54 protein-coding genes and 1 pseudogene (2 of these 55 only partly in view) are annotated in these 56,291 nt (G+C 62.6%); 31 read left to right on the top strand and 24 right to left on the bottom strand.

What is annotated here, in order from left to right:
• The 3 genes in view from AB7813_RS25315 to AB7813_RS25305 are tightly spaced (at most 10 nt apart) and all read left to right on the top strand, a layout consistent with a single transcriptional unit that may run on beyond the window.
• Nucleotides 1–158: the 3' end of an ABC transporter ATP-binding protein gene (locus AB7813_RS25315; protein ID WP_439057239.1), read on the top strand. Its footprint begins 586 nt before the window's first position; 158 of the gene's 744 nt are visible here — the last part of the coding sequence; its start codon lies off the left edge, out of view; it ends in the stop codon at nucleotides 156–158.
• A 10-nt stretch (nucleotides 159–168) separates the two neighbouring features.
• On the top strand, nucleotides 169–909 hold the full coding sequence (locus AB7813_RS25310) for an ABC transporter ATP-binding protein (protein ID WP_441228676.1): 741 nt from the start codon (nucleotides 169–171) through the stop codon (nucleotides 907–909).
• On the top strand, nucleotides 906–2,765 hold the full coding sequence (locus AB7813_RS25305) for a bifunctional sugar phosphate isomerase/epimerase/4-hydroxyphenylpyruvate dioxygenase family protein (RefSeq protein WP_441228675.1): 1,860 nt from the start codon (nucleotides 906–908) through the stop codon (nucleotides 2,763–2,765). The genes AB7813_RS25310 and AB7813_RS25305 overlap by 4 nt, the downstream gene beginning before the upstream one ends.
• 15 nt (nucleotides 2,766–2,780) lie before the next feature.
• Here the strand turns inward: AB7813_RS25305 and AB7813_RS25300 are convergent, their stop codons facing one another.
• The 3 genes from AB7813_RS25300 to mnmA are packed head-to-tail and all read right to left on the bottom strand — an operon-like array spanning nucleotide 2,781 to nucleotide 5,055.
• Nucleotides 2,781–3,152 (bottom strand): hypothetical protein, encoded by a 372-nt coding sequence (locus tag AB7813_RS25300; RefSeq protein WP_120289121.1) that lies wholly within the window; start codon nucleotides 3,150–3,152, stop codon nucleotides 2,781–2,783.
• 50 nt (nucleotides 3,153–3,202) lie between these two features.
• Nucleotides 3,203–3,841 (bottom strand): class I SAM-dependent methyltransferase, encoded by a 639-nt coding sequence (locus tag AB7813_RS25295; RefSeq protein ID WP_089262053.1) that lies wholly within the window; start codon nucleotides 3,839–3,841, stop codon nucleotides 3,203–3,205.
• A gap of 17 nt (nucleotides 3,842–3,858) precedes the next feature.
• Nucleotides 3,859–5,055 (bottom strand): tRNA 2-thiouridine(34) synthase MnmA, encoded by a 1,197-nt coding sequence (mnmA, locus tag AB7813_RS25290; protein WP_441228999.1) that lies wholly within the window; start codon nucleotides 5,053–5,055, stop codon nucleotides 3,859–3,861.
• Nucleotides 5,056–5,375: 320 nt separating this feature from the next.
• Here mnmA and AB7813_RS25285 point away from each other — a divergent pair, with 320 nt between their 5' ends.
• From AB7813_RS25285 to flbD, 8 genes are all read left to right on the top strand, one after another.
• Nucleotides 5,376–6,899: a flagellar hook-length control protein FliK gene (locus tag AB7813_RS25285; RefSeq protein ID WP_441228674.1), complete on the top strand. Its 1,524-nt coding sequence runs from the start codon at nucleotides 5,376–5,378 to the stop codon at nucleotides 6,897–6,899.
• A 10-nt stretch (nucleotides 6,900–6,909) separates the two neighbouring features.
• A complete protein-coding gene (locus AB7813_RS25280; protein WP_439057234.1) occupies nucleotides 6,910–7,623 on the top strand; it encodes a flagellar hook assembly protein FlgD in 714 nt (237 codons plus the stop codon).
• Nucleotides 7,624–7,769: 146 nt separating this feature from the next.
• Entirely contained in the window at nucleotides 7,770–8,045 is a 276-nt protein-coding gene (gene sciP / locus AB7813_RS25275) for a CtrA inhibitor SciP (RefSeq protein ID WP_002714638.1), read from the top strand.
• 171 nt (nucleotides 8,046–8,216) lie between these two features.
• Nucleotides 8,217–9,830: a flagellar basal-body MS-ring/collar protein FliF gene (gene fliF / locus AB7813_RS25270; protein ID WP_441228673.1), complete on the top strand. Its 1,614-nt coding sequence runs from the start codon at nucleotides 8,217–8,219 to the stop codon at nucleotides 9,828–9,830.
• Between the two features lie 5 nt (nucleotides 9,831–9,835).
• Entirely contained in the window at nucleotides 9,836–10,927 is a 1,092-nt protein-coding gene (gene fliG / locus AB7813_RS25265; protein ID WP_089262059.1) for a flagellar motor switch protein FliG, read from the top strand.
• Nucleotides 10,927–11,547, top strand: a complete 621-nt coding sequence (locus AB7813_RS25260; protein ID WP_175366387.1) for a FliH/SctL family protein — start codon at nucleotides 10,927–10,929, stop codon at nucleotides 11,545–11,547. The genes fliG and AB7813_RS25260 overlap by 1 nt, the downstream gene beginning before the upstream one ends.
• A gap of 21 nt (nucleotides 11,548–11,568) precedes the next feature.
• Nucleotides 11,569–11,913 carry a flagellar motor switch protein FliN gene (gene fliN / locus AB7813_RS25255; RefSeq protein WP_089262063.1) on the top strand — a complete coding sequence of 115 codons (345 nt, stop codon included), beginning with the start codon at nucleotides 11,569–11,571 and terminating at the stop codon, nucleotides 11,911–11,913.
• A 53-nt stretch (nucleotides 11,914–11,966) separates the two neighbouring features.
• Nucleotides 11,967–13,352: a sigma-54-dependent transcriptional regulator FlbD gene (gene flbD / locus AB7813_RS25250; RefSeq protein ID WP_068733445.1), complete on the top strand. Its 1,386-nt coding sequence runs from the start codon at nucleotides 11,967–11,969 to the stop codon at nucleotides 13,350–13,352.
• On the opposite strand, the gene AB7813_RS25245 is transcribed toward flbD, so the two are convergent.
• Together AB7813_RS25245 and AB7813_RS25240 are read right to left on the bottom strand one after the other, a co-directional pair.
• Entirely contained in the window at nucleotides 13,353–13,535 is a 183-nt protein-coding gene (locus tag AB7813_RS25245; RefSeq protein WP_093759441.1) for a hypothetical protein, read from the bottom strand.
• Nucleotides 13,532–13,918: a DUF4345 domain-containing protein gene (locus tag AB7813_RS25240; protein WP_158596755.1), complete on the bottom strand. Its 387-nt coding sequence runs from the start codon at nucleotides 13,916–13,918 to the stop codon at nucleotides 13,532–13,534. Before AB7813_RS25240 ends, AB7813_RS25245 begins: the two co-directional genes overlap by 4 nt.
• 165 nt (nucleotides 13,919–14,083) lie before the next feature.
• Between AB7813_RS25240 and AB7813_RS25235 the strand changes: the two genes are divergently transcribed.
• The 6 genes from AB7813_RS25235 to AB7813_RS25210 all read left to right on the top strand — a co-directional run bounded on the left by AB7813_RS25235 (nucleotide 14,084) and on the right by AB7813_RS25210 (nucleotide 18,166).
• Nucleotides 14,084–15,193 (top strand): ATP-dependent DNA helicase, encoded by a 1,110-nt coding sequence (locus tag AB7813_RS25235; RefSeq protein WP_093759443.1) that lies wholly within the window; start codon nucleotides 14,084–14,086, stop codon nucleotides 15,191–15,193.
• 119 nt (nucleotides 15,194–15,312) lie between these two features.
• The gene (locus tag AB7813_RS25230; RefSeq protein ID WP_439079452.1) at nucleotides 15,313–15,702 is read left to right on the top strand and encodes a BA14K family protein; all 390 of its coding nucleotides are present in this window, start codon (nucleotides 15,313–15,315) and stop codon (nucleotides 15,700–15,702) included.
• A gap of 215 nt (nucleotides 15,703–15,917) precedes the next feature.
• Nucleotides 15,918–16,634, top strand: a complete 717-nt coding sequence (msrA, locus tag AB7813_RS25225; protein WP_120288505.1) for a peptide-methionine (S)-S-oxide reductase MsrA — start codon at nucleotides 15,918–15,920, stop codon at nucleotides 16,632–16,634.
• 41 nt (nucleotides 16,635–16,675) lie between these two features.
• Complete coding sequence (gene msrB, locus AB7813_RS25220) at nucleotides 16,676–17,089, top strand: peptide-methionine (R)-S-oxide reductase MsrB (protein WP_093759446.1); 414 nt, start codon at nucleotides 16,676–16,678, stop codon at nucleotides 17,087–17,089.
• A 165-nt stretch (nucleotides 17,090–17,254) separates the two neighbouring features.
• The gene (locus tag AB7813_RS25215; protein WP_441228672.1) at nucleotides 17,255–17,635 is read left to right on the top strand and encodes a hypothetical protein; all 381 of its coding nucleotides are present in this window, start codon (nucleotides 17,255–17,257) and stop codon (nucleotides 17,633–17,635) included.
• 246 nt (nucleotides 17,636–17,881) lie between these two features.
• Complete coding sequence (locus AB7813_RS25210; protein ID WP_068733430.1) at nucleotides 17,882–18,166, top strand: hypothetical protein; 285 nt, start codon at nucleotides 17,882–17,884, stop codon at nucleotides 18,164–18,166.
• A 38-nt stretch (nucleotides 18,167–18,204) separates the two neighbouring features.
• Here the strand turns inward: AB7813_RS25210 and AB7813_RS25205 are convergent, their stop codons facing one another.
• Nucleotides 18,205–18,723, bottom strand: a complete 519-nt coding sequence (locus AB7813_RS25205; RefSeq protein ID WP_441228998.1) for a DUF4112 domain-containing protein — start codon at nucleotides 18,721–18,723, stop codon at nucleotides 18,205–18,207.
• Between the two features lie 173 nt (nucleotides 18,724–18,896).
• On the opposite strand from AB7813_RS25205, the gene AB7813_RS25200 reads away from it, so the two are divergent.
• Nucleotides 18,897–19,409: a PAS domain-containing protein gene (locus AB7813_RS25200; RefSeq protein ID WP_089262075.1), complete on the top strand. Its 513-nt coding sequence runs from the start codon at nucleotides 18,897–18,899 to the stop codon at nucleotides 19,407–19,409.
• Nucleotides 19,410–19,414: 5 nt separating this feature from the next.
• Here AB7813_RS25200 and AB7813_RS25195 read toward each other — a convergent pair whose 3' ends face one another.
• Both AB7813_RS25195 and AB7813_RS25190 read right to left on the bottom strand, forming a co-directional pair.
• Nucleotides 19,415–20,644, bottom strand: a complete 1,230-nt coding sequence (locus tag AB7813_RS25195; protein WP_441228671.1) for a GGDEF domain-containing protein — start codon at nucleotides 20,642–20,644, stop codon at nucleotides 19,415–19,417.
• A 279-nt stretch (nucleotides 20,645–20,923) separates the two neighbouring features.
• A complete protein-coding gene (locus AB7813_RS25190; RefSeq protein ID WP_309947500.1) occupies nucleotides 20,924–21,751 on the bottom strand; it encodes a lytic murein transglycosylase in 828 nt (275 codons plus the stop codon).
• 913 nt (nucleotides 21,752–22,664) lie between these two features.
• On the opposite strand from AB7813_RS25190, the gene AB7813_RS25185 reads away from it, so the two are divergent.
• The gene (locus AB7813_RS25185) at nucleotides 22,665–22,901 is read left to right on the top strand and encodes a hypothetical protein (protein ID WP_068733419.1); all 237 of its coding nucleotides are present in this window, start codon (nucleotides 22,665–22,667) and stop codon (nucleotides 22,899–22,901) included.
• Nucleotides 22,902–22,995: 94 nt separating this feature from the next.
• Here the strand turns inward: AB7813_RS25185 and AB7813_RS25180 are convergent, their stop codons facing one another.
• The 6 genes from AB7813_RS25180 to AB7813_RS25155 form a co-directional block, all read right to left on the bottom strand.
• On the bottom strand, nucleotides 22,996–25,458 hold the full coding sequence (locus AB7813_RS25180) for a DUF4238 domain-containing protein (protein WP_441228670.1): 2,463 nt from the start codon (nucleotides 25,456–25,458) through the stop codon (nucleotides 22,996–22,998).
• Nucleotides 25,459–25,673: 215 nt separating this feature from the next.
• Entirely contained in the window at nucleotides 25,674–26,264 is a 591-nt protein-coding gene (locus tag AB7813_RS25175; RefSeq protein WP_441228669.1) for a hypothetical protein, read from the bottom strand.
• Between the two features lie 615 nt (nucleotides 26,265–26,879).
• Entirely contained in the window at nucleotides 26,880–27,290 is a 411-nt protein-coding gene (locus AB7813_RS25170; RefSeq protein ID WP_441228668.1) for a DUF4345 domain-containing protein, read from the bottom strand.
• Between the two features lie 385 nt (nucleotides 27,291–27,675).
• Nucleotides 27,676–28,023: a hypothetical protein gene (locus AB7813_RS25165; RefSeq protein WP_120288496.1), complete on the bottom strand. Its 348-nt coding sequence runs from the start codon at nucleotides 28,021–28,023 to the stop codon at nucleotides 27,676–27,678.
• Nucleotides 28,020–28,955, bottom strand: a complete 936-nt coding sequence (gene ku, locus AB7813_RS25160; protein WP_231078023.1) for a non-homologous end joining protein Ku — start codon at nucleotides 28,953–28,955, stop codon at nucleotides 28,020–28,022. The genes AB7813_RS25165 and ku overlap by 4 nt, the downstream gene beginning before the upstream one ends.
• Before the next feature lie 204 nt (nucleotides 28,956–29,159).
• A complete protein-coding gene (locus tag AB7813_RS25155; protein WP_441228667.1) occupies nucleotides 29,160–30,131 on the bottom strand; it encodes an alpha/beta hydrolase family protein in 972 nt (323 codons plus the stop codon).
• 120 nt (nucleotides 30,132–30,251) lie between these two features.
• Here AB7813_RS25155 and AB7813_RS25150 point away from each other — a divergent pair, with 120 nt between their 5' ends.
• The gene (locus AB7813_RS25150) at nucleotides 30,252–31,076 is read left to right on the top strand and encodes a LytTR family DNA-binding domain-containing protein (RefSeq protein WP_441228666.1); all 825 of its coding nucleotides are present in this window, start codon (nucleotides 30,252–30,254) and stop codon (nucleotides 31,074–31,076) included.
• A gap of 189 nt (nucleotides 31,077–31,265) precedes the next feature.
• Here AB7813_RS25150 and rpoD read toward each other — a convergent pair whose 3' ends face one another.
• A complete protein-coding gene (rpoD, locus tag AB7813_RS25145) occupies nucleotides 31,266–33,395 on the bottom strand; it encodes an RNA polymerase sigma factor RpoD (RefSeq protein WP_089262093.1) in 2,130 nt (709 codons plus the stop codon).
• 280 nt (nucleotides 33,396–33,675) lie between these two features.
• Nucleotides 33,676–35,694, bottom strand: a complete 2,019-nt coding sequence (gene dnaG / locus AB7813_RS25140; RefSeq protein WP_184513595.1) for a DNA primase — start codon at nucleotides 35,692–35,694, stop codon at nucleotides 33,676–33,678.
• A gap of 370 nt (nucleotides 35,695–36,064) precedes the next feature.
• On the opposite strand from dnaG, the gene AB7813_RS25135 reads away from it, so the two are divergent.
• Nucleotides 36,065–36,622 carry a chlorite dismutase family protein gene (locus AB7813_RS25135; RefSeq protein WP_441228665.1) on the top strand — a complete coding sequence of 186 codons (558 nt, stop codon included), beginning with the start codon at nucleotides 36,065–36,067 and terminating at the stop codon, nucleotides 36,620–36,622.
• A gap of 243 nt (nucleotides 36,623–36,865) precedes the next feature.
• Complete coding sequence (locus AB7813_RS25130; RefSeq protein ID WP_441228664.1) at nucleotides 36,866–38,083, top strand: MFS transporter; 1,218 nt, start codon at nucleotides 36,866–36,868, stop codon at nucleotides 38,081–38,083.
• Here AB7813_RS25130 and AB7813_RS25125 read toward each other — a convergent pair.
• Complete coding sequence (locus AB7813_RS25125) at nucleotides 38,080–38,475, bottom strand: gamma-glutamylcyclotransferase family protein (protein WP_441228663.1); 396 nt, start codon at nucleotides 38,473–38,475, stop codon at nucleotides 38,080–38,082. The genes AB7813_RS25130 and AB7813_RS25125 overlap by 4 nt on opposite strands.
• Nucleotides 38,476–38,483: 8 nt before the next feature.
• Entirely contained in the window at nucleotides 38,484–39,392 is a 909-nt protein-coding gene (locus AB7813_RS25120; protein WP_441228997.1) for a transglutaminase family protein, read from the bottom strand.
• Nucleotides 39,393–39,518: 126 nt separating this feature from the next.
• Between AB7813_RS25120 and AB7813_RS25115 the strand changes: the two genes are divergently transcribed.
• A complete protein-coding gene (locus tag AB7813_RS25115; protein WP_441228662.1) occupies nucleotides 39,519–40,322 on the top strand; it encodes an N-formylglutamate amidohydrolase in 804 nt (267 codons plus the stop codon).
• Nucleotides 40,323–40,361: 39 nt separating this feature from the next.
• Here AB7813_RS25115 and AB7813_RS25110 read toward each other — a convergent pair whose 3' ends face one another.
• Together AB7813_RS25110 and AB7813_RS25105 are read right to left on the bottom strand one after the other, a co-directional pair.
• Nucleotides 40,362–41,336 carry a DUF3592 domain-containing protein gene (locus AB7813_RS25110; protein ID WP_441228661.1) on the bottom strand — a complete coding sequence of 325 codons (975 nt, stop codon included), beginning with the start codon at nucleotides 41,334–41,336 and terminating at the stop codon, nucleotides 40,362–40,364.
• An 80-nt stretch (nucleotides 41,337–41,416) separates the two neighbouring features.
• Nucleotides 41,417–42,034, bottom strand: coding sequence for a LysE family translocator (locus AB7813_RS25105; protein WP_441228660.1), 618 nt, complete (start codon nucleotides 42,032–42,034; stop codon nucleotides 41,417–41,419).
• A 217-nt stretch (nucleotides 42,035–42,251) separates the two neighbouring features.
• Between AB7813_RS25105 and AB7813_RS25100 the strand changes: the two are divergent.
• Nucleotides 42,252–42,772, top strand: a pseudogene (locus AB7813_RS25100) (SRPBCC family protein).
• Nucleotides 42,773–42,833: 61 nt separating this feature from the next.
• Here AB7813_RS25100 and AB7813_RS25095 read toward each other — a convergent pair.
• Nucleotides 42,834–44,444 carry an acyl-CoA synthetase gene (locus AB7813_RS25095; protein ID WP_441228659.1) on the bottom strand — a complete coding sequence of 537 codons (1,611 nt, stop codon included), beginning with the start codon at nucleotides 44,442–44,444 and terminating at the stop codon, nucleotides 42,834–42,836.
• 201 nt (nucleotides 44,445–44,645) lie between these two features.
• Here AB7813_RS25095 and AB7813_RS25090 point away from each other — a divergent pair, with 201 nt between their 5' ends.
• A complete protein-coding gene (locus AB7813_RS25090; protein WP_093759467.1) occupies nucleotides 44,646–45,491 on the top strand; it encodes a DUF1499 domain-containing protein in 846 nt (281 codons plus the stop codon).
• Nucleotides 45,492–45,515: 24 nt separating this feature from the next.
• On the opposite strand, the gene AB7813_RS25085 is transcribed toward AB7813_RS25090, so the two are convergent.
• Entirely contained in the window at nucleotides 45,516–46,757 is a 1,242-nt protein-coding gene (locus AB7813_RS25085; RefSeq protein WP_441228658.1) for a PLP-dependent aminotransferase family protein, read from the bottom strand.
• 154 nt (nucleotides 46,758–46,911) lie between these two features.
• On the opposite strand from AB7813_RS25085, the gene AB7813_RS25080 reads away from it, so the two are divergent.
• The 6 genes from AB7813_RS25080 (at nucleotide 46,912) to AB7813_RS25055 (ending at nucleotide 54,104) form a co-directional block, all read left to right on the top strand.
• A complete protein-coding gene (locus AB7813_RS25080; RefSeq protein WP_441228657.1) occupies nucleotides 46,912–48,639 on the top strand; it encodes a cation:proton antiporter in 1,728 nt (575 codons plus the stop codon).
• 272 nt (nucleotides 48,640–48,911) lie between these two features.
• The gene (gene ribB, locus AB7813_RS25075) at nucleotides 48,912–50,003 is read left to right on the top strand and encodes a 3,4-dihydroxy-2-butanone-4-phosphate synthase (RefSeq protein ID WP_089263618.1); all 1,092 of its coding nucleotides are present in this window, start codon (nucleotides 48,912–48,914) and stop codon (nucleotides 50,001–50,003) included.
• 124 nt (nucleotides 50,004–50,127) lie between these two features.
• The gene (locus tag AB7813_RS25070) at nucleotides 50,128–51,342 is read left to right on the top strand and encodes an acyl-CoA dehydrogenase (RefSeq protein ID WP_120288483.1); all 1,215 of its coding nucleotides are present in this window, start codon (nucleotides 50,128–50,130) and stop codon (nucleotides 51,340–51,342) included.
• A gap of 250 nt (nucleotides 51,343–51,592) precedes the next feature.
• Entirely contained in the window at nucleotides 51,593–52,060 is a 468-nt protein-coding gene (locus tag AB7813_RS25065) for an RrF2 family transcriptional regulator (RefSeq protein ID WP_175368812.1), read from the top strand.
• Nucleotides 52,057–52,956 (top strand): NAD(P)/FAD-dependent oxidoreductase, encoded by a 900-nt coding sequence (locus AB7813_RS25060; protein ID WP_175368811.1) that lies wholly within the window; start codon nucleotides 52,057–52,059, stop codon nucleotides 52,954–52,956. Before AB7813_RS25065 ends, AB7813_RS25060 begins: the two co-directional genes overlap by 4 nt.
• A gap of 212 nt (nucleotides 52,957–53,168) precedes the next feature.
• Complete coding sequence (locus AB7813_RS25055; RefSeq protein ID WP_175368810.1) at nucleotides 53,169–54,104, top strand: MBL fold metallo-hydrolase; 936 nt, start codon at nucleotides 53,169–53,171, stop codon at nucleotides 54,102–54,104.
• 65 nt (nucleotides 54,105–54,169) lie between these two features.
• Here AB7813_RS25055 and AB7813_RS25050 read toward each other — a convergent pair whose 3' ends face one another.
• Together AB7813_RS25050 and AB7813_RS25045 are read right to left on the bottom strand one after the other, a co-directional pair.
• Nucleotides 54,170–55,321 carry a lactonase family protein gene (locus tag AB7813_RS25050; protein ID WP_441228656.1) on the bottom strand — a complete coding sequence of 384 codons (1,152 nt, stop codon included), beginning with the start codon at nucleotides 55,319–55,321 and terminating at the stop codon, nucleotides 54,170–54,172.
• Nucleotides 55,322–55,412: 91 nt separating this feature from the next.
• On the bottom strand, nucleotides 55,413–56,291 hold the final stretch of the coding sequence (locus AB7813_RS25045; protein ID WP_441228655.1) for a TonB-dependent receptor. Its footprint extends 1,416 nt past the window's final position; the window shows 879 of its 2,295 coding nt (coding positions 1,417–2,295); its start codon lies beyond the right edge, outside the window; the stop codon is at nucleotides 55,413–55,415.

Here is a 56,291-nt window from a genome sequence, read left to right as displayed (position 1 = left end):
AGCGCGCCACTTTCGTTGTCATCGAGCACAACATGGAATTCGTGATGTCGCTCTGCACACGCGTGATGGTGATGGCCGAAGGCAAGGTTCTTGCGGTGGGGCGACCGGACGAAATCCGCGCCAATCCCGCCGTGATCGAAGCCTATCTGGGACATTGAGGATAGTGCCATGAGCGATGCAATCCTGGACGTTCAGAAACTTGTCGGCGGCTACGGCAAGATGACGATCTTGAATGGCACCACCTTCTCGGTGCCGGCGGGGTCGATCACCACCGTCATCGGGCCAAACGGCGCCGGCAAGTCCACGGTGTTCAAGGCGATCTTCGGTCTGCTGAAGCTGCGCGAAGGCAAAGTCGTATTCAAGGGCAAGGACGTTACCGGTCTCAGCCAGCGCGCACTGCTGACGGCAGGCATCTGCTATGTCCCGCAAGGCCGCAACATCTTCCCGGAACTCACGGTCCGTCACAATATCGAACTTGGTGCCGTCGCCGCCGGCCGCGACATCACCGATCTGCCGGCCCGTATCGAGGCCGCTCTCGACAAATTCCCCGTGCTCCGCACCAAGGCCAAGCAACAGGCGTCAACCTTGTCCGGCGGCGAGCAGAAGCAGCTCGAAATCGCCCGCGGCCTGCTGCTCAATCCGCAGCTGGTGCTGATCGATGAACCTTCCATCGGGCTGTCGCCGCTGATGGTGCTGCAGACCTTCAATATCCTGAAAGAGCTGCGCGACCGCGGCGTCTCGATCCTGATGATCGAGCAAAATGCGCGCTCGGCGCTGGAGATTTCCGACTTCGGCATCGTGCTCGAACTCGGCCAGACCCGCTTGATGGACAAGGCCGACCGTGTGCTCAACGATCCGCGCATCGGACAATTGTTCCTCGGCGGCGCCATGACGGAGACCGCGGCATGAACAAGCTCTCGATCGCTACCGTCTCGCTATCAGGCGCACTGGATGAGAAACTCCGCGCCATCGCTGCTGCCGGCTTCGACGAGGTCGAGATCTTTGAAGCGGACCTTCTGTCCTTCAATGGAAGCCCGCGGGATGTCGGCCAGATGTGCCGCGACCTCGGCCTGACCATCTGCGCCTTCCAGCCGTTCCGCGACTTCGAGGGCATGCCGGAGCCGCAGCGTAGCCGCAACTTCGCGCGTGCGGCGCGCAAGTTCGACCTGATGAAAGAGTTGCAGACGGACTTGATGCTGATCTGCAGCAACATCTCGCCGGTCTCGTTCGGCGGTATCGACCGCGCAGCAGCGGATTTTCGAGAGCTCGGGGACCTCGCCGCGAAGCACGGCATGCGTGTCGGCTTCGAAGCGCTCGCATGGGGCGCTCATGTCAACGACTATCGCGATGCCTGGGAGATCGTGCGCCGCGCCAATCACCCGTCGATCGGCGTCATCCTCGACAGCTTCCATGCGCTGGCCCCGGCATTTCCCGTCAGTGCCATTGCATCCATCCCGGCGGACAAGATCTTTCTGGTGCAGCTCGCCGACGCGCCGAAGCTGGGCCTCGATGTCCTGTCCTGGAGCCGGCATTTCCGCTGCTTCCCCGGTCAGGGCGACCTGCCTGTGGCCAAGTTCATGGAAGCCGTGCAAGCCACCGGCTATAGCGGCGCGTGGTCCCTTGAGATTTTCAACGACCAGTTCCGCGCAGGCTCCGCCGTTCGCACAGCCACCGACGGATTGCGCTCACTGATCCTGTTGCAGCATCAACTGGCAAAGACACCCGCCGATGCCCTGCAGCCAAAGACATCCACCCGCGGCGTCGGCTTCATCGAATTCGCCGTCAATGAGACCAAGGCGACAGACCTTGCGACGCTGGTCAGCCAACTTGGCTTTCACAAGACTGGCGCCCATCGCAGCAAGGACGTCGAACGCTGGTCGCAAGGCGCCATCGAACTCGTGATCAATTCCGAGCCGGACGGTTTCGCGCATTCGCATTACGTGACGCATGGCCCCGGCGTGTGCGCCATCGCACTTGACGTCGGCAATACCAAGCAGGCCATGGCGCGCGCGGAAGCCTTGCAGGCGCGGACGTTCTATCAGCCGGTCGGACCGGGCGAACTGGAAATCCCGGCGATCCACGGCGTCGGCGGAAGTCTTCTCTATTTCCTGGAAGCGGCCGGCAAGAACTGGGACGTAGATTTCGAGCCACTGCAGAGCAATGCCGGTACAGACCATCTCTCCGTCGTCGATCACATCTCGCAATCGATGCCCTATGACGAGATGCTGTCATGGCTGTTGTTCTACACCGGCATTCTCGACCTGCAGCGCCTGCCGCAGATGGAAATTCCGGACCCGGTCGGCCTCGTGCAAAGCCAGGCGCTGATATCAGCCAATCAGTCGCTGCGCATCATCCTGAACGGATCATCCGCAACGCGCACGCTGTCGAACCGCTTCATCTCGGAGTTCTTCGGTTCCGGCGTGCAACATATCGCGTTCTTGTGCGACAATATCTTTTCTGCTGTGGCCGATATGCGCAAACGCGGCGCCAAATTCCTGCGCATTCCCGACAATTATTACGATGACGTGGAAGCCAAATATGGGCTCGATGCCGAGCTGATGGCTGCGCTACGCGACAACCAGATCCTGTATGATCGCGAAGGCGACGGCGAATTCTTCCAGATCTACACGCCGAGCTTCGATGAGCGCTTCTTCTTCGAGATTGTCGAGCGCCGCAACTATCAGGGATTTGGTGCGGCTAACGCCGGTATCCGTCTCGCAGCTCAAACGCGTGACGCGCGGCCTGTGTCCGTGCCGCGCGCCTGACGAACTCGTTAAGGCTTACTTCGGCCGAACGCTTTGATCGCCACCGGGACTGCCGGGCGGGGGAATCACCGGCGTATTGCTACTATCTGAATTCGGCGCGCGTGCCCGCATCGCGGGATCGACATTGCTCGGCGGGCACAGAACGCCATCTGATTTCGCGAGTTTATCGCCCAACGGCTCCGGGCTCTGGCCGGTCGTCGTACCGCTCGGAGCAATCGTCCCCTGCGGGGTCGTTTGTGTGGGTGCACAATTGGCATTTGCGCGCTCGGCCGATGGCGGCGCGGTCTGTGCGGGAGGCGTGGCAGGGGTCGGCGGCGCCTGCGCGAAGGCGGCGCTGGAACCGGCGATGACTAGACCTGCGATGACAAGCGACTGTTTGATCTGCATCCGGAGCCAACCGCGGGCGCGAACGGAGGTTCCGGTCCCGCGCTCCACAGTCAGGATTTAATGTAGCGGATCAGCGAAAAATGCCCCATCGGCGGCATCGGCCGCCGCTCGGCCAGTGTGATCCCGCCATGGACCGTTGCCCAGTCCACCAGCCGCTTCCACGGAAATTCCGGTCGCCAGCCGAGTCGGCGCGCCAGTGGCGCAAAGGCCAGTTCGAAAATCTTGCGCGGACCGCTTTCGGCGCCGATGTGATTGACGAGAATGAGCTCGCCGCCTGGTTTCAACACGCGGATGAAATCGTCCAGCGTCGCTTCCGGATCGGGTACGGCGGTGATGACATATTGCGCCACCACAGCATCGAAATGATTGTCGGGGAATGCGAGATTCTTCGCATCCATGACCGCCAGCGTTTCGACATTGGTGAGGTTGTGGGTGCGGACGCGCTCATGCGCCTTGCGCAGCATCGGCTCGGAAATATCGACGCCGCAAATCTTCGTGGTGCGGGCGTAATCGACCAGCGACAGACCCGTGCCGACGCCGACATCGAGGATGCGGCCGCCGATGCGATCGGCCTCGATAATCGTCGATTGCCGACCGCTATCGAACACCTTGCCAAAAACGAGATCGTAAATCGGCGCCCAGCGCCCGTAAGCCTTCGCGACCCCCGCGCGGTCGATATCGCCAGCCATGCCCCTACCCTGAACTCTTACACACGCATTGCTGCGACAGCGGGGACATTAGCATCGCGGGGGGGTGTGCTGACAGGGCTTTTCGCCGCAGCGCTCTTGATGAAGCCGCCGCCGAGCACGCGGGCCTGACCGTCCGGCGCGTCGTAGAACACACAGGCCTGACCGGGCGACACGCCCTCCTCGCCGCCGACCAGTTCGATCTCGTAGCCGCCATTCATAGCACGCAACCAGGCTGGCTGTGGTCCACGGGTCGAGCGCACCTTGACGAACAGCTCGAGGCCATTGCCAACAGCGCTATCGAGCGTCCCGCCGCCGATCCAGTTGACGTCGCGCAGCACAATGCGGTGCATCCGCAAGGCCTCGCGCGGGCCGACCACCACGCGCCGGGTGACGGCGTCGAGTTTGATCACATAGAGCGGCGCGCTCGCTGCAATACCGAGGCCGCGGCGCTGACCGATAGTGAAATGGATAATGCCGTCGTGGCGGCCGATGACATGGCCATCCATATCGACGATCTCGCCGGGTTCAAGCGCATTCGGCTTCAGACGCTCGATCACGTCGGTGTAGCGGCCGGACGGCACGAAGCAAATGTCCTGGCTGTCCTGCTTGTCGGCGACCGACAGATCGAACTGCCGGGCCAATTCGCGGGTCTGCGGCTTGCTCATGTCACCGAGCGGAAAGCGGAGATAATCGAGCTGTTCCTGCGTGGTGGCGAACAGGAAATAGCTCTGGTCGCGATCCGCATCGGCAGCACAGACCATGGCGCGCGAGCCGTTAGCAAGGCGGCGCGAGGCCACATAATGACCGGTCGCCAGCGCCTGCGCGCCGAGATCGCGCGCGGTCGCCAGCAGATCGCGGAACTTGACCGAACGATTGCATTCGATGCACGGCACCGGCGTTTCGCCGGAAGCATAGCTCGCGGCAAAATTGTCGATGACGGACTCGCGGAACCTGCTTTCGTAATCCAGCACGTAATGCGGGATCCCGATCCGCTCGGCCACGTCGCGGGCATCATGGATGTCACGGCCGGCGCAGCAGGCGCCCTTGCGATGGGCGGCGGCGCCGTGATCGTAGAGTTGCAGCGTAATACCGACGACGTCGTAGCCCTGCGACTTCAACAGCGCAGCCGTCGCCGAGGAGTCGACGCCGCCGGACATGGCGACCACGACCCTGGTGTCCTGCGGACGGCCTTCGAGATCGAGACTGTTGAGCATGGTTTCGGTCACTGATGCGACCGCGCTGGCTGCAAACCGTCGCGATCAGGAAAACGGAGCCAAATCCCGGAACTTAAGGTCGGTCCGACAATGGGTTGGGATATGGCACTTTAATATAGGCCGCCTTGCGCTCAATCAATCACGGCGCCTCGCCGGAAACGGCAATTCTTGCCGCCGGGCAGAAAAGATAATGCCGCGACGGTCCTCACGGAGGTTCCACCCGAATTACAACATACTGATTTATATAGATATTTTTATAAAACGAGAGGTGGCCCGGTCCTTGCTGAAAGGAGGATAGAACTCTTCTGGAAAGGCCGCCCGTGGTTAGCGTCACGTCCGATATCGTCTCAAACGTCTCGTTTCAGAACGCACGATCGAATTCATCCCGCGACGATCAGCGGTCGGACGCCGACAGCTTCGGCTCGCTGGTCGACAGCAACACCGTTGCCAGCACCAATAGCGACCGCGCCGCGGCCGCCCAGCCTGATCTGCCAGCACCCGCACGGCGCGACGACACCCGCTCCTCAAGCAATGACCGCACACGGCAGGCCGACGATCGCGCCGACGACGCGGCCGCCAATGCACGCGACCGCGACACCCACGCAGCCGATGCCGCGCAGGACTCCCGCAAGGCGAAGAAGAGCGACCCGAGCGACACGAAGGCCGATTCCAAGGCCGACGCGAAGACGGGCGACAAGACCGACACCAAGGACGCCTCGTCCAAGGATACCGACAAGACCGCAACGACCGACGCGGACGCAACGGCCTCAACCGAGAAGCCCGTCGCGGTCGCCGCCGTCGCCGTCGCGATCCCCGTGCCTGCGGCCACGACCGATGTTGCAGTAGCTCCGACAGCGCCCGAAACCACCGGCGTTGCACAGCCTCTCGCCATCGCTGCAGCCGTTTTGAAAGCCCAGACGGCAGTGACCGAAGCCGCAACGGTTGACGCCGAAGCGGCGCCTGCATCGACGGCCCCGGAAGCCGAAGCGAATTTCGCGGCACTTATCGCATCCGCGACACCCGCGGGCGGCAAAGCCGGCGCGAAGAAGACCAGCGCAGCCGATGCCACAGCGGCATCAACGGCTGAGGTCAAATCAGAAGACAAGACGAAGGCGGCCACGACGACGTCCACGCAGCCAGTCGACGCTGCCGCAGCGGCAACAGTCGGCAAGGACGCCAAGCCGGGCGACAAACTCGTCGATGGCGCAGCAACTGACGCGACCACTGTTGCACCGGAAGCTGCAAAGCCTGCGGCTAGCGCTGCCCACGAGCGTCGCACCGAACACACCGCTCAGGCTGCAGTACCGGATGTGACTGCGCCGACCACCAATAGCTTGCAGCAGCAGCCGTTGCAGACCGCAACGACGCCGATTGCAGCTGCGACCCCGCAATTGACCGCCACGGTCGCGACCAATGCGCCAGTGCCTTTGAATGGCGTCGCCGTCGAGATCGCGCAGAACGCCAAATCGGGCAAGAGCAGCTTCGACATCCGGCTCGACCCTGCTGAGCTTGGCCGTATCGATGTCCGCCTCGAAGTCGACAAGCATGGCAATGTCACCTCGCATCTCACCGTCGAGAAGCCGGAAACCCTGACCATGTTGCGCCAGGATGCACCGCAACTGCAGCGCGCACTCGAACAGGCTGGTCTCAAGACCAACGACAGCGGACTACAATTCAGCCTGCGCGATCAGTCGGAAGGCCAGCAACAGAACAGTGGCGAGAATTCGGGTCGCAACGCCCAGCGCCTTGTGATCCACGAAGACGAGTCCGTGCCTGCGATCGCTGCGGGCCGCGGTTATGGCCGCATGCTGGGATCCAGCAGCGGCGTCGACATCAGTATTTGAGGAGCGAACCATGGCAGTTGACGCAACGACTCCAAGCCCTGTCGTATCCGGCACTACGCCGGTATCGAACTCGAGCAGCAGCTCCGGCTCGACGACCACCGGCATTGCCGATAATTTCCAGACGTTCCTGACGCTGCTGACGACGCAGCTGCAGAACCAGAACCCGCTCGATCCACTCGATACCAATCAGTTCACGCAGCAACTCGTGCAGTTCGCAGGCGTCGAACAGCAGCTCAAGTCGAACGATCAGTTGAAAGCCCTGGTCGATCTCGGCAAAGCTACGGAAGCGACGCAGGCGCTCATCTATGTCGGCAACAACGTCGCTGTCGATGGCAGCACGGCGCAATTCAAGACGTCGGCGACATGGAATCTGCTCGCCGACAAGGACTCGACAGCCACCGTCAACATTACGAATTCCGCTGGTAACGTTGTCTACACCGGCAAGTATACGTTGAAGTCCGGCAACGGCACTTTCGTATGGGATGGCAAAGGCAATGATGGCGTTCAGTATCCCGAAGGGGCCTATACGCTGACTGCAACGGGCAAGGACGACAACGGCCGCGATGTCGCCATCTCCACGGAAGTCCAGGGCGTTGTGGATTCCGTCGATCTGTCAGCGAGCCCCGCTCTGCTCTCGATCAACGGCGCCAACTATACCGTCGACAAAATCAAGCGCGTGGTGCGTCCGACGACTCCGACGACGCCAACCACACCGACAACCTAACGCTGCGCCGCATCATCTCCTCGGGACGATTATTTCGAACCAAATCCAGTTCTATTCGCATTGGAGTTGTAGGCTTAGGCAAATTTTAAGTCGCTGGGCGTAGGTTGTTGAAGTGAGTTCAGTGGTTGAGAGTTTGTGAGTACGCCATGACAGAACCCCATCGCCCGAGGGTCAAATACGTCATCGGGCCTGACGGCAGTCCGTTAACAATTGCGGATCTGCCCGCGCCCGGAACCAAACGGTGGGTCATCCGCCGCAAAGCCGAAGTTGTCGCCGCCGTCCGCGGTGGCCTTCTGTCTCTTGAGGAAGCCTGCAGCCGCTATACGCTGACAGTCGACGAATTCCTCTCCTGGCAGTTCTCGATCGACCAGCACGGTCTGGCAGGACTGCGGACCACCCGCATCCAGCAGTATCGTCAGTAAACGAATCGTTAATATCTCCAATTCGATGAAAACCGGCTCCCTCATGGGAAGCCGGTTTTCGTCATTTGGCCATATTTTTGCCACCCGTTAACCGCCGTTAACCATATCGAAACCATACCCCGGCAAAATTTGCCCAGTCGGTCTTTGAGGCCGAATCTCAGGGGCTGGTTCGTGCAGAGTCTTCTAAGTTTCCTTAAAGGTCTCGGCGCGGCGCGCCTGATGGCGATGGTTGCGGTGACGGCCGCGCTCATCGGCTTCTTTGCTTTCGTCATCATGCGGGTCAGCACACCGCAGATGACCACCCTTTTCACGGATCTGAGCGTCGAGGACTCCTCGGCGATCATCAAGGACCTGGAACGTCAGGCCATCCCTTATGAGCTGAAGAACGACGGTGCCGCCATCATGGTGCCGAAGGACAAGGTAACTCGCCTGCGCATGAAACTGGCCGAAGGCGGCCTGCCCAAGGGTGGCGGCGTCGGCTACGAGATCTTCGACAAGTCCGACGCTCTCGGCACAACAAGTTTTGTCCAAAATATCAATCACTTGCGCGCTCTCGAAGGTGAATTGGCGCGAACCATCCGGGCGATCGACCGGGTACAGTTCGCCCGCGTTCACCTCGTCCTGCCGGAACGCCCCCTGTTCTCCCGCGAAGCTCCCGAGCCTTCGGCCTCGATCGTCGTCCGCGTCCGCGGCGCCCTCGACCCGCAGCAGGTCCGGGCGATCCGCCATGTCGTCGCCTCGGCCGTCAACGGCCTGAAGCCGGCCCGGGTTTCGATCGTCGACGAAGCGGGACAGCTGCTCGCCGACGGCGCCGCTGACGCGACCATGGAAGGCGCCACCGGCGACGAACGCCGCGCCGGCTTCGAAAAGCGGATGCGGAGCCAGGTCGAAGCGATCGTTTCCTCGGTGGTGGGCGCAGGCCGGGCCCGGGTCCAGCTCACAGCCGACTTCGACTACAACAAGGTCACGCAGACCTCCGACAAATTCGACCCGGAAGGCCGGGTCTTGCGCTCCAGCCAGAGCCGCGAAGAATCCTCCGCCGTCGGCGAGCGGGATGGCCAAGTCACCGTCAACAACGAACTGCCAGGCAATCAGGCGGCCGGCAACACGGGGACGGCGAAGGATCAAAGCAAGAAGTCGGAAGAAACCAACAACTACGAAATCTCCCGCATCACCAAGACCGAAGTGACCGAAGCAGGCCGTGTCAATCGCATCTCGGTCGCGGTACTGGTCGACGGCAGCTACAGCAAGAACGAGAAGGGCGAGCAGGTCTACGCCCAACGCCCCAAGGAAGAACTCGATCGCATCGCAGCGCTGGTCCGTTCGGCCATTGGCTTCGACCAGAAGCGCGGCGATCAGGTCGAGGTCGTCAACCTGAAATTCGCCGAGGGCCCAACTGTCGTTCCGACGCCGGAGCCGACCGGTCTGCTCGGTATGATGCAATTCACCAAGGATGACGTGATGCACGTCATCGAACTCGCGGTCATGATGCTGCTCGGTCTGGTCGTGATGTTCATGGTCATCCGCCCGCTCGTCCGCCGCGTCCTCGCCTCTGAGCCCGTGCCGGCGCTCCCTGCAGCCAACGCTCTCGTTCTTCCCGACGGTGTCGCCCTCAGCGCTGACGGACAGACCGTCATTCCCGCCAGCGGCCCCAACATGATCGACGTCGCCACCATCCAGGGTCAGGTCCACGCGCAATCCGTGCATCGCGTGGGCGAACTGGCTGATCGTAACCCCAATGAAACCGCAGCCATTGTTCGCGCATGGCTGCAGGAACCGGCGTGATCTGAATGGCATCCGTTCCGCAAACCACCGGCGACAACAGCAGCGACATCGCCAGCGTCGTCGCTTCGCTCGCACAGCGCCAGGGCGGCCGTGCGCCCGCGAAGCCGCTCAGCGGCCCGAAGCGTGCAGCCATCCTGATGCTGGCGCTGGGCGAACAGTATGGCGGCAAGGTGTGGGCGCAGCTCGACGACGACGAAGTGCGTGAGCTTTCACTTCACATGTCGTCGCTCGGAACCATCGAGCCGGAGACGGTCGAAGATCTGCTGCTCGAATTCGTATCGCGGATGTCCGCCTCCGGCGCCCTGATGGGCACTTTCGATGCCACCGAGCGTCTGCTGACCCAGTATCTGCCGTCCGAGCGCGTCAGCGGTATCATGGAAGAAATCCGCGGCCCCGCCGGCCGCAACATGTGGGAAAAACTCTCAAACGTGCAGGAAGAGGTTCTCGCGAACTACCTGAAGAACGAATATCCGCAGACCGTCGCTGTGGTGCTGTCGAAGCTGAAGCCGGAGCATGCGGCACGCGTGCTCGGCATCCTGCCCGAGGATCTTGCGCTCGACGTCATCAACCGCATGCTCAAGATGGAAGCGGTGCAGAAGGAAGTCATCGAGCGCGTCGAACAGACGCTGCGCGTCGAATTCATGTCGAACCTCTCGCAGACCCGTCGCCGCGACGCGCACGAAGTCATGGCGGAAATCTTCAACAATTTCGACCGCCAGACCGAGACGCGCTTCATCACCTCGCTGGAAGAAGACAATCGCGAGGCGGCCGAGCGCATCAAGGCGCTGATGTTTACCTTCGACGACCTGATCAAGCTGGATGCCGGCTCCGCACAGACCCTGATGCGCAGCATCGACAAGGACAAGCTGGGTATCGCACTGAAGAGCGCCAACGAGGAAGTGCGCGCCTTCTTCATGGGCAACATGTCGTCCCGCGCCGCCAAGATGCTGACCGACGATATGGCCGCGCTCGGCCCGGTCCGTCTGCGCGATGTCGACGAGGCACAGGCACTACTGGTGAATTTGGCCAAGGATCTCGCCGCCAAGGGCGAAATCGTGCTGACCAAGAACCGCGCCGACGACGAGCTGGTGTATTGATGGCCGCCCCCGCAAAATTTCTGTTCGATATGGACTTCGCAGCGCCCGACAAGACGCGTGCGCCCGCGATCACGCCCGCCGAGATCGCGGAGAAGGTTGCCAACGCCGAAGCCCAGGCCTATCGCGCCGGATTCGATGCGGCCCAGCGCGAAGCCAAGGCTGAAAGCGACCGTCGCGCCGCATTGGCGCTGGAACAGATCGGTGTTGCGATCTCCTCGATCTCGTCGCGCTTCGGGGCCATCGAAGAAAAGATGGAAACCGAAGCTGTCGATGTCGCGGTGTCGGTGGCACGCAAACTCTGCAGTGAATTGATCGCCGTTGAGCCGCTCACCGAAGTCATGGCCCTGGTCCACGACTGTTTCAAGAATCTGGTGTCGACGCCGCATCTCGTGGTGCGCATCAACGACCAGCTCTATGACGAAGCACGCGAACGCATCGAGAAACAGGCCAAACAAAGCGGCTTCGCCGGTCGCCTCGTTATCCTCGCCGAGCCGGATATCGAGAACGGCGACTGCAAAATCGAATGGGCGGATGGCGGCGTCGTGCTCGAACGCTCAACCATCGACGCCAAGATCAACGAACTCGTCGGACGCTACATGGCGTCGCGCAATCAGGCCTGACAGGGCTGTGAGGACTAGAATATGAGCGATCCACAGGTGCCGCTTCCCGATCTCAATGCCACCGATCCCGGCGCAATGGGGGACGTGGGCTATGCTGACGAAGAACAGGTCACGCGTATTGCCGCCGATCTCGAAGCGGTTTTCGACGTTCCAGTCCAGGTCTCGGCCGTGCTCGGCCGCTCCAAGATGGGTGTGGGCGAATTGCTGAAGCTCGGGCCCGGCACCGTGCTCGAACTCGATCGCCGCGTTGGCGAAGCGATCGACATCTACGTGAACAACCGCCTGGTGGCGCGCGGCGAAGTCGTTCTCGTCGAAGAAAAGCTCGGCGTCACCATGACTGAAATCATCAAGGCTGAACGCAGCTAATTCGGGATAAACGGCGCCTCAAGGGCGCGACCAGGATATAACAGGAGATCACCATGCGGCTTCTCATCGTTGGTACCCTCAAGGGCCAACTCACCACCGCCACCAAGATCGCCATGGATAACGGCGCCTCCGTGGTTCATGCCGAAGGCCATGATCAGGCGATGGGCGTGTTGCGCGGCGGCAAGGGCGCAGACCTCCTGCTGGTGGATGTCGCCCTCGACATCCGCGACCTCGTGATGCGGTTGGAAGCCGAACACATCCATGTGCCGATCGTCGCCTGCGGCATCACCACCGATGCCCGCGCTGCGGTCGCCGCGATCCACGCCGGCGCCAAAGAATACATCCCGCTGCCGCCGGATCCAGAACTGATCGCCGCCGTTCTGGCCGCCGTCGCCAATGACAGCCGCGACCTGATCTATCGCGACGAGATGATGGGCAAGGTGGTCAAGCTGGCGCAGCAGATCGCCGGCTCCGATGCGTCGGTGATGATCACGGGCGAATCCGGCACCGGCAAGGAAGTGCTGGCGCGCTACGTCCACACCCGCTCCAACCGCGCCAAGAAGCCGTTCATCAGCATCAACTGCGCTGCAATCCCCGAGCATCTCCTGGAGTCCGAACTGTTCGGCCACGAGAAGGGCGCCTTCACCGGCGCGATCGCACGCCGCATCGGCAAATTCGAGGAAGCCACCGGCGGCACGCTCTTGCTCGACGAAATCTCGGAAATGGACGTGCGGCTGCAGTCGAAGCTGCTGCGCGCCATTCAGGAGCGCGTCATCGACCGCGTCGGCGGCACCAAGCCGGTGCCGGTGGACATTCGCATCATCGCAACCTCGAACCGCAACCTGTCCGACGCCGTACGCGAAGGCACGTTCCGCGAAGATCTGCTGTTCCGCCTCAACGTCGTGAACCTGAAGATCCCGCCGCTGCGCGATCGCCCGGCCGACATTCTCGAACTGGCGCAACATTTCGCCAAGAAATATGCCGACGCCAATGGCGTGCCGGTGCGTCCTATCTCCGCCGAGGCGCGGCGCGTACTCACCGCCAATCGCTGGCAGGGCAACGTCCGTGAACTCGAAAACACGATCCACCGTTCGGTGCTGATGGCCAACGGCGACGAGATCGGCGCGGATGCCATCCTGACCCCGGATGGCGATCGTCTCGATCTCGCCAAGACCCCGCCGGCCGTGGCGCATGCAACCATGGCGGCAGAAACCGTGACCCGCGCACTGGTCGGCCGTACCGTAGCCGATGTCGAGCGCGATCTGATCCTGGAGACGCTGAAGCATTGCCTCGGCAACCGCACCCATGCGGCCAACATTCTTGGCATCTCGATCCGCACGCTGCGCAACAAGCTCAACGAATATGCCGATGGCGGGTTGCCGATCACACCGGCCGGAGCAGGCGCCGGCGACTATCGTGCGGCCATGGGCGCGATGTAATTACGCGAAGAACGACAACGACGCGCCCTGCGAATAGCTCGGCGCGTCCTGCTTGCGAAAAATCTTGATCGGATCGCCCGGCGTCAGCTCCTGCCGGGTGAACATCGCATAGGCGTAGAGCGCGAGATAACCGATCGAAATCGCGCCGATCACATAGACGATCCCAATGCCGATCCGCTTCATGCGACCGCACCCCGCCGCACGAGATGGCGGAGCCACAGCCAGATCATCGGGACGACCACGAGTTCGCCGATCAGACTGATCAGGAGTCCCACGGTCGGAAAGCCATGACTGAGCACGGCCAGTAGACGCGCGGCAGCGCCGAACACGAGAATGAAGGTTACGATCGAAATCCGCTCAAAGCGTTTTTCGATCTGCGGGATCGCCGACCAGTAGATCAGCCCGACCGCCACCAGCACGCCTTTGATGAAGCGCACATAGCCTTCCATCGTCACGCCGAGCCTGACGCCCGAGAGGCTGGTGCCGAACAGCACGCCGGTCAGGCCGAACAGGATGGCCACGAGGCCGACAATCGCCAGCGCGATCTGAAGCAGTCTGCGTTCCAAAATGGGCTCCCTGGGCTCAAGCAGCCTAATAACTGCGTCATGGAACGACAATGAGCAACCGGCCACGTCAACTTGGGGGTCTCCGGCTTGCGTCAGACGCCTGAATGGTTAGCTTTCCCCGCTGAGTCGCGGCAAAATGGCTGCGCACCGCTTTCCAGAGACGCAATGCCGACCTTTACCCCGCATCAGGATGCCGCGCTGAAAGCCGTTGACGACTGGCTGAAGGCGAAGCCAGGCCGCAACGGCACACCGCAGGTGTTCCGGCTGTTCGGCTTTGCCGGCACCGGCAAGACGACATTGGCGCGGCACGTCGCCGACAATGTGGACGGCGAGGTGAAATTCGCAGCCTTTACCGGCAAGGCGGCGCTGGTGATGCGCAACAAGGGCTGCGACGGCGCGTCCACGATTCACTCGCTGATCTATCGCGCTCGTGAGAGCGGCGAGGAACAGCCGAATTTCGAATTGTGGGACGATGCGCCAGCCTCGAAGGCCAAGCTGATCGTGATCGACGAATGTTCGATGGTGGACGCGGAGCTTGGCCGCGACCTGCTGTCATTCGATTGCCCTCTGCTGGTGCTCGGCGATCCCGCGCAGTTGCCGCCGATCCAGGGTGGCGGCTTCTTCACCGAGACCGAGCCCGACGTGATGCTGACCGAAGTGCATCGTCAGGCCGAACACGATCCGATCGTGCGCATGTCGATGGATGTCCGCGAGGGGCGGTCGTTGCAGCCCGGACAATATGGCCTCAGTGAAATCGTGTCGCGCAAGGCGCTCGATCCGGACCGCGTGATGGCCGCCGATCAGGTGCTGGTCGGCCGCAACAACACGCGACGCGCCTACAATATGCGTGTGCGACAGAAACTTGGCATCGAGGACCTGCTGCCGGTAGCCAATGACAAGCTGGTCTGCCTGCGCAACAATCGCAAGAAGGTGCTGTTCAACGGCGGTCTGTGGCGTGTGAAAGCGCGCGCTGCCTCGAAGTCGCAGATCATCACCATGCGGATTTCGCCGGATGAGGATTTTGGCGGCAAGGTCACCAAGGTCTCCGTGCGCGCAGACTGTTTCTCGGGCGGTGTTGAGACGTTGCCATGGGAGCAGCGCAAGCCTTACGATGAATTCGACTATGGCTACGTGCTGACCGTGCACAAAAGCCAGGGCTCGCAATGGGACGATGTCGTCCTGTTCGACGAGAGCTTTGCATTTCAGGAGAGCCGCGCCCGCTGGCTCTACACGGGCATCACCCGCGCCGCGAAGCGCTTAAGCATCGTGGTTTAACGCGCGTATTTTGCAATCAACCGCATGCGCTGATCTGACGCGTCTCGGCTCACTAGGCCTCGTGGAACAAGATGCCCGCCCGAACGTTTGGGCCACTTACGCATAATAAGGAGCTCGATATGCATCCTGCAAAAATCCTGACGATGGCCACGATGATCGGTGCGAGTGCGCTGGCGTTTTCGGCGCCGGCAACATCAGCGCCACTGCTTAGTCAGCCCAGCCTCGCCAGTGCCGTACCGTCGGCTACCGAGAACGTGCAGTATTATCGCCGCTACGGTTATGGCCCACGCTACGGCTACGGTCCTGGCTACTATCGCCGCGGACCCAGCGCTGGCGCCGTCGTCGGCGGCCTCGCAGCTGGCGCCATCATCGGCGGCGCGATTGCGGCCAGCCAGGCCAACGCGGCAGCCCAGCAGAATGCAGCCTATTGCGCGCAGCGCTATCGCTCCTACGATCCGGCGTCAGGCACTTATCTGAACAACGACGGCAATCGCTATCCCTGCCCATAAGCGGTTAGCGCCATAGTCAATCAGAAAGCCGCGGGACGCATGTTCCGCGGCTTTTTCCTGCCATCCAGATCCTCACGAACTCGTGTCCGGTATCGCGTAACAAGCGAGATCCTTCTCCGTATCTCCGATACGCCGCCCGGAAATGCCGATTGCGAACCGCGGGCTCCGGTCTAGACTGCCGATATCCGGCCATCGATCATCCAAGAGGACCTGCTATGCGCCGCTCCCTGTTCAGCCGCCTCTCGCTCTGCGCCTTTGCCGGCGCATTGGCGATTTCGACCGCCCTCGTGGCCCCCACTTTTGCCGCCGAAGAGGCTGTCATCATTCCCGCACCCGCGGCGGATACGCCGGCCGCGACCGGCATTCAGACTGCGGTGATTGCGGGTGGGTGCTTCTGGGGCGTCCAGGGCGTATTCCAGCACACGGCAGGCGTCGTTAACGCTGTGTCCGGCTATGCCGGCGGCTCCAAGAGCTCGGCCAATTACACCGCGGTCAGCACCGGCTCGACCGGGCACGCCGAAGCGGTTGAGATCAAATACGATCCGCAAAAGATCAGCTACGGCAAGATCCTGCAGATCTATTTCTCGGTGGCGCATGACCCGACCCAGCTGAATCGCCAGGGCCCGGATTCGGGAACGCAATATCGGTCGGAAATTTTCGCGACGACGCCGGAGCAGAAGAAAGTGGCGGAAGCCTATATCGCCCAGCTCAACGCTGCGAAGGTCTACAAGAAGCCGATCGTCACCAAGCTCGGCATGCTCGAAGCCTTCTATCCAGCGGAGGCTTATCATCAGGACTACCTGACGCTGCACCCGAACCAGCCCTATATTGCCTATAACGATATTCCGAAGGTCGAGAACCTGAAGAAGATCTTTGCCCAGAACTATATCGAGAAGCCGACGCTGGTGAGCGCGTCGAAGGTCACAAACTGACCTGAGCGCTCGCAGCCACGGCCAATCGGGAAGGAGAAGGAATGACCGATACCAAGACCACATCCGGCAAGGTCGAAAAGAGCGAAGCCGAATGGCGCCGCGAACTGACCCCGATGCAGTATGCGGTACTGCGCGAAAAGGCGACGGAGCGTCCGTTCACCGGCGAATACGAGCATGACCATACGCCGGGCACCTTCGTCTGCGCCGGCTGTGGCCAGACACTGTTCGAGTCCGACGCCAAGTTCGATTCCGGCTGCGGCTGGCCGAGCTTCACGCAGCCCTCACGAGAAAGTCATATCGACGAAGAACGCGATGTGACCCACGGCATGATCCGCACGGAAGTGCTGTGCTCCAAGTGCAATGGTCATCTCGGACATGTGTTCGACGACGGCCCCGGACCCACGGGATTGCGCTATTGCATCAACTCCGCGGCCTTGAAACTTCAGCCTAAATAAATACGTATCCAGTATCGAACTGTTTCAGTGCCCCGTGCGACTCATCGAAGTCTCGCGGGGCATTTCTGTCCAATACTTGTCCGTAAGCGGCTTCGCCCATTGCCTGTTACTTGAACATGCCTCAGCGGCATGCACGTTCGCGAAGAAGAATAAGAAAGTACCAAGATGTCTACCCGTTCAAACCGTTTGTTGCTCGGCATTGCCCTTGCGGGTCTCATTCTCGAAAGCTTGGCGTCCCACCCCGCACTGGCGACCGACAAGGTGTCGCTGTTCAAGGTGATCACGGCCAAGGACGAGATCATCATCGGCATTAACGATGACCAGCTCTCCACTTTCGAAGCCAAGAACGCTGGCGGCGTCGCCAAGCATCTGGTCCAGAAGGGTACGCTGACGGCCTGGCAGTACGCCGTGCGCAAGGCTGAGGCCGGGGCGCTGGAGCAGGCGCCTTTGCGGCAGGTGGGGCTTATGTCGACTGAGGCACTGCGGGTCGAGCCCTATACCACCCCCCTGAAAATCGTGCCGCTGCCGGACGTGACCGGACAATAGGCAAATATTGCGCCGCGCGCGCCGCTGCCCATGCCTTAAGCGCGCGCTAAGCTCTTTAAATCACAAAGTTATTACGGCAATACCGTCTGCGCACGGCGATTCATCATGCTGTATCGCAGGTGTCGCAATCGGCCAAAACGTGCTTATATTGGGGTCTGTCCTGAAATGATGTTCCGCGCGCCGCCGGATCGGCTGCATTGCGAATGAAGCGTCGTTTCGTTGCGTATTCAGATGAGGTCCCCGACCATGGCAGCTTTCAGCTACAACACCGCAGCCGAACTCTTCCCCGCCGCGATCCGCAAGAAAAAGCGCGCCGGTTTCGCCTATCGTCGTTTCGATACGGCCGCCGCCGCCGTCCAATTCGCGATCGAGGAGCTGCCGGCTGACTCGCTGAACGGCGCCTATCTGCAGGTCGAGGAAGCGCGTTTCGACCAGAGCGGCATTCGCTCGCTCTATGAGAGCCAGGACTTCCCGCTCGAGCGCCGCGTGCGCGCCGAAGAGCCTGCGACCGACGACGCCGACGCTGCTTGAGCTTTACGAATTGAGACGATCGCAGCCCGGACTCTGAACTAGAGTCTGGGCTGTTTTTCGAGCCACTTGCGCAGCATTCTGACGTTGCGGACATTGGCCCGGAACATCACGTCGAACGCATCGCCGATAAACGGCACGATGCCGACGGCACCGTCCACCGCAACATTGCCCAGCATCCGCGCCGTGAGATGCCACGGCGCACCGAGCGCCCGTGCCTCGCGCACCACCCATAGCGAGATCGCCGTGGTGATGATGTCGCCCACGATCGGAATCAAGCCGATCAGACCATCGATGCCGTAGCGGATCTTGGTGCCCGGTACGATGAAGGCGACGTCGAGCAGTTTCGCCAGCGCATCCAGCCGCGCCAGCCGTTGCTCGCGCGTGAGATTGGCAAACGGATTGGCGCCCGCTCCGAAGTCGAACCGAAAGCTCTGCACGTCCGGCCGAAGTTGCTCGGGCCGAACCTCAAAACCATCCTGATCGATGATCGGACCATGCGCGGACGCCGGTTTGCGCGGGCGGCCGGCGTCGTAAGTGGTTGATTGACCTGTGCTCATCATGGCCATGACATGGGGGACAGGCGCCAACTCTGCAAGCGGCATCGCGTCACGCCTCATCGGGCGATCCACCGCGATCCCCATATTTGCCGCGCAGAAATTCTCCAACCACCGGTTGAATTGCAGGGAGCCCGCTATATTCTGCCCGCGCCGGGAACGGGTGGGGATGAGCGATGCGACGACCCTTGGGTGACGTGTGCCTCGATATTGCAAGCTTCGCCCGGGAGCGGAAGCACGAATTTCTCTCCTACATCCTGCGGCTCGCGGCAGCAGAGGCCTACCAGACCACGGCCGAGGACGACGCGTTCGAGATGCCGATGCCGCGCCGGCTCGCCGCCCGTGAACTGATCGCCGGTTTCTGGGACTGGGACATCAGCAACGACCGCAACTATCTTGATGCCGGGGCTGCCCGCTTCTTCAATGTCGATCCCGAAACGGCCGCGCGCGGTCTGCCGAACATGGCCTATCTCGCGGCGGTCCATCCCGATGACGTTGACCGGGTGCACGCGGCGGTCGCGGCCGCGATGCGATCCGGCGGCATCTTTGAGTGCGAGTGTCGTCTGATCAAGAACGACCGGATCAGCTGGGTTCTCGCGCGCGGCAGTTGCACGCTGGACGGACATGGCCGCCCCGTCCGCCTGCCCGGCGCGATCATCGACATCACCCACGACAAGACGATGAACTGAGGCGATCAGGCCAGCTTGCGGGCGCGGTCGATGGCTTCATCCATGTTGAGAGCCGGCACCATCGACGGCGCTTCGAGATCGCAGAGGGCGAAGCGGTTCTTGCCGTCGTGCTTGGCGGCATAGAGCGCCTGGTCCGCGGCCGCGATCAGTCGCTCCGGATACTGCCCGACCTGCGGGTGCCACTGCGCCACGCCGATGGACGCCGCAATCGGAATCTCGCCGGGCGCACAGCCCGCGGCGTCGATGCGGCACACATCCAGAATGCGGCGCGCGATGTTTGCCGCTTCGTGCAGCGTCGTCGCCGGCAGGATGATGCTGAACTCGTCGCCGCCGGAACGCGCCAGCAGATCGCCGGGGCGGAGCTTGCTCTGGGTCATCAGCGTGAAGTGACGCAGGCAATCGTCGCCGGCGGCATGGCCGTGGCCGTCATTGATTTCCTTGAAGCCGTCGAGATCGATCGCCAGCAGCGCGAACGGCTTTTGCGTGCGGCGCGCCAGCGCGCATTCCTCGGTGAGGCGCTGCACCAGGTGACGGCGATTGGCGACGCCGGTGAGATCGTCGACCAGTGCGAGTTCGGCGACTTCGCCGCGCAGGCGGTCGATGGCCATCAGGAGGAATCCGAAATTCCACGACATCGCCAGGAACACCAGCACCAGCACCATCATGGCCTGGAGATTGTTGAAATCGGCAAAGGTCATATTGCCGCCGATATTCGCCAGCGCCGCGGCCGAGCGCACGGCATGCGCAGCAACGAGCGTGATGGCGAGCCAGCCGGCGAGACGGGCGCCGGCATTGCCGCCGCCATCCTTGCGCGACAACAACAGCGGCACGGTCATGACAACGGTGACCGACTGTCCGGCGGAATAGATCAGCACGCGCATCGTCATGTTGTCGTGCCACAGCGTGAACAGCAGCAGGCCGGCCAGGCTGGCGGCGATGATGACGGCTTGCGCGCGCCAGCCCGCCGGGCGGCCGTAAAACTGATTCATGCCGATGGCGGCGAGGCTGGTGGCCAGCAGCAGCAGGCCGTTGCCCAGCAGGATGGCGATCAGCGGATCGACGCCGACGCCGCGCAGCACCGAGATGCTGTTGCCGAGCGCCGCGGCGAACGCGGCGGCGGTCCAGTAACGCGCGGCGTGCAGGTTGGGATAGCTGGTGGCCACATAGGCCCAGACCACGCCGAGGGCCAAAAAGTTGACGGTGAACACCGTGAACAGCGTGCCGACGTTCAACATCGGCGGCATCCGCCACGTTGTGCGTCGCGCTTCTGCGCGCTGCTGTCGATCCCCGCCATCACTCTCACCACTCGTTCCCAGCGGGTGGTAAAATGCGTCGGCGACGCTTAACGGAATCTGACTGGCCGCGGATAATCCCCAGTGTGGTTTTGAAAGAGTGAAAGGGAATGAGTTAATCCGACTTTCACCATCGGGGTTCCCAAAGTTCGCCCGGCGGCCGCGCGGCTTAACAAAAGTTTAAAACCGCGCGCCCCCTCGCCTCACCTACCGTCCCGTAATCTATCGGCCAGCCGCGAGACGATCGGCGAAATAGCCGATGGTCTTGCGATAGATCGTGGCCCTGTTCCATTCGCGCATCGCCTCGAAATTCGCCGTGCCCTCGCCGTAAGGCTGGCCGCCCTTGAAGCCTGCAGTCTTGAGCAGGTTCGCGGTCGAGGCCAGCACGTCCGGCACCGAGTGGCGCAGATCGACATGGCCGTTGCCGTCGAAATCGACGCCGTATTTGATGTAGCTCGACGGCAGGAATTGCGTCTGGCCGAGCTCGCCGGCATAGGCGCCGATCAGGTCGCGCTGCGGCAGGTCGCCGCGCTGCAGGATCTTCAGCGCCGCGATCAGCTCGCCCTGAAACAGCTCGGTGCGGCGGCAGTCATGCGCCATGGTGGAGAGCGTGCGGATCACCGGCATCTTGCCGATATCGCCCTTGCCGAAATCCGACTCGAGACCCCAGATCGCCACCACGATTTCAGGCGGCACGCCGAAGCGTTGCTCGATGCGCGACAGCAGCGAGGCGTGACGCTGCATCATCTGCAGGCCCATGGAGATGCGGCCCTGGCCGACGCGGGTCGAGACATATTGCTCGAAACTCTTGTTGAAGGTGCCGCGCTGGCGGCGATCGAACGACAGCACCGCGGGGTCCTGCGTCACGCCGGCAAAGGCCTGCGAGATCACGCCCTGCGACACGCCGGCGGCGGCCGCCTCCTGCGACATGGCCGCGATGAAACCCTGGAAGTCGCCGCCGCATTTGGCGGCCTGCGAGGATGTGGCCGTCAGCGCAACCGAGACGAAGGACACAGCGGCAATGGCAATGGCGGTGATACGATTGGTCATGAAAAACCTGTTGGGTTGGCGATACCGGAGTGTGGCATGACCGATGTGTCCGAACAACGGCGCGCCTTGTTCTCGTCATTCCGGGGCGCGCGCGACGCCGAAGGCGGCAAGCGTGAACCCGGAATCCCGACATGGCCTAGCGCTATCTGAGCCTCCCATGTCGGGATTCCGGGCTCGCGTCCGGCAAGCGCCGGCCGCGCCCCGGAATGACGTGCGTGGGATCTTCAGACATGCGTCATCACCCCTGTTGTTTGCGGCGCGGGGGCGCCGTCGTCTGTCGCATTCCCACCCTCCTGAGAGAGGGCGTGCGGAACGCCGGGTGCCCGTTGCACCCTTGGGCCTGATGCGATGCGGTCTTCCGCAATCTATAGAGTGCATCAGGACTTTCGGAGGCGCTGGGCGAAGTGCCCGGCGTTCCGCCTGCGGTGTTTTTTCGGTTGCCTGCACATCTGCCTTGGCGAACGGCCCCATCACCAAAATTAGTGTCCCAGGGCGGAGGGACAGGGTAGCCTCAAGCACTTAAGCCGGACGCGTTTCGATTTGGTCGTCCGTCACACTGTCCAGGGGTCTGTCCATCCGAAGGTCGGCCGTCTCCTTGCCAGTGGCAGTGCTGGCGCAGATCCGTCCTGCCCGAAGACAGACGTTCCCCCATGAACCGCGTGACGCCGCATCTCCGGCGTCCACCGCATCCCACCCCGCGAACGTGACGATCGCGATCGCCCCTCTCGGTGGGGCAGGACAAAGGGGATAATAATCCTTATTCCTGAAACGTCAAGAACAAACCATGAACATTTGGTCGCAGGCCGGGCGGCGCGTCCCGCCGGTAACCACTGCCCGCTTTTGCCCACAGATGCATGCACGCTTTGCGCGCTAAGGCTTTGACTTCGCCTGCGCCATCCCCCACTTAACCGCCATGGCCAAGAAACCCGGTACCAATCCCAAAGGCGAATTCGCCTTCTTCAACGTCTTCTATGAAGACGGCTCGCAGCGCTCCAACCGCCGCGTCCCCTCCGAATTGCTGGGCGGCCTCGACGGCGACGAGCCGGCCAAAGCCGCCATCGCCGAGCAGGACCGCGAGATCGCCGAAAAGTCCGGCCGTCCGGCGCTGGAAATCAAGAGCGTCGAGCGCGTGGGCGCGAAGAAGAAGTAGTAGCAAGCTTCGCAAAATCAGCATCTGAATTTGAAATGGCCGGGCTTGTCCCGGCCGTTTGCTGTCGAGCGCGAACTCTACGCGGCCGCAGCGGTCAACTATCGTCTACCGTGATTGCCTCGGCTGGTTCAATGAAGAAGGCCATCGGAACACCCGACAAGTGCCTCTCAGAGCTCGACATCAGGAGCAACCTGTTGACCGTATTGTCCTGCATGCCGCCTGGAGGAGCGACGCACGAGATGCGCCCTTCCTTCAAGGGCACGCCCGACTTTTTGAATCCGGCCTGCGCCGCGGCATGCGCTTTGGCGAACCGGCTGGCAAACTGCGCCTCTCGATTGGGCTTCGCCCCGCGCTCTTCCAGATTGGAAAGGTACTTGAAGAGGTCCCGGAGCAAATCCGGGTAGCCTGCGCCGCTCTTGCTCAGGGCCGCGGCGACCACGTCCGTCGCGTTCTGCGGGAACGCGAACTTCGAGCGCTCGATATCAGTCACTAGCGGGGCAAGACCGGGAGTCGCGGCCTTGTAGCGCTTCCGGATAGCGCCCTGGACCTCGCTCCAGCGAAGGGGACTATCCGTGACAATGCACGAACCCGTTGCCTGGGCTAAATACATAGTCATCTCGAAATTCGGTGCGAGCTTGAACATACTCATCTGCCCGCCGCCTTTTCCGCCTTCCAACGAGCCCTCCTGGAGGACGGCTAGAGGATCATCCTCCCGCATCCACACACTGGCACGCATCGTGGCCTCAACCTCTTCCTCACTGAGGTTTGGCTTGAACTTGTGGAGCTGCCTGCGCATCGCGTCCGGCGGCATCAGCATGATACCGCGCCGGCTATCCTCTTCCATCGTCTCTCGTAGGCGGGGGTCGTACTTCGGGTCCACCCGCGAAGCTCGAGCCCGTGCCATGCCCATCATCTGCTCGCGAAGATGAAAGTCGAAGTCGCAAGGGTCCGGTACGAGGTTGATCAAGCCGAGGTCGACGAGCGGCATGACATTCAGAAAGAACATGATCGTCTTCAAGAACTCCTGCCGATAGGACTTCGGATTGCCGGTCGGGCTCATCTCCTTCTTCATGATTCCGGGGTGGACGAACGGATGCGCCACTATCAGCTCACCGAAGTACAGCGGAGCAGCGAGTGCGAAGTCTGTGATCGACGACGGATGGATAGACCCCGTGTAGACGGCGCGAGCTTCGCCGTCGGGTTTGGGCAGCAGCGCGAGCAGATCAGTTTCGAGCGGCCACAGCCCTTCGTAGAGGTGGTAAATCTCGCCTATCTTCTCGTCGGTCAGCTCGCGGCGAATCTGCACCCAGTCCTTCCCGGACTCGAGTTCCAGCACGTTCACTATCGCGTGCTGGAGCATCAGGTTGCGCTCGCGGATGCTCTTCTCGTTCCAGGCTGGCCGCAGCGCCTCGGGCTTCGACTGGCAACACTCTTTAAACGACTTCCCCTGCCCGCATCCGCAGTAGTCGCCCGGCCGCAAAGGCTTCTCCGGCAGCTTCTTGATCAAGAACTCCCGGGGCTTCTCGGTCCTACCGAACTCGTCCTGGTAGTGGACGTCGCCGCTCTCGTACTTGACGAATATCTCGCCGCCGAACTCAAACAGGCCGAACTCGGGCGGCAGCAGCGTTTTCCGCAGTTCGCTCCACGGCTGTGTCACCGTCCGCTCCGGATACAGCCACTCTTTGCGCCCGCCGCCGATATAGCGACGCGCGCGCTTCTTGATCACGAAGTTGATTTGCGCGACTTCCTGCGCGGTGAGCTTTCGCCCGCGTATGAACGAGTCGATCTTGGTGATGGACTGCCGGTAGTTGCGCGCAAAGGTCCTCTTCTGGAGCGGATCGGTGTCCGGGTCCTTCGCGTATTCCAGGTTCGTGAGGATCAGGCAGTGGTCGCGGTCCATCGGGTAAATCGTCTGCGTCCCGCGCAGCGCAATTCCGGGATCAAGCGGGTAGGCGCACCCTCGGTCCGTGGGAGGGACCGCGTGGTTGTAGATCGTCACAGGATGGTCACTCGTGATGAACTTCACGTCGGAGTCTTCGGCAGAGACAATTTCGCGCACGCCGCCGACCCAGATCGTACAGTGCAGCATGCGGATGCCCTGCATCTCGAACATGAGCTCGTTCTGTGTGAGAGCCGGGTACTGGGCCTTCAGCCAATCCAAACCCTTCGGCGTGCGGATTTTCTGGATATCTAGAAAGTCGAAGAAGTCTTGGAAATGCTCGTGCCATTTGCGCATGTCCGTGCCGATGAACGCGCGCACGGCCTGCGAGCCCCGAGTGTCGACATCGCCGAAGAGGCCCCGCTCGATCTCGTCGTTGACGGACGTACCGAAGAAGGTCGAATACAAATCAGTCTGAAAGAACGCCCTTGAGGTCGGCGTGTTATTCCACGCGCCGTTCTGGGTGATCACGCGCCCGTCGGGGAGGGTTTTCTGGTCCGGAGTCATGTCAACATAGGCAATCGACTTCCGGCCGGCCTCGAAGAAGCCTTCCTGATACCATTGCGGGACGTAGTGGTTATCTCTCGTTATCGACATTTCCGCTGCTTCACCTGACATCCCGTACGCTGGCGCCCTCTCCTGACGTCTCCAACGGCGCGCAGCTTTGCTGCGCTGGGGGAGAGGTGACACTGCGGACGGAGCGTGCCCCTCACCCCGCCCCGCCCGCCATCTGCCTGTTCGTCATCACCTGCGCCGCGATGATGATCCACGGGATCACCAGCTCCGGCACGAGATAGGTGATCCACACGGCATGCGGTTCGGGCAGGCCACCGTCACCCTGAATAAGCGAAGATGACTTTACGAAGCGCAGGCGACACGATCAGCAATCGGCCGCCGGAGCCATAGCTATAGAAGTTTCCAGATGCGTTCTTAGCCTGATCGGCCATCGCGATGAAGCGCTGATCAAAATCCAGGCCAAAACCGTACCTGTTGAGAAACAAACTGATCGAGGGCGGCGTATGACCGTCGCCTTTCCATCCGAAAGCAGGCGCGACAGGCGTCGCGTACCACTCGAAATTCGGATCCAATTGCTGGCGCGCTTTCAGGGCATTGTCATTGTCGGTGAGGAACGACAGCCCCTTGCCGCCAATCGCCGCAGCGACATCAGCCGGCAGTTCGTAGACGAGGAGACCTGTCTCGTTCCCGCCGGGACCGAAGCCCCAACTCTCCTCCTTGACGTAGAGGACTTTCGACACTTGCAGATATGCGGGGACACGCTTCCTGTGATCCAGCACCACGACATGCCAGATCGCGTAGGTCGCTGAAAAGAACAGCACCGCAAACACCGCTACCCCGAGGCAACCAAAAAGACTTTCAAAGGCTTTCACGCCCCTCACGATGTTTGGTTCACGCTGCGTCGTCATGTTCGTACTGCCGGCAAAGATTAGCATGTGAAGTGTAATAGCAGCGTGTTACGTTGACTTTTGATAGGCATTTGGCGGATTACACTTTGCTAATCTGCATACGTTCTAGCTACCTACTTCGACTCGCACATCTGCCATTGGGCAACCGATACCCGGCGCCGCCGCGCGATCCGCAACCACCACGCCCACGCCGGACATAGTGTGTCCTCGTCGATGAGGACGGCGTGTATGTCGGCGCCGCCGGCTTAGGCAGGACAATGGGTTTGGCCACCGGAGGCTGACGCTTCAAAGGCCTTTGCACGAAACGATTGAAGCAATCGAGACGAGCATCTTCTTCCTTAAAGAATTTACAGTCCGTGACGACTTTTGCAGGGGGCGGCGCAAGTTTTGGCTGCGGCGGCACGATGCCGTCGTAGCAATCCAGCCGTTCCTTGGTCTGATCTTCGATATCAAGACAGATTCGTAGTCGTTCGATCAGCGGTAGCGACGGGGCCGATGTGCGGGGCTTCACTTGTACAAGTGGCTTGCCTCCGACCATCGGGGTGGAGACTTGAGCGCAAGCGATCGTCGGAGCCATTAAGATTAGCAAAGTGAGCAGTATCTTCATGTCGCGCCTCACCCCGCCCCGCCCGCCATCTGCCTGTTCGTCATCACCTGCGCTGCGATGATGATCCACGGGATCACCAGCTCCGGCATGAGATAGGTGATCCACAGCGCGTGCGGTTCGGGCAGGCCGACTTTCGCGATCGACAGCACGCGGCCGAGGCCGCCGACGAACACCGTCGCGGCCATCAGGACAACCAGCGTGTTGTGTTCGCGAATGGTCGATGCCGCCCACAGGCCCATGACGCCCGACATCAGATAGATGCCGCCCATGAAGCGATGCACATTGTCGAGCCGCGGCGCGGTCTCGGGCTGGCCGAGATACATCTGCAGCGCGCCGCCGAAGATGGCGATGGCGCCGACCAGAAACAGGCAGACCTGGGCAACGCGCTGGCTGAGCAGCATCGGCGCGAGTGACGTCATGGCAATGTCCTCGGGTAAAAATGTGCTTCAGGAAAATCGATCGGCAATGCGTGACGCTAGCGCGGGACGCTGCACAATCAAAGGGTGTGGCGGAGTTATCAACGTGGGCGACGGCGTGTGGCACGCGCCCCCTCTCCCGCTCCCGCGCACAGCGAGCTGTGCCAGGCGGGATGCGAACATTCTCCCGGTTCGAGACGGTGCGACCCGAAAGGTGGCGATTGAGGCTGCGTTGGTGACGGCCCCTCACCCGACCGGCTCCGCCGGTCGACCTCTCCCCGCATTGCGGGGAGAGGTTAAGAGCGCGCACGATAAAAAGGCGGACCTTGCGGTCCGCCTTTTTTATTCGGTCACCCCCTCGTCGCGGAGAAGTATCTCAGGCCCCTTGTCACGCCAGCCTGAGCGTGAGCTGCCGCTCGCGGCCGGCGTGGCGCTGGACGAAGTCGTCGAGCGACGAGGTGACGTCCTCGTAATTGCGGTCGGCGCGGCGGCGGATCTCGCGGGCGACGTCTTCCGACACGTCGTCGGCCCAGCGCTCGGCCGTGTTGAAGGCGATCACGCGCTGCGGATCGTTGTACTGGCCGGACATCAGATCGGCGATGACGGTTTCGAGATCGGTCGCCGCGACATCGGCCTCGCGCCAGGCGCAGCCGGCGCGGTCGAAACAATCCAGCACGAGATAGACGGTCTGCTCGCCGGCATCCGGCACCAGCGACGGGGTCCAGGCGCGCGTCATCCCGCCCTCCTGCCCTTGGTCACCCCTTTGGCCACCGGCCGCACCGCCTTCTTCGCCGGCGCGGGCTCTTTCTTGCCGGTGATCGGCAGCAGCATTTCCTTCTGGCCGGTGGCGCGCTTCGGCGGCTTCTTCGCCTTCGGCTTCGGCGCGGCGCCGCCGCCCTTGAGACTCTGCTGCAGGGCGGTCATCAGGTCGACCACATTGGTGCCGGGCCGCGCCTTGCCATGCGGCTTGAGGGCGACACCGCTGCGCTTCTGGTTGACGAGATCGACCAGCGCGGACTCGTAGCGATCCTCGAATTTGCCGGGCTCGAATTCCGCGGCCTTCTGCTCCACGATATGCCGCGCCAGATCGAGCATGTCCTTGGTGACCTTGACGTCCTGGATGTCGTCGAAATACTCCGCCTCGTCGCGCACCTCATAGGGATAGCGCAGCAGCGTGCCCATCAGCCCGTTCTTCAGCGGCTCCAGCGCGATGATGTGCTCGCGATTGGTGAGCACGAGCCGGCCGATGGCCACCTTGCCCATGTCGCGAATGGTCTCGCGGATCACCGCATAGGCGTCATGGCCGATCTTGCCGTCGGGCACGAGGTAATAGGGACGAATGGCGTAGCGCGGGTCGATATCGGCCTTCGGCACGAATTCGTCGATCTCGATGGTCCGGGTGGAGTCCAGCGCAATGTTGTCGAGTTCGTCTTTCGACACCTCGACATAGGTGTCGGTATCGACCTTGAAGCCCTTCATGATGTCGTCTGCCGCCACCTCCTCGCCGGTATCCGCATCGACCTTCAGATATTTGATGCGATGGCCGGTGTTGCGGTTGATCTGGTTGAAGCTGATCTTCTCGGAATCCGACGTGGCGGGATATAGCGCGACCGGACAGCTCACGAGGGACAGGCGCAAAAAGCCCTTCCAATTGGCACGCGGGGCCATGGCAATACTCCAACTCAGACGACGCGACACAATCCCGACTCAAGCGGGACCCGCCCGATTTGTTCCCGGCGCCGGAACCAGTTCGGCAGGCCGACCTTTGAGATCGACAGCACCGAGGCCGCCGACGCGCACCGCAGGCGCGCGCGCCCATCTCGATCAAGAGCCGACGAAGGAGCTGTCGGGCTCACCAAATCCAGGCCGCGACTACAGCGCCCGCGTAAAGAACGCGACGATGTCGCGATCGAAGCGCTCATGAAATGCAGCGCGGTCGAACCCCGGTCTGCTGGTGCAGATCACCGGCACGCGTGTTGCCAGTTGCGCGGAGCATGGCGTCAAAAAATCGTAGTGCCCGGCATTCGCCACGACATGCGCCTCGGGCGACGTCGGCAAAGCGAGGCGGACGGCCTCCGCATAATAGGGATGTGGCAGGACCTGGTCGTCCTCGGCCCGCCAAAGCTGGACCGGCTGACGGACCGCCGCCAGGCCCTTGCGACCGAAGGCAAAACCAAGGGCGGGCGCCGCGGAGACGACCGCCTTGATGCGCGGATCGTGGGCCCAGACGATAGCGGCATCCAGCGGAAGCGGGTGCCGTTCGACGATCTGGCAATCTTCGAAAGCGGGATGCGCCCTGCAGTGATCCCCGAGAGTCCGCAGGTCCGGCTCGCCACCGGCCACCGCGAGCACCGTGAATCCGCCGGCCGAGAAGCCGAACGCGCCGACGCGCGTCGCATCGATACGCCCATGGTCGCCCCATGCGTCCAGCATATAATCCGTGACCAGCTTGAATTGGCGCGGCCGTTCCCAGATCGCGGTGGGGTTGCCCGGGTCGCGCCAGCTATCGCCGTTATGCGTGAGGGCGGCGACGACGAAACCTGCATTGGCCAGGGCCATGGCGGTGTCGAGATGCCCGGCATAGGAGCCCCCGTGACCATGGGATAAGACCACCAGCGGCAGGCGGTCGCCTGCGAGTGCCGCATCGCGGGCAACCATCTGTTGATCGGACTCAATCGCCTGCAGCTTCGGCGCAGCGCCGGTGGGATACCAAACGCCGACCTCGATGGGTGGCCCTTGTGGATCGCTGATGCTGAAATGCTGGAAGCCGACCGCGGCGTCGGCCTGGCTGGCGGCGGCGATAGCGATGAATGCGACGAAAACCTGTGCGATGATGCTGCGCATGGAACCTCCTGCGGATCGGGATGACACGCGAGTTCTGCAAACGGCGCCGCCCTGCGCCAGCCGTTGTTCGCCAATGGGCGAACGGGTTCGCCGGTGGGCGAACCGCTGCGATGAGACGTCATGAGCAACGCCTGGCAACGTCATTTTCTGCGGGATTGGGCCGTCGACCTGGCGATCGCGACCGTCTGCGCCGTCTTCCTCGGCCTGATCGGACCATTCGGCAGCTATCTGAATGGACCGGCATGGCAGCGCGTGGCGTTTCAGCTTGCCTGCTTCTGGCCGGGAGTCCTGCTGTATGGCTCCCTGATCCGCGTGGTGCTGCGATTCCAGTTGAGGCCGTGGATGACGTGGACGGCGATCGTCCTCGGCGTCGCCATCCTGACCGTCCCATTTCAGATCTGGACCGCGTGGATCGGCGTATCGATATGGCCGTTCCTGAGAAGGCTGGGCCCGCTCGACTGGTATGTGCAAGGACTGATCACCGCCTTGCCTGTCGTGCTCGGCTTCACCCTGTTGCTTCAGGCGCGACGACACAAGCGGCACCAGGCCAAGGAAGCCGACGACGCGCCGCCAACTGCTTTCGGCCTGCTCGGTGCGCCGCCCTTCGCGGTGCTTTGCCTGCAGATGGAAGATCACTATGTCCGCGTCCACCATGTCGCCGGCCACTCCCGGTTGGTGCTGGCAACGCTCAATCAGGCCATGACGGCTCTCGGCACCGCTGACGGCCTGCAGGTGCACCGGTCATGGTGGGTCGCGCGGAAGGCCGTTGTGTGCGCCGTGACCGAGGGCCGCAATCTGCGCCTGCAACTCGTCAACGGGATCACCGCCCCTGTCTCCCGCTCGGCCGTGGCCATGGTGCGCGAGGCCGGCTGGCTCACGACAGAGACCGCGCCGGACAACCGCGGCGTCGAACCAGCGCGCGCAAGACCGATTGGCGACACCTAATCCGCCCTCCGCTCCGCGGCGGGTGAAGGACACGCGCGACACAAAGCCTCTTGACGACTAGAACAAATCATGAACATATATGCAGCCATGTACCTTGGCAACGAGCGCGTGAAAGCACGGCACGCACACACGAAAATGCCCGGCGCGAGGCCGGGCATCATCAGAAGGATCGAGGATCGACAGCGACCGTTAGTTATCCAGGAACGACCGCAGCTTGCGCGACCGCGACGGGTGCTTCAGCTTGCGCAGCGCCTTGGCTTCGATCTGGCGGATACGTTCGCGCGTCACCGAGAACTGCTGGCCGACTTCTTCCAACGTGTGGTCGGTGTTCATGCCGATGCCGAAGCGCATGCGCAGCACGCGCTCTTCGCGCGGGGTGAGCGAGGCCAAAACGCGCGTGGTGGTTTCGCGCAGGTTGGACTGGATCGCCGCATCGATCGGCAGGATCGCGTTCTTGTCCTCGATGAAATCGCCGAGATGCGAGTCTTCCTCGTCACCCACGGGGGTTTCGAGCGACAGCGGCTCCTTGGCGATCTTGAGAACTTTTCGAACTTTCTCCAGCGGCATGCCCAGCTTCTCAGCCAGTTCCTCAGGAGTAGGTTCGCGGCCGATCTCGTTGAGCATCTGACGCGAGGTGCGCACGATCTTGTTGATCGTCTCGATCATGTGCACGGGAATGCGGATGGTGCGGGCCTGGTCGGCGATCGAACGGGTGATCGCCTGCCGGATCCACCAGGTCGCATAGGTCGAGAACTTGTAGCCGCGGCGATATTCGAACTTATCGACGGCCTTCATCAGGCCGATATTGCCTTCCTGGATCAGATCCAGGAACTGCAGGCCGCGGTTCGTATACTTCTTGGCGATCGAGATCACGAGACGGAGGTTGGCTTCCACCATCTCCTTCTTCGCCTGACGGGCTTCGCGCTCGCCCTTCTGCACGCCGTGCACGATCTTGCGGAATTCGCCGATCTCAAGACCCGTGAGGGCCGCGAGCTGCTGGATTTCGCCGCGCAGTTCCTTGATGCGGTCCTTCTCGATGGCGACGAAGTTCTTCCAGCCCTTGGCCGAGAGTTTCGAGACGCGGTTGAGCCAGCGCGGATCGAGCTCCGAGCCCTGATAGTTGCGCAGGAAGTCCTCGCGCGCGACGCCGTGGCTGTCGCCGAGGCGCAGCAGGCGGCCTTCGAACGAGACGAGGCGCTTGTTGATGTCGTAGAGCTGCTCGACGAGTGAATCGATACGCGCCTGGTTGAGGCGCAGCGACTTCACCTCGACGATGATCTCGTCCTTGAGCTTCTTGTACTTGCGCTCCTGCGACGGCGACAGCGAGGGGCCCTGCGAGGCGCTCTCGAGCTGGTTCGCGATGTCCTGTTCCTGCAGCTTGCGCAGCTTCTTGTAGCTGTCGGCGATCTTGTCGAAGGTCTCGACCACCTTCGGCTTCAGCTCGGCCTCGATGGCGGCGAGCGACATCTGGTTCTCGAACTCGTCGTCGTCCATGTCGCCGTCAGCAGCGCCTTCCGACGTGCTTTCGCCGGCGGGGGCCGCAGCAGGCGCCGAACGCGGCGGAGCCGGACGGAACGGCGTGGCGGACGGCGGCGCAGCCGGCGGTGCGGCCACGGCTTCGGCGCCTTCGGCCACAGCTTCGCCATCGCCGGTGGGCGGTGCGATCAGCGCCGGGTTCATGTTGTTCTTGGCGTCGGGGCCAGCGTAAGTCGCTTCGAGATCGATGATGTCGCGGAGGAAGATCTTTCCTTCGTTGAGTTCATCGCGCCAGATGATGATGGCCTGGAAGGTCAGCGGGCTTTCGCAGAGGCCTGCGATCATCGCCTCGCGGCCGGCCTCGATGCGCTTCGCAATGGCGATTTCGCCTTCGCGCGACAGCAGCTCGACGGTGCCCATCTCGCGCAGATACATGCGGACGGGATCGTCGGTGCGCTCGCCGGGCTCCGACTTCTTGACTTCGGTGACGGCCTTCTGCGTGACTTCGACGAGTTCGTTGTCGGTATCGTCGTCCTCGTCCTTGCTCTCCTCCTCGCCGTCGGAGTCTTCGTTTTCGGAAACGTTGATGCCCATGTCGGAGAGCATCGACATGATGTCTTCGATCTGTTCAGGAGAGGTGGTATCGGATGGCAAGACGTCGTTGAGCTGATCGAAGGTCACGAAGCCGCGCTTCTTGGCCTGCTTGATCATCTTCTTGACGGCAGCGTCGGACAGGTCGAGCAAAGGTGACGGCGCGTCTGCGGAGTCCTTCTCCGGCGTGTCAGCTGCCTTGTCGTCTTTTTCCTTGTCCTTGGTCTGCAGCGTCTTTGCCTTGGTGGCCATTCAATGCTCCTGAAACGCGCTCACGCCGGGGGCGTCACCGCCCCGCTATCAATCCAGGGGGCGCAAGCGCCCCGATCCAATCATCGTCACCGCTTGACGCACAAAGGGCGGCGCATATCCATCGCCACCCCCGACGTCGTCTTCGCGGTTTTCACTACTTAAGCCCAGACCCTTAACGTGGAGAGCCTTAAGCCCGGATTAACCCTGTTTTTGCAGCCAAACCATGGGTTTGGCGAGTCTTTTCGCGGTTTGCCCGGGCACCATCCGCAGCAAAGTTGTCTTACGAACTGCGCTGGAACCGCCCCGAGGATTCTCCGAACCCCTCGATCAGCGCCTCGATCCCGTCGACCTCAGCCAACCGGGCCTTCACATCGCGCAACCAGCCGTAGTTCGTTTCGCTCGCTTCTGCGCCCAGAGCAAGCTCCGCGTCTTTAAGCTCCCTAAGTAATGAGTGCCACTGGCGATGCAAGGCAACGAGCTGCGTCCAGGTGGAAAGAACATCCTCGCGGGCCGCACCAGGCCGCGCCGCCCACACCGCCTGAGTGGTAACTGCCTGCTCAACATGCTGTAATTGTTCGGAATATCCGGCTTTAACCAGATCTGAACGCATTTGTTCACTTTGCTCGGCCTCATCGCCGTGATGATGCTCATGGGCAAAGGCCGCGATGATCCCGGCACGCAGCCGGTGCATCTCGGGATGGGCGAGTTCCAGTGCCGCCACCTCCTCCAGCCGGTCATGCAGCAGCCAGGGATGGTTGATCAGCGACTGCACGATCAGCGCCTCGCGCCTCGAAATGGCGCTGCGCTGGCCGCGCATGATCGACGACGTCGCAAGCTGTGGACTGACCACCTGATAGGGCCCGCGCTGGATGGTCTGGGGCCCGGCATTGGCCCCGCCCCGCCCACCGCCACTGATTCGCCCGGCTGGACCGGGGGTAAACGGACGCGGACTGCGCGCAAAACCGCCGCCTCCGCCACCCTGCTGGAAGCCGCCGCGACCGCCGTTGTTGCCGCCGTAGTTTTTTGGGCCGGTGCCGAAGGCGCGCTGCAGCCGCTCGGTCATGTCCTGGCGGTAGTATTTCTTCACCACATCGTCGCGGATGCCGTTCGACAATTCGTTGATGCGCGCCTCCAGCGCCGCACGGCGCTCCGGCGTCGCGAACGTGCCGCCGGCGATCTCGCGCGCCCAGATCAGATCCGACAGCGTGCCAGCCGCGGCCATCACGTCCTCGATCGCGGCGCGACCGCCGGAGCGGGCGAGGTCGTCGGGATCCTGTCCTTCGGGCAGCAGCGCAAAACGCAGACTCTTGCCGGGCTTGAGATGCGGCAGTGCCAGCTCCGCCGCGCGCCATGCCGCCTTCTGCCCGGCCTTGTCGCCGTCGAAACACAGGATCGGCTCGTCGGCCATCTTCCAGAGCAGTTGCAACTGGTTCTCGGTCAGCGCCGTGCCGAGCGGCGCAACGGCGCCGGGGAAGCCGACGCCGACCATGGCGATGACGTCGACATAGCCTTCGACCACCACCAAAGGCGCACCATCATGCGCGGCCTTTCGCGCCATCGGCAGGTTGTAGAGATTGTCGCCCTTGTGAAACAGCGGCGTTTCCGGCGAGTTCAGATATTTCGCCGGCGCATCCTTCTTCAGCGCGCGGCCGCCAAAGGCGATGATGCGTCCGCGCACATCGGAAATCGGAAACATCACGCGATCGCGAAAGCGATCATAGGGCACCGGGATGTCCTCGCCGCCGATCAGCAATCCGGCCTCGACCATGTCGGGCACCGGCACGCCGGCGGCGCCGAGATATTCCTTCAGCGCGAAACGATCTTCGGATGCAAAGCCCATGCGGAACTGGAGCTGCACCGCGGGCGTGATACCGCGATCGGCGAGATAGCCGCGCGCGCGGGCGCCTTCGCGCCCCACCAGCGTGTCCGCGAAGAATTTTGCGGCGAGATCCATCACATCATAGAGCGTCTTGCGGCGCTGCTCATGGCGCGCGGCATCCGGCGTCGCCGCCGGCAGCGCCACGCCGGCCATCTGCGCCAGCCGCTCCACCGCCTCGACGAAACTGGCGCCGTCGGTCTCCATCACGAAATTGATGATGTCGCCATGCTTGCCGCTGGAGAAGTCGTGGTAAAATCCCTTCTCGTCATTGACGAAAAACGACGGCGACTTCTCCTGCTGGAACGGCGACAGCCCCTTCCACTCCCGCCCGGCCTTCTTCAACTTGACGCGCTTGCTCACGACTTCCGAAACCGGAAGCCGGGCGCGCAGATCGTCGAGGAATTGGGGCGTGAAGCGCATGGGGTGCGGTTATCGTGCGATCTGGTTAGGTAAGTGTTGCGGGCCGACGGCTTTGATCTGGGCCTCAGCTCAGCCGACCATGGATATAGGTCTCGCACTGAGAAATACGACTGGACACGAGGTTTTCCCGGATAACCACAGGGCAGTTGGCCACGCACTCGTCATTCCGGGATGACCAGAAGACGGCGAAGCCGTCTGGCGGTCAGACCCGGAATCCCGACGTGTTCATCATTGCCGAACACCGGGCGGTGAGAGGTGCTGAACATTGCGGGATTCCGGGTTCGCGTGCGGCTGTCGCCGCGCGCGCCCCGGAATGACGAGTTTGTGTCAATTTGCTTGAACTCACCCCGGTTCCACGCTCTCATATTCCATGTTCACGACATTCCGCGGCGGAAATACCGGTGCATGGCAGGTGATCTCGATCTCGCCCGTCAAGGGCGAGACGCTCAAACCCGTTGCGGCGCTGTCCATCACCCATGCCGACGCCATCTCGCTGCCGCTGCTGCCGTCGCAGACATCCTGGCGCCTCGCCGGCGTCGCCAGCCATGTCCGCTATGTCGAACGCACCGAGAAGATCGCGCTGGTTGCGGCACAGGCCGGGCTCGGCCGACCTGAGGCAACCCATGGCGCACTGATCCCGATCAGGAAGAACGCGGCTTGGTGGGACATGACCCAGAACGAGCGCCGCTGCATCTTCGAGGACAAATCCCGCCACATCGCCGACAGCCTGAAATACCTGCCCGCCATCGCGCGCCAGCTCTACCATTCCCGCGATCTCGGCGAGCCCTTCGATTTCCTCACCTGGTTCGAATACGCGCCGGAACACGCGCAGGAATTCGAGGACCTCGTCGGTGGCCTGCGCGAGACGGAAGAATGGAGCTATGTGGAACGCGAGGTGGATGCGCGGGTGGTGAAGGCGGTGGTTTGAAGTAGCGCCCCACTCGTCATTCCGGGATGAACGTCGGTCGGCGAAGCCGGCCAAAGTTCAGACCCGGAATCCCGACATGTTCTGAACATTTCGGGATTCCGGGTTCGCGCAAGAGCGCGCCCCGGAATGACGAGGCTAGACCGGAACGGCAACCTGCATGGCTCCCATTCAAGACGCCGCACTTCTGGCATGGCATCACATGCGCCATATCTCTCCCACCGCCCCGCCCGCCTGAAAGCCTCCATGTCCTCATCGTCCGAACATCCCGCCCGCGACTCCGGTCCCGGCGGCTGGCTGATTTTTTCCTTTGCCGTCGCCTGCGGCGTCACCGTCGCCAATATCTATTACGCGCAGCCGCTGGTGGGGCCGATCAGCGAGAGCTTCGGGCTCGACCTGTCATCGGCCGGCATCATGCTGACCATGGTGATGTTCGGCTATGTGCTGGGCCTGCTGTTCCTGGTGCCACTCGGCGATCTCGTGGAGAACAAGCGGCTGATCCTGATCACGCTGGGCAGCCTGATCGTCAGCCTGCTGATCGCCGCAGCCGCACCCACGGCGGCGATCTTCATCGCCTCGACCTTGCTGCTCGGTATCGCCGCTGTCGGCACGCAGATGATCCTGCCTGTCGTGGCGCATCTGGCGCCGGAGCAACGGCGCGGGCAGATCGTCGGCACCGTGATGAGCGGGCTGTTGTTCGGCATCCTGCTGTCGCGGCCACTGGCCACCATGGTGGCCGGCTCGTTCGGCTGGCGCGCCGTGTTCGTGATGTCCGCGGTGCTGATGTGCGGCGTATTCGCACTGATGGTGATCGCGCTGCCGCCCCGGCAACCGAAGCATGAGCTCACCTATGCGACGCTGATCCACTCGCTGTGGGACCTGATGCTGACCACGCGGGTGCTGCAGCAGCGCTCGGCCTATCAATGCCTGCTCTATGGGTCCTTCAGCCTGTTCTGGACGGCGATGCCGCTGGTGCTGGACCAGCCGCCGTTCTCGTTCGGCCATATCGCCATGTCGGCCTTCCTGCTGTCGGGCGCCGGCGGCGCATTGGTGGCGCCGCTCGCCGGACGCCTCGCCGATCGCGGCCGCGGCGATCTCGTCACCGTCACCGCCATGCTGCTGGTGCTGGTGAGCTTTGTGCTGACCTGGATCGGCGGCCACACCGGCGGCGCGACTGCCGTGACGCTGTTCGTGATCGCGGGCATCCTGATCGATGCCGGCACGCAGGGTAATGTCGTTGCCGGACAACGCGCGATCTATGCCCTCGCCGGCCATATCCGCAGCCGGCTCAACGCGCTGTTTCTCGCTTGCGCGTTTTTCGGCGGCGCGATCGGTTCGGGCTTCAGCGGATTTGCAGTGGCATCAGGCGGCACGTCGATGATCGCACTGATCGGCATCGGTGCATCGCTGATTGCGCTGGCGCTGTTCGGCCTTGAGGTCGCCAGCAGACGCAAGGTGAGCTAGGGCGCGAGGAAACGCCCGGACATGATGCGCTTCGTTTCATCGACCGGCTTGTTGTAGATATAGGTCCAGGCTTCGCTCACGCTGCCATCGGCGAGCGTCACAGCGATCCGCTCACGCAGATACAGATTCGGCTGCGGATGGCCGGGCCCCACGCTCTCATAGTCGTCGAGCGCCGCCATCAACTCGTTCGGCTTGCGCAGCCGGAACAGCTCGCCGAACACGATGTCCCCGGGATCGTCGGAGTGCAGCAGGCCGGGATAATGCGCGATCATATAGAGCCTGCCACGGCACGAGGCCTCGCCGAGGAAATCGGCGCCGGACGAGAGCAGCTTCGACATCGGATGATCGAAACCGCGCATCAATGTGCCGTAGACGAGAACGCGATCGGGCATGACGGGAGCTAGACTTTCTCGGCCAGCGCCGCGGCGACATCATCCCCCGCGGAGACCACATTGATACTCACATCCATGCCGAGAAACGCATCGGCCGAGCCCATATAGGTGCCGTGCAGCGGCACCGCCTGGCGCGGATCGCGCGCCACCGCGACGCGAATGAGATCCTTGCTGCCGATGATGCCGTTGGTCGGATCGAATTCGATCCAGCCCGCGGCCGGCAGATAGACCTGCACCCAGGCATGGGTCGAGCCGCCGCCCACATAATTGTGCTCGCGGTCGCCATGGATGAACAGATAGCCCGACACGAAACGCGCGGCGACGCCGAGCCGGCGCAGCGCCTCGATCATGAACAGCGCGAAATCGCGGCAGGTGCCGGACTTGGTCTGCAGCGTATCGAGCGGATGCTGGGTGCCGTGCTCGTAGCGCTTGCGATAGGCGAACTGCTTGCGGATGCCGAGCGTCATGCCGGTCAGAATATTGACGGTCGGCGTGCGGCCCTGCGGGTCGAGAAATCCGCGCGCCCATGTCGCCAGCTCTCCATCGGGATCGCCATATTGCGGCCGGATAAATTCCTGCAGATCGGGCAGTTCTTCGCCGTCATACAGGAACGGATAGAAATAGGCCTTGTCATCGGCGGTCAGCGCGAACTCGTCCGACGGCAGATGTTCGATGGTCGCGGTGGAGACGAAGGTGAGCTTTCGCGCGTGCTCGTCGAAGGTGGCGATCGCCACTGAATTGCCGAACACGTCGTGGATCCAGCGCAGCGACAGCGGCTCGGGCGTGATCTCGAGCTTGCCGTTGAGCATGCGCAGATCATGGCCATCGCGCGGCCGCAGCATGATCCGGTGTTCGCCGAATGCGACGGGATGCGCATAGCGATATTCGGTCTTGTGATGAATCGTGAGCAGGGGCATCAATGGTTCGTTCATGCGTGATTTGTCCCGTGTAATTTATACGGAAGCCTGCAGAATCACAGGCCGGGATGCCGCATCGTTAGGCAATATCGGGAAAAAGCCTTGGACAGAATTTTGGACAGAGCCTTGGATAGCAATCAGGACACATCCCTACGTCTCGGCCCCCAGGAGGTTCCGCCCGTTCTGGAACTCAATACCGCCGGACACTCTCCTTTTCTGCTGACCTGCGATCACTACGGCCGGCTGATTCCCGAGATGCTCGGCGATCTCGGCCTGCCAGAAAGCGAGCTCGCCCGCCACATCGCCTGGGATGTCGGCATCGCCGGCGTGGCCGAGCAGATGGCTCGGGCGCTCGATGCGCATCTCGTGGCCCAGCGCTATTCGCGGCTCGTCATCGACTGCAACCGCCCGCCGGACGCCGTAAGCGCGATTCCGCTGATCAGCGAGGCGACCACCGTGCCCGGCAATGACGGTCTCACGTCCGATGCGAAGGCGCGCCGGCGCGAGCTGATCTTCGATCCGTATCACCGGCGCATCGACGAGGTGATCGATGCAAGGCTGGCGAAGGGCCAGCCGACAGTGCTGGTGTCGCTGCACAGTTTCACGCCTGTCTACGCCGGCATTCCCCGCCCCTGGCATATCGGCACGCTCTATCAGCACGACAGCAAACTGCCACCGCTGCTGCTGCAGCTGTTGCGCGCCGAAGCCGATCTGGTGGTGGGCGACAACGAGCCTTATGCGGTGTCCGATGCCACCGACTACACAATTCCCGTGCATGGCGAGAAGCGCGGACTGATGAATACGGGCATCGAGATCCGGCAGGATCTGATCACCGACCCAAGCGGCCAGACGGAGTGGGCGGAGCGGCTGACGCGCATTTTTACGGAGATCGAGGCGACGCTGATCACGCCGCGCGCATCGCATCTCTAGCTCTTGATGCTGCCAATGCACCCGCGCGGCGTGAGGTGCCTAGCCGTGCGTCCCGATGAAATAAGCCACCACCACAAATCCCGCCGCAACCGCCCACAGGAAATACGCCGCGCGGCCACCAGGGCTCAGCGTCGAGTCAGACGGATTGTCCGGATTGACGAAGACCTTCACCGCGTCACCGTTCTTGTAGTCCATCCCGAACAGCCGCAACTGCCATTGCGGCGGGTTCGGGTTGCTCGTGCTCAGGCTCCCGGCGGATCCGATATAGGCGACGTGCTTGAAACGATAGTTGTATTGCACGTTCCGGGTCTGCATCACCGGCCCGCTACGACCGGTGTCGCTGTCACGGCTCACATAGGTCTCGGGCGCGCCCAGTTTGACGATGCCGGGCACCACCGGCCACTTCTTGGCCAGAGACCCCTGCCGGTGTAGCGCCAACCCGAACAGGGCAACGAGAAAGCCGAACCCGCAGAGCGCTGTCACGATCGGGGACACTTTTGGGTCGACAAGATGCGCCGCAATGAATTCGTTGATGCGGACGCCGCCAAAGATGCCGCCGACCACGATCGCCAGCACGATGACTGCAGCGATGCCAAGGCAGCCGCCTATCCCCTTCGGCATCTCGCGATCGAGCACGGCATCGCGTGGGTGTCGCGGGTTGTAATAGACCATCACCGCGGTGCCGACCGGATAGCGCGCGATCGTTTCCGCGACTTCGAAATTGCCGCGGTCCTCGCCGATGCTGACGCGATTGTTGGTGAGCTTCTGTCCGCTAACGGTGTATTCGTAGACGATGTTCGCAAAATTGCGCTTTTCGGTGCGTTTGCGCTCCTCGCGCGTGTCGTCGAGCACCTTGACGTCGCGTACTTCGGAGGTCGAGACGATCACCTTACCGAAGGTGGATGGCCAGTCGCTGGCAGCGCGGACCTGCAGATATTTATAGCCGACGGCGACCAGGATCAGGCCGAACGGCGCCAGCAGCATGGCATAGACGAACCAGGGAATGTCGGGCACGGCGAAACCTCATGGCACGGCGCGGCGCGCCCCGAGGTTTGACGTGACGATGCGGCGAAAGGTTCAGCGCGACAAAAGATTCACCGTGCCCGGGTCAGCGCCAGCCAGACCCCGCCGCCGATCATGAAGCCGCCGGAGATCCGCGACAGCAACCGCGTCCGCCGCGCCGAGAAGAATTGTCGCGCGCGGCCCGCGGCCACCGCATACACGATATCGGTGAGCGCGGCCGTCACCATGAAGGTCGCACCAAGGATGCCGACCTGAACGATATGGTTCTTCTCCATGTCGACGAATTGCGGAATGAAGGCGCCGAAGAACACCAGCACTTTCGGATTGCTCAGCAGCACCATCATGCCCTGCAGGAAGAAGCCGCCGCGCGGCGGCGCCGGCGGCGTATCGGCGTCGATGCCCTCGACCGGCGCGCGGACCATCTTGATGCCGAGCCACACCAGATAGGCGGCACCGGCAAAGCGCACCCAGTCGAACCAGTAGCCCATGGTGGCCATCAGCGTCGCAAGCCCCAGCGCGACGATGCCGATCACCACGGCAAGCCCCGCTTGCGTGCCGGCGATGCTGATCATCGCCGCGCGCGTGCCGTAGCGCAGCCCGTTGGCGATCACCAGCGTGACATTCGGCCCGGGTAGCAGCGCCAGCGCGATGCAGGCAGCGACAAAGGCGAGATAGACTTGCAGCGACATCAGCACGCTCCTATTCCGATTTTATCTACGTCATGGCCGGGCTTGTCCCGGCCATCCACGCCTTCACTGCAGGCTAAGGCGTGGATGCCCGGCACAAGGCCGGGCATGACGACGGTGTGTTGTCTTAACACTAGCACTCGTGTTGCTCGCAGCAAAACACACTTGCCCGGCAGGGCGCCATCTGGTTGCCTGTCACTGCACGCATGGAGCAACGGCCATGATCGATATCAACAGGTTCCGGCCCGCGATCGTCTACACGATCTATATCGCCGCCACGCCCGAAAAAGTGTGGCAGGCACTGACCTCGGCGGAGTTCAGCCGGCAGTATTTCTCCGGCTTCGCGGTGCAGCTTGAGGGAAACGTCGGCGGCGCGTTCAAGGTGCTCGCGCCGGATGGATCATTGCATGTTTCGGGCGAGGTGATCGAACACGCCCCGCCGCACAAGCTGACCGTCACATGGGACGTGAACTGGCCCGGACTTGTCGAAGCGCTGGGCTCGACACTCGTCACCTATGATCTCGCGCCATCGGGCGAGACGGTGAAGCTGACGATGACGCAGGCGCATGATCGCGTGTTGAGCGACGACATTCTCTCCGGCGGACGCGCAGGCTGGCCGGCGACCTGTCGGGCCTGAAGAGCCTGCTGGAAACGGGCAAGGTCCCCGCAATCCAGATGGAGCCGCCGCTGAAGCTACTGGCAGCGCTGAAGGAGATGGGGATCAAGGTGCCGGGGATGTGAGGCGAAGCGCCGGCCGTGCGCTCCCTCTCCCCGCAATGCGGGGAGAGTAAGAAAGAGCGCCCTACCCCAGCGCCCGCAATTCCCGCCTTAGCACCTTGCCCGTTGCCGTCATCGGCAGCGACTCCGCGAACTGCACGTGACGCGGATACTCGTGCGCCGCGAGTTGCGATTTCACAAAGTCCTGCAGCTCGCGCGCCAGCTCATCACTCGGTTCAAAGCCCGGGCGCAGCACGATCCAGGCCTTCACAGCCTCGGTGCGGATCGGATCGGGAATGCCGACCACCGCCGACAGCGCCACCGCGGGATGCTTCAGCAGCGTATGCTCGATCTCCGACGGACCGATACGATAACCTGCGGATGTGATCACGTCGTCTTCGCGTGACACGTACCAGAAGTAACCGTCATCATCCTGAATGCCGAGATCGCCGGTGAGCAGGAATTCGCCGGCGAATTTCTTGGCGGTACCTTCGGGGTTCTGCCAATAGCCGAGCATGGTGCAGGGATTAGGCTGTCTGATACCGACAATGCCCCGCTCGCCGCGCGGCAGTTCTTCGCCCTGCTCATTGACGATACGCACATCGAAACCCGGCGTCGGCTTGCCCATGGAGCCCGGGCGGATCGGAAACAGATCGGCATTGTTGCCGACCACGAGATTGCATTCGGTCTGGCCGTAGATTTCATGGGCATCGATACCGAACGTATTGCGCACCCAGTCGAGCAATTCAGAACCGAGCGACTCGCCGCCGGTGAGCATGCTACGCAGCTTCACGCCATCATGTTTCACGTTTGCCTGCCGCATCAGCTTCAGCGCCGTCGGCGGCAGGAACACATTGCGTATCTTGTGATCGGCCATCAGCTGCATCGCTGCCTCTGGCTCGAATTTCCTGGCGCGATAGCCGACGATCGACACGCCGTGATACCAGGCCGGAAACAGCGCATCGAACAGCCCGCCGATCCAGGCCCAGTCGGCCGGCGTCCAGTAGACGTCGCCGGGCTTGGGGAAGAAACCATGCACCATCTCCACATTGGGCAGATGGCCGAGCAGCACGCGATGCGCATGCAGCGCGCCCTTGGGATTTCCCGTCGTGCCCGAGGTGTAGATGATGATCGCGGGATCGTCGCAGGACGTATCGACCGTGGTGAAGTCTTCGGACGCCGCCTCGATCGCCGACCAGAACGGTTTGGCGCCGGCATGCGGTGCACTGTCCGTGACGTAGATATCTTGTAAATGAGGCAGCCGCTCGCGGATTTTCGACAGCTTGTCCCAGCCCCCCGCGTCGGTGACGATGGCCTTGGCCCCGGAATTGGCAAGGCGGAATTCCAGCGCGTCCTCGCCGAACAGCGTGAACAGCGGCACCGACACCAGCCCGGACCGGAACGCCGCGAGATGCGCCACCGGCAATTCCACCGATTGGGACAAAAACACCGCAATGCGGTCGCCGCGCTGCAGGCCGTCCGCCTTCAGCACATTGGCGAAGCTGCGCGAGAAAGCCTGCATCTCGTCGAAGGAGAAACGATGCGTGCCGCGGTCCTCGTCTACATAGATCAGCGCCAGCCGCCCGCTACCGTCGGCATGACGGTCGCAGGCCACCGTCGCGATGTTGAATCGCTCCGGCACATCCCAGCGGAAATTGCGGGCGAGCGTCTCATAATCCGTGGTTTCGACCAGCATGGCAGGCGGCTCCCTGCGGCGTTGCTTGCTTCTTCTCGTTATTCCAGGGGAGAAGTCTGAACGGCCGCGGCCCCATTCTTAAACGAGGAGTCCCGTCCGCCAAAGTGCCTTGAAATTCCCGGCCCGGCATGGTCTCAAGCACCCTATTCGGAATCCGGCGCTATCAGCGCCTTCGCAAGCTCAATCCGGCAGAAATTCCCCATGGCACGCAGGTTTTCGGCCGCTTACCAGTCGGAGCCAGTATCCAGCCTGGCGCTGTGGGCGCGGCGCCTCGCGGTTTTCGCCGCCATTGCCGCCATCACCTCGATCATCATCGTTCGCTTCGGGTTCCTCGAAGTGAAACCGGCGCTGATGACCTTCTTCGGGGCGTTGGGCTTTGCCGGCCTGTCGATCCTGGTGGCCCTCGCCGGCTTTGCCGCGATCTGGCAGAACGGCTCGCGCGGCATGAGCGTGATCATGGTGGCGCTGATGCTCGACGTCGTGATCCTGGCGTATCCCGGCTACCTTGCGTACCAGTATCGCAAGCTGCCGAAGATCCACGACATCACCACCGACCCCGTCGACCCGCCGCGCTTCGAGGCGCTGGCGCGGCTGCGGACCGGCGACGGCACCAATTCAGCGGTCTATTCCGGCCTCTACTCCGCGGAGCAGCAGCGCACGGCCTATCCGGATATCGAGCCGGTGGAGCTGGAGGTGCCCGTGCAACGCGCTTATGATGTGACGCGCGCTTTGGTCGAAAAGCGCAAGTGGATCGTCATCGACGAGCGTCCGCCGCAGCCGCCGCGCCGCATCGGCCGCATCGAGGCGGTGGCGCGCACCCCTATCATGGGTTTTCGCGAGGACGTCTCGATCCGCTTCACACCCGACGGCGAAGGCTCACGCGTCGATATCCGCTCGTCGTCACGCTATTTCGAAGGCGATCTCGGCAGCAACGCGGCGCGCATCACCAAGCTGATCGACGACATCAACACCGCCGTCGACAGCGCGCCGGCGCCAAAGAAGGCGGCGACGCCGGCGAAGGCTGCGGTCAAGGGCGTGAAGAAATAGGCCGCCGCCCTCCTCAACGAGAATTCACCCCCGCGCACGTTTCTCCACATTCGCGATGCGCTCCGGCACGCCGAACTCCTGCCGGCAGACATCAGCGAGGACCGCGATCCCTTCGCGGATTTCGTCATGCGTGGGGCTGGCAAAGCAGATGCGAATGTGGCTGTGCGCATAGGCCTTGTCGACAGACCATTCCGGGCCGGGATTGATCGACACGCCGGCCTTGAGCGCGGCCTGATAGAGCTTCATCGCATCGACATTGGCGGGCAGTTTCACCCACAGGAAGATGCCGCCTTTGGGCTCGTCGAATTCCGCCGCCGTGCCGAACTGCTCGTTGAGCGCATCCATCAGCGTCTCCAGCTTGGCGCGCAACCCGCGTGTCGCCTTCGGCACATGGGTGGCGAAATGCGGCACGCAATATTCGGCGAGGACCATCTGCTCCAGCGCGCCGGAGCCGGCATCGGTCTTCAGCGCCAGCATGCGTGACATGATTTCCCAGGGCGCGACGATGTAGCCGACGCGGAGCGCGGGCGCGATCGACTTGGAGAACGAGCCGATATGGATCACGCTGCCGGTCTTATCCATCGCGTGAATCGCCGGCGGACGCTCGCCGTTCCAGATCAGGTCGGCATAGCAATCGTCCTCGAAAATCGGGACGCCGAATCTGGCCGACAGCGCCAGCAATTCGCGGCGACGGCTTTCCGGCATGATGGTGGCAGTCGGGTTCTGCACGGTCGGGATCGTATAGATATATTTCGGCCGGATGCCCTTCGCCTTCAGATCTTCCAATGCTGAGGCCAGCGCGTCCATCCGCATGCCGTCGTCATCCAAGGGGATGCCGATGATATTGACGCCGAGACGGGGGAGCCGGTTGATGGAGCCTTGATAGCAGTCGCGCTCGATGATGACGGTGTCGCCCCTGGCGAGCAGGCTGTGATTGACGAGGTCGAGCGCCTGCAGCGAGCCGGAGACAACCAGGATGTCATCGGCGCTGCAATCGATGCTCGCATCGCGCTTCAGCTTGGTAGCAATGAAATCCCGCAGCGGCAGATAGCCCTGCGGACCGCTCGCCAGACCGTAGGTTGCCAGCGTGCGTCCCTCGCGCAGCATGACGGCATTGGCGGCAGCAGTCAGGCCCTCCACCGGCACCTGGTCCATATCGTTGTTCCCGCCGACGAAGCTGTATTTGGCGAGACCGGTCCATTTTGCCGCAGCCGCGGGCAGGCCCGGAGGCAGCAATGGCGCGTAGTCGAACCGTGCAGTGGTCATGAACGTCGTCTCCCTGAAGCTTTTTATGACGAAGGCTGCCTCGTTGGACCGCCCTCCGCGTGTATCGCGCGCCGAATGCCGGATATTACCCCTTTGCCCTCACGCGGCGCACCATTAGAGTGCCGCCGAAATGTAAGGCTTTTCCGGCAGGGGCATGCACGACTTAATCCGCGATATCACGCTGTGTATCCTGTTTGCGTGGGGCATCGGGCTTATTGCGCATTTCACCCGTCAGCCGTTGATTCTTGCTTATCTGATTGCCGGCTTCATCATTGGGCCATTCGGCATCGGCTGGGTCAAGTCGGACGAATCCATCAGCACGATCTCCGAACTCGGCCTGATTTTCATGCTGTTCATGATCGGTCTCGAGATCGACCTGAAGAAGATCATCCGCGCCGGCAAGGTCATCCTGTTCGCCGCGGGCGGCCAGTTGATCGCAGGCTGCGTGCTCGGCGCCGCCTTCTTCATGGCGCTCGGGCTCAAGCTCGGCGGCGGCGGGTTCGACGCGCTGTATCTCAGCGTCGCCTGTGCGCTCTCCTCCACGGTGGTCATCGTCAAGGTGCTCTACGAGAAGCGCGAGCTCGACACCCTGCCCGGTCGCATCACGCTCGGCATCCTGGTGCTGCAGGATATCTTCGCGATCCTGTTTCTGGCGGTGCAGCCGAGCCTCGCCGATCTGCAGGTCAGCGTCATCGCTTTGTCCATCGCCCGCGTCGGCGTGCTGGTCGCCACCGCGCTGATCCTGAGCCGTTATGTGCTGCCGGCGCTGTTCCATCAGATCGCGCGGCGGCCGGAGCTGGTGTTGCTGGGCGCGCTGGCCTGGTGCTTCCTGATCGGCGAAATCGCCGAGCGGCTGCATCTGTCGCGCGAGATGGGCTCGCTGGTCGCTGGCGTATCGCTATCAACCTTCCCCTACGCGCTCGACGTCACTGCCAAGGTGACGACGCTGCGGGACTTCTTCATCACGCTGTTCTTCGTCGCCGTCGGCATGACGATCCCGATCCCGAATGGCGCGACTATCGGCCTCGCCCTGATCATTGCCGTGTTCACCGTGATCAGCCGTATGCTCACGACCTTCACGCCGCTGTATCTGATGAAGCAGGGGCTGCGCGCCAGCCTGCTGCCGGCGCTCAATCTGGCGCAGATCAGCGAATTCTCGCTGGTGGTGCTCCAAACGGGCATCGCTGCCGGCCATATCACCACGCAGACCTCCAGCGCAGCGTCCTTCGCCTTCGTGATCCTCGCGGTGCTCTCCACCTTCGCGATGATGCGCAGCGACCAGATCACGCGCCTCTTGATCGGCCCGATGAAGCGCATCGGGCTGCGCGACCTCGATCACGGCCAGGGCCGCGAGGGCGATCATGCCGAGGGCCATGGCGACGCCCGCCGCATCGTCATTCTCGGCTTCTTCCGCACCGCGTCCGCCCTGCTCGCCGAGATCGAGCGCCAGAACGCGTCGCTGCTCGACCAGATCAGCGTCGTCGACTTCAATCCGAACGTCTTCCGCACTTTGGTCGGGCGCGGCCAGCACGTGATCTATGGCGACATCAGCAATGTCGACACGCTGGTGCATGCCGGCGTCGGCAAGGCCGAGATCATCATCCTCAGCGTGCCGGACTCGCTGCTGAAGGGCGCGAACAACGAGAAGCTGGTCCGCCATGTCCGCTCGATCAACCCGAACGCCAAGATCATCTCCACGGCGGACGTGCTCGGCGACGTGAGCGATATTTACGCGGCCGGCGCCGACTACGTCACCGTGCCCCGGCTCAGCGACGCCCATGCGCTGTATGAGGTGATCGAAGCCGCCGATCAGGGCCTGCTGGACGCCAAACGCGCCGAAATGGACGCGCAGCTGGCGGAGCGGCGAGAAGTGCTGCCTTGACCTCTCCCCGCTTGCGGGGAGAGGTCGCCGCGTCTTCGCGGCGGGTGAGGGGGACTTTCCATCCACTCATCAGTTCGTGGAACGTCCCCCTCATCCGACCGATCATGCTTCGCAAGCTCGGGCCACCGTCTCCCCGCAAGCGGGGAGAAGGCAAACTCCCCATTCCGCTCTGCGAACCCGCATACCGCCCCCCATTTCCGCGGGTTGCACCGCCCCCCGCTCTGCGCCATATGGACTTCACACAGAGCAAGAGTGCATCCGAGGCGAATTTTATGGCCGACCCGATTTCAGACGTTCTGCAAGCCTTTGCCGCCGGCGAAATGGTCGTGGTGACCGACGATGACGACCGCGAGGGCGAAGGCGACCTCATCGTCGCCGCGTCGTTCTGTACCGCCGAAAAGATGGCCTTCATCATTCGGCACACCTCCGGCATCGTCTGCGCGCCGATCACCACCGAGGATGCGCGCCGGTTGCGGCTCGATCCGATGGTCGTCAACAACGATAGCAACCACACCACCGCCTTTACCGTCTCCATCGACTACAAGCCCGATGGCGGTACCGGTATTTCAGCCGATGAGCGCGCCTCCTGCTGCCGCGCACTGGCCAATCCGAATGCCGGCGCCAATGACTTCGCCCGTCCCGGTCATATCTTCCCGCTGATCGCGCGCGAGGGTGGCGTGCTGATGCGCTCCGGCCATACCGAAGCCGCCGTCGATCTCTGCAAGCTGGCCAATCTCGCGCCCGTCGGCGTCATCAGCGAATTGATGAACGACGATGGCTCGGTGATGAAGGGCCAGCAGGTCGTCGACTTCGCGGCCAAGCACAAGCTCAAGCATGTCACGATCGCTGACATGATCGCCTATCGTCAGGCCCGCGAGAAGCTGATCGAGCGCGTCTCGACCTTCACCACCGACAGTCCGATCGGCCCGCTGCACGGCTATTCCTATCGCTCACCGTTCGATCCGATCCACCATGTTGCCTTCGTTTACGGCAGCGTCGGCGACGGCAAGAACGTGCTGACGCGCTTCCACAAGCCCAACATCGTGCGCGACGTGTTCTTCGGCCCGGCCAAGATGCAGCCCGTGCTGGAACGCTTCAAGAAGAACGGCAGCGGCGTGCTGGTCTATCTGCGCGACGGCGCCGCGGGCGTTCCTGTCGAGCCGCTCGATGCGCCGAAGTCGGCGGAAGCCGACCGCAACCGGCAGTGGCGTGAAATCGGCGTCGGTGCACAGATCCTGCGCGATCTCGGCGTCACCTCGATCCGCCATCTGACCTCGTCGACCCACGACTACAAGGGCCTGTCGGGTTTCGGCATCGAGATCGCCTGCAACGAACAGCTTGATGGCGATAGTTCAAAGACCTAAAATGCCGTAGCACGCAATGCGCGGGTGCCGCCTGAGACGGCCCCCTGTTGAGCGAAACAGCGCTTGCGACCAGAACACGCGCAGCCAATGCGCATTACTCAGCCATGATGTGAAAGGGATTTCGATGAGCGTTGCCCCCAAGGCAAAGGACAAGCCGGCCGCTGCAAGTTTCCAGTGGGACGATGCGTTCCTGCTCGATAGCCAGCTCACCGAAGACGAGCGCATGATCCGCGACACCGCGCGCGCTTACGCCCAGGACAAGCTGCTGCCGCGCGTCAACGACGCTTATCTCAATGAGCATACCGACCGCGAAATCTTCAACGAGATGGGCGAGCTCGGCCTGATCGGCATCACGCTGCCGGAAGACTATGGCTGCGCCAATGCCAGCTATGTCGCCTACGGCCTCGTGGCCCGCGAAATCGAGCGCGTCGACTCCGGCTACCGCTCGATGAACTCGGTGCAGTCGTCGCTGGTGATGTATCCGATCTACGCTTACGGCGACGAGAATCAGCGCAAGAAATACCTGCCCAAGCTCGCCACCGGCGAGTGGGTCGGCTGCTTCGGCCTGACCGAGCCCGATGCCGGCTCCGATCCCGGCGGCATGAAGACCCGCGCCGAGAAGGTGTCGGACGGCTACAAGCTCTCGGGCTCCAAGATGTGGATCTCGAACGCCCCGATCGCCGACGTGTTCGTGGTCTGGGCGAAGTCCGCCGCACATGACAACCAGATCCGCGGCTTCATCCTCGAGAAAGGCATGAAGGGCCTCACGGCACCGAAGATTGGCGGCAAGCTTTCGCTGCGCGCTTCGATCACCGGCGAAATCGTCATGGACGGCGTCATCGTCCCGGAAGAGAACCTCTTGCCCAACGTGTCGGGCCTCAAGGGTCCGTTCGGCTGCCTCAACCGCGCCCGCTACGGCATCTCCTGGGGTGTGCTCGGCGCCGCCGAGGACTGCATGGCCCGCGCCCGCCAGTACACGCTGGACCGCAAGCAGTTCAACCGCCCGCTCGCGGCCACCCAGCTGGTGCAGAAGAAGCTTGCCGACATGCTGACCGAAATTTCGCTCGGTCTGCAGGGCAGCTTGCGCGTCGGTCGCCTGATGGACGAAGGCAATTTCCATCCGGACATGATCTCGGTGGTGAAGCGCAACAATTGCGGCAAGTCACTGGATATCGCCCGCATGGCCCGCGACATGCACGGCGGCAACGGCATCCAGGCCGAATACCATGTGATGCGCCATGCGCAGAACCTGGAGACCGTGAACACCTATGAGGGCACGCATGACGTCCACGCGCTGATCCTGGGACGTGCGATCACGGGTATCCAGGCGTTCGGTTAAGCGTCTACGCTTCAGGTTTCAAAGTTTCGAAATGCCCGGCCTTGTGCCGGGCATTTTTTATTTGGCCATACTTCCGTCATTCCGGGGCGCGGCCGGCACTTGCCGGACGTGAACCCGGAATCCCGGAGTGTTTGGCTACGGAGACTGCCATGTCGAGATTCCGGGCTCGGTCCCGCCACCTGCGGCGTCGGCCCCGCCCCGGAATGACAGAGGGTTGACGCCCGCTCTATCATGTATCATCATAAGTTACATGAGACGAGACAACCGCCTCTCGGCCACGCTGCATGCGCTGCTGCACATGGCCGAGCAGAACCGCCCGATGACCTCCGCCGAACTGGCCATGTGCATGACCACCAATGCAGTGGTTGTCCGCCGCACCATGGCGGGACTGCGCGAAGCGGGCCTCGTGCGTTCCGAAAAGGGCCATGGCGGCGGCTGGGAGATCGCGCGCGACCTCGCAACCGTGACGCTGAAGGACATCTATGACGCGCTGGGCAAGCCCAGCCTGATGGCCATGGGTATTCATCTGGAAAGCCCGACCTGCCTCGTCGAGCAGGCCGTCAATCGCTCGCTCACATCGGCCTTCGCGGAAGCGGAAGCCGTGCTGATCGGCCGCCTTGCGGATGTCACGCTGGCGCAGCTCGCCGCGGATTTTCACGCGCGGGCGGAGGATCATCGCAGCAAAATTCAGAGCAAGATTTCAAGGAAGACAAAATGAGTTTCGATGCCATTGTCATCGGCGGCAGCTATGCCGGCCTCTCCGCAGCGCTGCAATTGGCGCGTGCGCGCCGCAAGATTCTGGTCATGGATTCCGGCCAGCGCCGTAATCGCTTCGCTGAACATTCGCATGGCTTTCTCGGCCAAGATGGCCGCGCGCCCGGCGCAATCGCAGCAGACGCCCGCGCGCAATTGATGAAATATCCCACTGTCGAATGGGTCGATGCGAAAGCCTCGACGGGTGAAGGCAAAGCTGACAATTTCACGATCAACGCCGAGAGCGGCGCGCGCTATCAAGCCAGGCGTATCATTCTCGCCGCCGGCGTCGTCGATGCACTGCCGGATGTCCCCGGCCTCGCCGAGCGCTGGGGCAAGCACGTGTTTCACTGCCCGTATTGCCACGGCTACGAACTCGACCAGGGCCGTATCGGCGTGCTGGCGTCATCGGAGATGTCGATGCATCACGCCTTGATGCTGCCGGACTGGGGATCGACGACGCTGTTCCTCAACGGCGCGTTCACGCCGGACGCAGACCAGCTCATGCAACTGATGCAGCGCGGCGTCACCATCGAGCGTGAACCGATCAGGCAATTGTCAGGCGCATCCATCGAGGTCGAACTCACGGATGGCCGCGTCATTCCGCTCGATGGCATGTTCACGCTGACGCGCACCAGTCCAGCGTCGCCACTCGGCGCACAGCTCGGCTGTGCCATGGAAGACGGGCCGATGGGACCGTTCCTGCAGACCGACATGTTCAAGGAAACCACCATCTCCGGCGTGTTCGCCTGTGGTGATATGGCGCGCGCGACGGGCTCCGTGGCGCTTGCGGTGGGCGATGGCGCGATGGCCGGGGTCGGTGCGCACCGATCGCTGATGTTCGGGCCGGGACACGGGTAGCTTCCAGATCTGTGCTTCCAGAGTTCGTCATGCCCGGGCTTGTCCCGGGCATCCACGCCTCGGCGGCGCATACGGCAGGACGCGGATGGCCGGGACAAGCCCGGCCATGACGGTGTTTAAGCATGCATGGCTGGCGCGTCTCCGCGCCGTTTGCTTTCCCCGCTCCCCTTGCTAGTCATCACAGGCGAAGAACATGCTGGGAAGGACCGACCATGAGCGACAAGGATAACGGCGCCAACGACGACGTTCCGTTCAATCGCGATTATCCGCTGAAGCCCGGCGTCGTCGATCAGGTTCGCCCAAACGTGCGCCGGGTTCTCTGCAACAACCCCTCGCCTTTCACCTTCACCGGAACCAACAGCTATATCGTCGGCACCGGCAAGGTCGCGATCATCGATCCCGGCCCGGCCAATGACGCGCATCTGCAGGCGCTGCTCGATGCGGTGAAGGGCGAAACGGTGACGCATATTCTCGTCACCCATACCCATAGCGACCATTCGCCGAATACCGCGGCGCTCAAGGCCGCCACCGGCGCCACGGTCTACGCCGAAGGCCCGCACCGCGCCTCGCGGCCGCGCTTCGAGAGCGAAAAACACTCGCCGGAGTCAGGCGCCGACCGGGACTTCAAGCCGGACGTGCTGGTCGCCGACGGCGACGTGATCGAGGGCGACGGCTGGGCGCTGGAAGGCGTGGCGACGCCGGGCCACACCGCCAACCACATGGCCTTTGCCTGGCGCGAGAAAAAATATCTCTTTGTCGCCGATCATGTGATGGGCTGGTCGACCTCCATCGTCGCGCCGCCCGATGGCTCGATGATCGACTACATGGCCTCACTCGACAAACTCGCGGCGCGCGACGAGGACCTGTATTTCTCCGGCCACGGCCCGGACATTCCCGACGCGCAGCGCTATGTCCGCTTTCTCATTCGCCACCGCCGCGCCCGCGAAGCCTCGATCCTGCATCGTCTCGGCAAGGGCGAAGCGGATATCCCCACCATCGTGCGCGCGATCTATATCGGGCTAGATCCACGCCTGACGGGTGCCGCCGGCTATTCGGTGCTGGCGCATCTGGAAGATCTCGTCGCCCGCGGCCTGGTGCTGACGGACGGCGACCCGGTCATCAGTGGGAGTTATCGGATGGCTGCTTAACCTCTCCCCGCATTGCGGGGAGAGGCAGCGAGAGGACGGTGCGTCGGATCGAAGTGAGACAGTCCTTACGGCAGATTCACGATCTCGACCCAGTTCGGATTCTTGCCCACGGGTGTTTCGCTCAGCTTGGTCAGGCTGCCCGTCGCCTTGTCGATGGCATAGATCGTCATGCTGTTCGATAGCTGCCCGACCACCAGCAGATAGCGTCCTGACGGATCGATATTGAAGCCGCGCGGCTGCTTCTCCGTCGCGGTGGAGCCAAGCGATGTCAGCGCGCCGGTTTTGGGATCGACACGGAACGCAGCGATCGTGTTGCTGGTGCGCTCCGACGCATAGAGAAACTTGCCGTCGGGTGTCAGATGGATATCCGCCGCCCAGGGCTTGCCGTCAAAGCCCTTGGGCAGCGCGGAGGCGACCTGCGTCTCCTTCTTCAGCGTGCCGGTGGCAGCGTCCCATGGAAACACATAGATCGCCGCATCGAGCTCGTTGAGCAGATAGACGAACTTCTTGTCCGGCGAGAACACCAGATGGCGAGGGCCACCTTTCGCCTTCACGCTCACGGTCGGCGGATCGTTCGGCGTCAGCTTTCCCGCCTTGGCATCGAATTTCTGCTGATAGATGACATCGCCGCCGAGGCTCGTATGCAGCACATAGCGATTGGTGGGGTCGACGATAATGCAGTGCGCGTTCGGTTCGGTGGCGACGACCTGCTGTGCCGGCGCGATCACGCCATTGGGCCCGATGGCGTTCACCGTCACCTTGTTGCCGCCATAGGACGCGCTGAGCAGGAAGCGCCCGGTGCGATCGACGGCGATATAGGCCATGGAATCGGCCAGTGGCCCGGGGCCGACAAGTTTCAGTTTTCCAGTTTTGGCATCGATATCGAAGGTCACCGCCGTGTAGGGCTCGTTGCGCAAACCGGCATAGAGCCGGTGCTTCTCGGGACTGATGGCCAGCGGCAGCGAACCGCCGGGCTTTGCCGGCCCCGGCACCGCGACGGTGTCGATCGCGCCGAGACTGCCATTCGCCTTCAGTTCGAGGATGCTGATGTTCTGGCTGTCGGCATTGCCGACATAGACGTAAGTGGCGGCGCTGGCCGATGACATGATGAACCCTGTTGCTAACGGGAGCGACACGATCGCCAGCAGCGCCTTCAAACCGGCGCTGGCACGCGTGAATGGCCAACGGCGCGAAACGGAACGAACCCGTGCGAGCATCAACACCTCCCTGCCTCTTTTCATTGGGAGGGATGATGCTACCGCCTTCTGGAATAGGCAAGCTGCGCTGCGGCAAAGTCGGAACGGGTGATCAGAACCGGCCGGCCACCGTCACCCGCAAGGCCAGCGGTTCGACCGGATGCAGCACGCGATCCATGATGCCGGTCTGGCACACCGCGGCAGGTGCCGTCGGCGCGCCGCCGCCTGACGGGAAGCACGCAGCGTACAGCGAGTCCGTCTTCAGCAGCGAACCATAGGCATAGGTGATCTGGTCGGACTTGCTGTCGAGCATGTTGAACGCGTCGAGCTGGATCCGCCAGCCATTATCGAAGCGGTAACCAACCTGCCCGTTGAGCAGACCCGTGGCTGGCGAAATGAAGGCCGCGTCTTCAGTCAGCGGACGCGGGCCGAAATAACGATAGCGCAAGGCGCCAAACCAGCCGGTGGCGTCGCCCAGCCGGATGCCAGCCGAGGCGATCATGTTGGGAGCGCCGGGAATGAAATTGCCGGGCGCGTTGCCAATCTGCGAGGCCGGATAACCATCGAGCTCAGCATAGGCCGCCGCCTGATCGGCATTGCTGCCGCGAAAGCGCGCGCGGGTCATTGCGAGGTCGGCTTCAAGACTCAGCCATGACGTCGGTTTGTAGTCGTTGGTCCATTCGAAGCCGACACGGCGGCTGGGACGACTGGCTTCAGTGTCACCGGCGTCGCCGACGAACAGGATTTCGGAGGCGGAATCCAGCATGAAGAGCGCGATCGAACTGGTCAGCCCTGGAATGAGTTTGGTACGCAGCCCGACTTCGGCGCCCTTTGTCTTCACCAGGAACGGCGAGCTGTCGACCGGCGAACCATCCGACGGCGATTCCTTGATAGTCACACCGCGCGCGTCATTGCTGTGAAAGCCCTCGCCGGCATTCAGGAACAGTTCGGTCCTGGCGAAAGGACCGAGCACGAGACCTGCCTTGGGGCT

The organism is Tardiphaga sp. 20_F10_N6_6, assembly GCF_052076045.1.
Lineage (GTDB): Bacteria > Pseudomonadota > Alphaproteobacteria > Rhizobiales > Xanthobacteraceae > Tardiphaga > Tardiphaga robiniae.
Note: the sequence above shows the minus strand (reverse complement) of the source record. Positions and strands in the feature narration are given on the sequence as shown.

Excerpts from the sequence above, each read along its gene's own strand:
- AB7813_RS25180 (WP_441228670.1), bottom strand. The coding sequence starts at position 25,458 with ATGTCAGGTGAAGCAGCGGAAATGTCGATAACGAGAGATAACCACTAC.
- AB7813_RS25310 (WP_441228676.1), top strand. The coding sequence starts at position 169 with ATGAGCGATGCAATCCTGGACGTTCAGAAACTTGTCGGCGGCTACGGC.
- AB7813_RS25165 (WP_120288496.1), bottom strand. The coding sequence starts at position 28,023 with ATGACGCGCGCCTGGACCCCGTCGCTGGTGCCGGATGCCGGCGAGCAG.
- AB7813_RS25125 (WP_441228663.1), bottom strand. The coding sequence starts at position 38,475 with ATGCCCGATCGCGTTCTCGTCTACGGCACATTGATGCGCGGTTTCGAT.
- AB7813_RS25280 (WP_439057234.1), top strand. The coding sequence starts at position 6,910 with ATGGCAGTTGACGCAACGACTCCAAGCCCTGTCGTATCCGGCACTACG.
- AB7813_RS25260 (WP_175366387.1), top strand. The coding sequence starts at position 10,927 with ATGGCCGCCCCCGCAAAATTTCTGTTCGATATGGACTTCGCAGCGCCC.
- AB7813_RS25095 (WP_441228659.1), bottom strand. The coding sequence starts at position 44,444 with ATGCTGGTCGAAACCACGGATTATGAGACGCTCGCCCGCAATTTCCGC.
- msrB (WP_093759446.1), top strand. The coding sequence starts at position 16,676 with ATGACCGATACCAAGACCACATCCGGCAAGGTCGAAAAGAGCGAAGCC.
- AB7813_RS25085 (WP_441228658.1), bottom strand. The coding sequence starts at position 46,757 with ATGACCACTGCACGGTTCGACTACGCGCCATTGCTGCCTCCGGGCCTG.
- AB7813_RS25205 (WP_441228998.1), bottom strand. The coding sequence starts at position 18,723 with ATGAGCACAGGTCAATCAACCACTTACGACGCCGGCCGCCCGCGCAAA.
- AB7813_RS25060 (WP_175368811.1), top strand. The coding sequence starts at position 52,057 with ATGAGTTTCGATGCCATTGTCATCGGCGGCAGCTATGCCGGCCTCTCC.
- AB7813_RS25130 (WP_441228664.1), top strand. The coding sequence starts at position 36,866 with ATGTCCTCATCGTCCGAACATCCCGCCCGCGACTCCGGTCCCGGCGGC.
- AB7813_RS25135 (WP_441228665.1), top strand. The coding sequence starts at position 36,065 with ATGTTCACGACATTCCGCGGCGGAAATACCGGTGCATGGCAGGTGATC.
- dnaG (WP_184513595.1), bottom strand. The coding sequence starts at position 35,694 with ATGCGCTTCACGCCCCAATTCCTCGACGATCTGCGCGCCCGGCTTCCG.
- flbD (WP_068733445.1), top strand. The coding sequence starts at position 11,967 with ATGCGGCTTCTCATCGTTGGTACCCTCAAGGGCCAACTCACCACCGCC.
- AB7813_RS25300 (WP_120289121.1), bottom strand. The coding sequence starts at position 3,152 with ATGCAGATCAAACAGTCGCTTGTCATCGCAGGTCTAGTCATCGCCGGT.
- AB7813_RS25195 (WP_441228671.1), bottom strand. The coding sequence starts at position 20,644 with ATGTTGAACGTCGGCACGCTGTTCACGGTGTTCACCGTCAACTTTTTG.
- AB7813_RS25185 (WP_068733419.1), top strand. The coding sequence starts at position 22,665 with ATGGCCAAGAAACCCGGTACCAATCCCAAAGGCGAATTCGCCTTCTTC.
- AB7813_RS25230 (WP_439079452.1), top strand. The coding sequence starts at position 15,313 with ATGCATCCTGCAAAAATCCTGACGATGGCCACGATGATCGGTGCGAGT.
- AB7813_RS25055 (WP_175368810.1), top strand. The coding sequence starts at position 53,169 with ATGAGCGACAAGGATAACGGCGCCAACGACGACGTTCCGTTCAATCGC.
- AB7813_RS25175 (WP_441228669.1), bottom strand. The coding sequence starts at position 26,264 with ATGACGACGCAGCGTGAACCAAACATCGTGAGGGGCGTGAAAGCCTTT.
- AB7813_RS25150 (WP_441228666.1), top strand. The coding sequence starts at position 30,252 with ATGAGCAACGCCTGGCAACGTCATTTTCTGCGGGATTGGGCCGTCGAC.
- AB7813_RS25200 (WP_089262075.1), top strand. The coding sequence starts at position 18,897 with ATGCGACGACCCTTGGGTGACGTGTGCCTCGATATTGCAAGCTTCGCC.
- AB7813_RS25080 (WP_441228657.1), top strand. The coding sequence starts at position 46,912 with ATGCACGACTTAATCCGCGATATCACGCTGTGTATCCTGTTTGCGTGG.
- AB7813_RS25295 (WP_089262053.1), bottom strand. The coding sequence starts at position 3,841 with ATGGCTGGCGATATCGACCGCGCGGGGGTCGCGAAGGCTTACGGGCGC.
- AB7813_RS25050 (WP_441228656.1), bottom strand. The coding sequence starts at position 55,321 with ATGCTCGCACGGGTTCGTTCCGTTTCGCGCCGTTGGCCATTCACGCGT.
- AB7813_RS25210 (WP_068733430.1), top strand. The coding sequence starts at position 17,882 with ATGGCAGCTTTCAGCTACAACACCGCAGCCGAACTCTTCCCCGCCGCG.
- AB7813_RS25170 (WP_441228668.1), bottom strand. The coding sequence starts at position 27,290 with ATGACGTCACTCGCGCCGATGCTGCTCAGCCAGCGCGTTGCCCAGGTC.
- AB7813_RS25105 (WP_441228660.1), bottom strand. The coding sequence starts at position 42,034 with ATGTCGCTGCAAGTCTATCTCGCCTTTGTCGCTGCCTGCATCGCGCTG.
- sciP (WP_002714638.1), top strand. The coding sequence starts at position 7,770 with ATGACAGAACCCCATCGCCCGAGGGTCAAATACGTCATCGGGCCTGAC.
- AB7813_RS25245 (WP_093759441.1), bottom strand. The coding sequence starts at position 13,535 with ATGAAGCGGATCGGCATTGGGATCGTCTATGTGATCGGCGCGATTTCG.
- AB7813_RS25155 (WP_441228667.1), bottom strand. The coding sequence starts at position 30,131 with ATGCGCAGCATCATCGCACAGGTTTTCGTCGCATTCATCGCTATCGCC.
- AB7813_RS25070 (WP_120288483.1), top strand. The coding sequence starts at position 50,128 with ATGAGCGTTGCCCCCAAGGCAAAGGACAAGCCGGCCGCTGCAAGTTTC.
- AB7813_RS25215 (WP_441228672.1), top strand. The coding sequence starts at position 17,255 with ATGTCTACCCGTTCAAACCGTTTGTTGCTCGGCATTGCCCTTGCGGGT.
- AB7813_RS25065 (WP_175368812.1), top strand. The coding sequence starts at position 51,593 with ATGAGACGAGACAACCGCCTCTCGGCCACGCTGCATGCGCTGCTGCAC.
- fliN (WP_089262063.1), top strand. The coding sequence starts at position 11,569 with ATGAGCGATCCACAGGTGCCGCTTCCCGATCTCAATGCCACCGATCCC.
- AB7813_RS25235 (WP_093759443.1), top strand. The coding sequence starts at position 14,084 with ATGCCGACCTTTACCCCGCATCAGGATGCCGCGCTGAAAGCCGTTGAC.
- AB7813_RS25305 (WP_441228675.1), top strand. The coding sequence starts at position 906 with ATGAACAAGCTCTCGATCGCTACCGTCTCGCTATCAGGCGCACTGGAT.
- mnmA (WP_441228999.1), bottom strand. The coding sequence starts at position 5,055 with ATGCTCAACAGTCTCGATCTCGAAGGCCGTCCGCAGGACACCAGGGTC.
- ribB (WP_089263618.1), top strand. The coding sequence starts at position 48,912 with ATGGCCGACCCGATTTCAGACGTTCTGCAAGCCTTTGCCGCCGGCGAA.
- AB7813_RS25190 (WP_309947500.1), bottom strand. The coding sequence starts at position 21,751 with ATGACCAATCGTATCACCGCCATTGCCATTGCCGCTGTGTCCTTCGTC.
- AB7813_RS25120 (WP_441228997.1), bottom strand. The coding sequence starts at position 39,392 with ATGCCCCTGCTCACGATTCATCACAAGACCGAATATCGCTATGCGCAT.
- AB7813_RS25090 (WP_093759467.1), top strand. The coding sequence starts at position 44,646 with ATGGCACGCAGGTTTTCGGCCGCTTACCAGTCGGAGCCAGTATCCAGC.
- msrA (WP_120288505.1), top strand. The coding sequence starts at position 15,918 with ATGCGCCGCTCCCTGTTCAGCCGCCTCTCGCTCTGCGCCTTTGCCGGC.
- fliG (WP_089262059.1), top strand. The coding sequence starts at position 9,836 with ATGGCATCCGTTCCGCAAACCACCGGCGACAACAGCAGCGACATCGCC.
- ku (WP_231078023.1), bottom strand. The coding sequence starts at position 28,955 with ATGGCCCCGCGTGCCAATTGGAAGGGCTTTTTGCGCCTGTCCCTCGTG.
- rpoD (WP_089262093.1), bottom strand. The coding sequence starts at position 33,395 with ATGGCCACCAAGGCAAAGACGCTGCAGACCAAGGACAAGGAAAAAGAC.